The sequence below is a fragment of the Nonomuraea sp. NPDC046570 genome (assembly GCF_040645915.1).
In the GTDB taxonomy this organism is placed as follows: domain Bacteria; phylum Actinomycetota; class Actinomycetes; order Streptosporangiales; family Streptosporangiaceae; genus Nonomuraea.
Genome location: NZ_JBEYZF010000009.1, coordinates 227,682 through 274,215 on the forward strand (window position 1 = coordinate 227,682; position 46,534 = coordinate 274,215).

The 46,534-nt window shown below is 70.5% G+C and carries 41 protein-coding genes (1 of these 41 running past the window's edge); 27 read left to right on the forward strand and 14 right to left on the reverse strand.

What is annotated here, in order from left to right; genetic code table 11:
• The 16 genes in view from ABZ911_RS17550 to ABZ911_RS17625 are tightly spaced (at most 26 nt apart) and all read left to right on the forward strand, a layout consistent with a single transcriptional unit that may run on beyond the window.
• Nucleotides 1–670 carry the 3' portion of an N-acetylneuraminate synthase family protein gene (locus tag ABZ911_RS17550; protein WP_358056307.1) on the forward strand. Its footprint begins 428 nt before the window's first position, so 670 of the gene's 1,098 nt are visible here — the last part of the coding sequence; its start codon lies beyond the left edge, outside the window; its stop codon occupies nt 668–670.
• Nucleotides 660–1,454, forward strand: a complete 795-nt coding sequence (locus tag ABZ911_RS17555) for an SDR family oxidoreductase (protein WP_358056309.1) — start codon at nt 660–662, stop codon at nt 1,452–1,454. The genes ABZ911_RS17550 and ABZ911_RS17555 overlap by 11 nt, the downstream gene beginning before the upstream one ends.
• Before the next feature lie 22 nt (nt 1,455–1,476).
• The gene (locus tag ABZ911_RS17560; protein ID WP_358056311.1) at nt 1,477–3,411 is read left to right on the forward strand and encodes a transketolase C-terminal domain-containing protein; all 1,935 of its coding nucleotides are present in this window, start codon (nt 1,477–1,479) and stop codon (nt 3,409–3,411) included.
• A gap of 26 nt (nt 3,412–3,437) precedes the next feature.
• Entirely contained in the window at nt 3,438–4,112 is a 675-nt protein-coding gene (locus ABZ911_RS17565; protein ID WP_358056313.1) for an RraA family protein, read from the forward strand.
• Entirely contained in the window at nt 4,112–4,993 is an 882-nt protein-coding gene (rfbD, locus tag ABZ911_RS17570) for a dTDP-4-dehydrorhamnose reductase (protein WP_358056315.1), read from the forward strand. The genes ABZ911_RS17565 and rfbD overlap by 1 nt, the downstream gene beginning before the upstream one ends.
• Nucleotides 4,990–6,360: a D-arabinono-1,4-lactone oxidase gene (locus ABZ911_RS17575; protein WP_358056317.1), complete on the forward strand. Its 1,371-nt coding sequence runs from the start codon at nt 4,990–4,992 to the stop codon at nt 6,358–6,360. The genes rfbD and ABZ911_RS17575 overlap by 4 nt, the downstream gene beginning before the upstream one ends.
• A complete protein-coding gene (locus ABZ911_RS17580) occupies nt 6,357–7,028 on the forward strand; it encodes an HAD-IA family hydrolase (RefSeq protein WP_358056319.1) in 672 nt (223 codons plus the stop codon). The genes ABZ911_RS17575 and ABZ911_RS17580 overlap by 4 nt, the downstream gene beginning before the upstream one ends.
• Nucleotides 7,025–8,020 (forward strand): branched-chain amino acid transaminase, encoded by a 996-nt coding sequence (locus ABZ911_RS17585; protein ID WP_358056321.1) that lies wholly within the window; start codon nt 7,025–7,027, stop codon nt 8,018–8,020. The genes ABZ911_RS17580 and ABZ911_RS17585 overlap by 4 nt, the downstream gene beginning before the upstream one ends.
• Nucleotides 8,020–9,027 (forward strand): quinone oxidoreductase, encoded by a 1,008-nt coding sequence (locus ABZ911_RS17590; RefSeq protein WP_358056323.1) that lies wholly within the window; start codon nt 8,020–8,022, stop codon nt 9,025–9,027. The genes ABZ911_RS17585 and ABZ911_RS17590 overlap by 1 nt, the downstream gene beginning before the upstream one ends.
• Nucleotides 9,028–9,039: 12 nt before the next feature.
• Nucleotides 9,040–9,882: an aldo/keto reductase gene (locus ABZ911_RS17595; protein WP_358056325.1), complete on the forward strand. Its 843-nt coding sequence runs from the start codon at nt 9,040–9,042 to the stop codon at nt 9,880–9,882.
• A 21-nt stretch (nt 9,883–9,903) separates the two neighbouring features.
• The gene (locus tag ABZ911_RS17600) at nt 9,904–11,172 is read left to right on the forward strand and encodes an ATP-grasp domain-containing protein (RefSeq protein WP_358056327.1); all 1,269 of its coding nucleotides are present in this window, start codon (nt 9,904–9,906) and stop codon (nt 11,170–11,172) included.
• An 18-nt stretch (nt 11,173–11,190) separates the two neighbouring features.
• Nucleotides 11,191–12,447, forward strand: coding sequence for an ATP-grasp domain-containing protein (locus ABZ911_RS17605; protein ID WP_358056329.1), 1,257 nt, complete (start codon nt 11,191–11,193; stop codon nt 12,445–12,447).
• 17 nt (nt 12,448–12,464) lie between these two features.
• A complete protein-coding gene (panD, locus tag ABZ911_RS17610; RefSeq protein WP_358056331.1) occupies nt 12,465–12,884 on the forward strand; it encodes an aspartate 1-decarboxylase in 420 nt (139 codons plus the stop codon).
• A 25-nt stretch (nt 12,885–12,909) separates the two neighbouring features.
• Nucleotides 12,910–14,202 (forward strand): MFS transporter, encoded by a 1,293-nt coding sequence (locus ABZ911_RS17615; protein ID WP_358056333.1) that lies wholly within the window; start codon nt 12,910–12,912, stop codon nt 14,200–14,202.
• Nucleotides 14,203–14,215: 13 nt separating this feature from the next.
• Nucleotides 14,216–15,568, forward strand: a complete 1,353-nt coding sequence (locus tag ABZ911_RS17620; protein ID WP_358056335.1) for a hypothetical protein — start codon at nt 14,216–14,218, stop codon at nt 15,566–15,568.
• Complete coding sequence (locus ABZ911_RS17625; protein WP_358056337.1) at nt 15,568–16,911, forward strand: hypothetical protein; 1,344 nt, start codon at nt 15,568–15,570, stop codon at nt 16,909–16,911. The genes ABZ911_RS17620 and ABZ911_RS17625 overlap by 1 nt, the downstream gene beginning before the upstream one ends.
• Here the strand turns inward: ABZ911_RS17625 and ABZ911_RS17630 are convergent.
• From ABZ911_RS17630 to ABZ911_RS17655, 6 genes are all read right to left on the reverse strand, one after another.
• A complete protein-coding gene (locus ABZ911_RS17630; protein ID WP_358056339.1) occupies nt 16,905–18,398 on the reverse strand; it encodes an alpha/beta fold hydrolase in 1,494 nt (497 codons plus the stop codon). The two genes, ABZ911_RS17625 and ABZ911_RS17630, sit on opposite strands and share 7 nt — an antisense overlap.
• A 486-nt stretch (nt 18,399–18,884) precedes the next feature.
• Entirely contained in the window at nt 18,885–19,502 is a 618-nt protein-coding gene (locus ABZ911_RS17635; protein WP_358056341.1) for a superoxide dismutase family protein, read from the reverse strand.
• A 198-nt stretch (nt 19,503–19,700) separates the two neighbouring features.
• Entirely contained in the window at nt 19,701–20,930 is a 1,230-nt protein-coding gene (locus ABZ911_RS17640) for an alpha-L-fucosidase (RefSeq protein ID WP_358056343.1), read from the reverse strand.
• Between the two features lie 6 nt (nt 20,931–20,936).
• Nucleotides 20,937–21,803 carry a carbohydrate ABC transporter permease gene (locus tag ABZ911_RS17645; protein WP_358056345.1) on the reverse strand — a complete coding sequence of 289 codons (867 nt, stop codon included), beginning with the start codon at nt 21,801–21,803 and terminating at the stop codon, nt 20,937–20,939.
• Nucleotides 21,800–22,735 (reverse strand): sugar ABC transporter permease, encoded by a 936-nt coding sequence (locus ABZ911_RS17650; RefSeq protein ID WP_358056347.1) that lies wholly within the window; start codon nt 22,733–22,735, stop codon nt 21,800–21,802. The genes ABZ911_RS17645 and ABZ911_RS17650 overlap by 4 nt, the downstream gene beginning before the upstream one ends.
• Nucleotides 22,732–24,018: a sugar ABC transporter substrate-binding protein gene (locus ABZ911_RS17655; protein ID WP_358056349.1), complete on the reverse strand. Its 1,287-nt coding sequence runs from the start codon at nt 24,016–24,018 to the stop codon at nt 22,732–22,734. The genes ABZ911_RS17650 and ABZ911_RS17655 overlap by 4 nt, the downstream gene beginning before the upstream one ends.
• 208 nt (nt 24,019–24,226) lie before the next feature.
• Between ABZ911_RS17655 and ABZ911_RS17660 the strand changes: the two genes are divergently transcribed.
• Both ABZ911_RS17660 and ABZ911_RS17665 read left to right on the forward strand, forming a co-directional pair.
• Complete coding sequence (locus ABZ911_RS17660; protein WP_358056351.1) at nt 24,227–25,219, forward strand: hydroxyacid dehydrogenase; 993 nt, start codon at nt 24,227–24,229, stop codon at nt 25,217–25,219.
• Nucleotides 25,220–25,464: 245 nt separating this feature from the next.
• Nucleotides 25,465–28,977, forward strand: a complete 3,513-nt coding sequence (locus tag ABZ911_RS17665; RefSeq protein WP_358056353.1) for a S8 family serine peptidase — start codon at nt 25,465–25,467, stop codon at nt 28,975–28,977.
• A 9-nt stretch (nt 28,978–28,986) separates the two neighbouring features.
• On the opposite strand, the gene ABZ911_RS17670 is transcribed toward ABZ911_RS17665, so the two are convergent.
• Together ABZ911_RS17670 and ABZ911_RS17675 are read right to left on the reverse strand one after the other, a co-directional pair.
• Entirely contained in the window at nt 28,987–29,943 is a 957-nt protein-coding gene (locus ABZ911_RS17670; protein WP_358056355.1) for a helix-turn-helix domain-containing protein, read from the reverse strand.
• Nucleotides 29,944–30,104: 161 nt separating this feature from the next.
• Nucleotides 30,105–30,317: an MbtH family protein gene (locus ABZ911_RS17675; protein ID WP_358056357.1), complete on the reverse strand. Its 213-nt coding sequence runs from the start codon at nt 30,315–30,317 to the stop codon at nt 30,105–30,107.
• Nucleotides 30,318–30,368: 51 nt separating this feature from the next.
• On the opposite strand from ABZ911_RS17675, the gene ABZ911_RS17680 reads away from it, so the two are divergent.
• On the forward strand, nt 30,369–30,518 hold the full coding sequence (locus tag ABZ911_RS17680; RefSeq protein WP_358056359.1) for a hypothetical protein: 150 nt from the start codon (nt 30,369–30,371) through the stop codon (nt 30,516–30,518).
• Here the strand turns inward: ABZ911_RS17680 and ABZ911_RS17685 are convergent.
• Nucleotides 30,500–31,816, reverse strand: a complete 1,317-nt coding sequence (locus tag ABZ911_RS17685; protein ID WP_358056361.1) for a lysine N(6)-hydroxylase/L-ornithine N(5)-oxygenase family protein — start codon at nt 31,814–31,816, stop codon at nt 30,500–30,502. The two genes, ABZ911_RS17680 and ABZ911_RS17685, sit on opposite strands and share 19 nt — an antisense overlap.
• A gap of 115 nt (nt 31,817–31,931) precedes the next feature.
• Here ABZ911_RS17685 and ABZ911_RS17690 point away from each other — a divergent pair, with 115 nt between their 5' ends.
• A complete protein-coding gene (locus ABZ911_RS17690) occupies nt 31,932–32,879 on the forward strand; it encodes a methionyl-tRNA formyltransferase (RefSeq protein ID WP_358056363.1) in 948 nt (315 codons plus the stop codon).
• Entirely contained in the window at nt 32,876–34,126 is a 1,251-nt protein-coding gene (locus ABZ911_RS17695; RefSeq protein ID WP_358056365.1) for an ArgE/DapE family deacylase, read from the forward strand. The genes ABZ911_RS17690 and ABZ911_RS17695 overlap by 4 nt, the downstream gene beginning before the upstream one ends.
• An 81-nt stretch (nt 34,127–34,207) precedes the next feature.
• Here the strand turns inward: ABZ911_RS17695 and ABZ911_RS17700 are convergent, their stop codons facing one another.
• Nucleotides 34,208–35,500 carry a hypothetical protein gene (locus ABZ911_RS17700; RefSeq protein WP_358056367.1) on the reverse strand — a complete coding sequence of 431 codons (1,293 nt, stop codon included), beginning with the start codon at nt 35,498–35,500 and terminating at the stop codon, nt 34,208–34,210.
• Between the two features lie 38 nt (nt 35,501–35,538).
• Entirely contained in the window at nt 35,539–36,606 is a 1,068-nt protein-coding gene (locus ABZ911_RS17705) for an FAD-dependent monooxygenase (RefSeq protein WP_358056369.1), read from the reverse strand.
• A gap of 83 nt (nt 36,607–36,689) precedes the next feature.
• Between ABZ911_RS17705 and ABZ911_RS17710 the strand changes: the two genes are divergently transcribed.
• Nucleotides 36,690–37,181 (forward strand): TetR family transcriptional regulator, encoded by a 492-nt coding sequence (locus ABZ911_RS17710; RefSeq protein WP_358056371.1) that lies wholly within the window; start codon nt 36,690–36,692, stop codon nt 37,179–37,181.
• Nucleotides 37,182–37,241: 60 nt separating this feature from the next.
• Here ABZ911_RS17710 and ABZ911_RS17715 read toward each other — a convergent pair whose 3' ends face one another.
• On the reverse strand, nt 37,242–38,363 hold the full coding sequence (locus ABZ911_RS17715) for a histidine kinase (RefSeq protein ID WP_358056373.1): 1,122 nt from the start codon (nt 38,361–38,363) through the stop codon (nt 37,242–37,244).
• A 163-nt stretch (nt 38,364–38,526) separates the two neighbouring features.
• Between ABZ911_RS17715 and ABZ911_RS17720 the strand changes: the two genes are divergently transcribed.
• The gene (locus ABZ911_RS17720) at nt 38,527–39,240 is read left to right on the forward strand and encodes an ATP-binding cassette domain-containing protein (protein WP_358056375.1); all 714 of its coding nucleotides are present in this window, start codon (nt 38,527–38,529) and stop codon (nt 39,238–39,240) included.
• Entirely contained in the window at nt 39,237–39,980 is a 744-nt protein-coding gene (locus tag ABZ911_RS17725) for a hypothetical protein (protein WP_358056377.1), read from the forward strand. Before ABZ911_RS17720 ends, ABZ911_RS17725 begins: the two co-directional genes overlap by 4 nt.
• A 72-nt stretch (nt 39,981–40,052) precedes the next feature.
• Here the strand turns inward: ABZ911_RS17725 and ABZ911_RS17730 are convergent, their stop codons facing one another.
• Nucleotides 40,053–41,423, reverse strand: coding sequence for a HAMP domain-containing sensor histidine kinase (locus tag ABZ911_RS17730; RefSeq protein WP_358056379.1), 1,371 nt, complete (start codon nt 41,421–41,423; stop codon nt 40,053–40,055).
• Entirely contained in the window at nt 41,420–42,103 is a 684-nt protein-coding gene (locus ABZ911_RS17735) for a response regulator transcription factor (RefSeq protein WP_358056381.1), read from the reverse strand. Before ABZ911_RS17735 ends, ABZ911_RS17730 begins: the two co-directional genes overlap by 4 nt.
• Nucleotides 42,104–42,216: 113 nt before the next feature.
• Here ABZ911_RS17735 and ABZ911_RS17740 point away from each other — a divergent pair, with 113 nt between their 5' ends.
• From ABZ911_RS17740 to ABZ911_RS17750, 3 genes are all read left to right on the forward strand, one after another.
• Nucleotides 42,217–42,924 (forward strand): ABC transporter ATP-binding protein, encoded by a 708-nt coding sequence (locus tag ABZ911_RS17740; RefSeq protein ID WP_358056383.1) that lies wholly within the window; start codon nt 42,217–42,219, stop codon nt 42,922–42,924.
• Nucleotides 42,921–45,230, forward strand: a complete 2,310-nt coding sequence (locus tag ABZ911_RS17745) for an FtsX-like permease family protein (RefSeq protein WP_358056385.1) — start codon at nt 42,921–42,923, stop codon at nt 45,228–45,230. Before ABZ911_RS17740 ends, ABZ911_RS17745 begins: the two co-directional genes overlap by 4 nt.
• 166 nt (nt 45,231–45,396) lie before the next feature.
• Nucleotides 45,397–46,425, forward strand: a complete 1,029-nt coding sequence (locus ABZ911_RS17750) for an alpha/beta hydrolase (RefSeq protein WP_358056387.1) — start codon at nt 45,397–45,399, stop codon at nt 46,423–46,425.
• The last annotated feature ends 109 nt before the right edge of the window (nt 46,426–46,534 follow it).

Below are 46,534 nucleotides of genomic sequence, written 5' to 3' on the forward strand. Positions count from 1 at the left end.
CGCCGCCAAGACGGGGAAGACGCTGATCGTCAGTACCGGAGGCGGCACCATGGACGAAGTCCGCCGTGCCTGCGACACCATCCTGAACATCAACACCGACCTGGCGCTGCTCCAGTGCACGGCCGTGTACCCGGCCGCCCCCGCCGACCTCAACCTGTCGGTGATCGAGACCTTCCGCCGGGAGTATCCGGAGGTCGTCGTCGGTTTCTCCGGACACGACCTGGGATGCGAGGCGAGCTACATCGCATACACGCTCGGGGCGCGGGTCATCGAGAAGCACTTCACCCTGGATCAGAGCCGTCCCGGAAGCGACCACCACTTCTCCCTCGACCCCCCGCAGCTCGCCGAGCTGACGTCCGGTCTCGAGCGGATACGCCAGAGCCTCGGATCGCCCGGCAAGATCCGCGCGGACAACGAGGCGTCGGCCATCAGCAAGATGGGCAAGAAACTCGTCGCGGCGCGTGACCTGCCCTCCGGGCATCTGCTCACCGAGCAGGACATCGCCTGCAAATCTCCAGGTGACGGGCTGAAGCCGTACCGGCTCGAAGAGATCCTCGGTCGGCGGCTGCTGACTCCGATGCTCCAGGACGACGGGTTCTCCCTCGACCTGCTCGACACCAAGCCCGGCGGCGAGGCGGTGCTGACCGCGACGGGTTCCCATGAGCACTGACCTGAGCGGCGAGGTCGCGGTGGTGACGGGCGTCTCCGGGCGCCTGGGCGCGGTCTGGGCGACCTGCCTGCTGGAGGCCGGTGCCGACGTGGTCGGGCTGGACGTGCGGGAGAATCCCGACTCCGGCCTGGAGAAGATCGCGGCGGCGGGACGTTACCTCTTCCTGAAGGCCGACGTCACCGATCGGCGGAGCCTGGACAGCGCGGGCGAGGCGTGCCTCGACCGGATCGGCCCACCGTCGATATTGATCAACAACGCGGGTGTCGACCAGCCGCCGTCCGAGGAGATCGGTAGCTGGCTCTTCGAGGACCTGCCCGACGCCTTGTCGGAGGTCGTCTTCGACGTCAACGCCCTCGGCGTGCTGCGGGTCAGCCAGGTCTTCGGAGCGGAGATGGCGCGGCGGGGCCGTGGCTCGGTGGTCAACATCGGGTCCCTGTACGGGATCGTCGCTCCGGATCCCCGGCTCTACCAGCACATCCCGATCGACCCGCCCTTCCTCAAACCCCCGGCGTACGGCATGAGCAAGGCGGGCGTGACCGCGCTGACCCGGTATCTGGCGGCGCTGTGGGGCCCGGCCGGGGTCAGGGTCAACACGCTCGCACCGGGCGGGGTCCTCGGTGGCCAGGACCCCACCTTCCAGGAGAAGTTCACCGCGCGCGTGCCGCTGGGCCGCATGGCGGTGGCGGAGGACCTGACCGGTCCGCTGCTCTTCCTCGCCTCGGATATGAGTCGCTACCTCACCGGACAGGAACTCGTGGTCGACGGCGGATACACCTGCTGGTGACCCCCCACACCTTGGAGGCAGTATGAACGTTCCCCTGAGCCGGCTCCAGGTCGGCGAGTTCGAGCGGGTGCTCTCGGGGATGGACGTTTCCTACGATCGTTGCGCGGCGTTCGCCGCGCTGACCCGGATCAACACCCTCTACATGGTGATGAGAGCCGGGTCAGGGCACCTGGGATCGAGCTTCAGTGCCTGCGACATCGTCAGCTGGCTCCTGCTGGAGGAGTTGCGCGAGCCGTTCGAGGAGGACGGCGACCTGTACTTCTCCTCCAAGGGGCACGACGCGCCCGGACTGTACGCCGCGCTCCTGGGCCTGGGGCGTCTCGACGAGGAGCTGGTCCACCGGCTGCGCCGGATCGACGGCCTCCCCGGCCATCCGGATGTGCACACCCCGCACATGCCCTTCAACACCGGCTCGCTGGGCATGGGCATCTCCAAGGCCAAAGGCGTCATCCTCGCCGACCGGCTGCTCGGACGCCGCCGCCGGGTGTACGTGATGACCGGCGACGGCGAACTCCAGGAGGGGCAGAACTGGGAGGCGCTCGCCGGCGCGGCACACCACCACATGGGTGAGCTGACGGTCGTCGTCGACCACAACAAGATCCAGTCCGATACCTGGGTCAGCGACGTCAGCGACCTCGGCGACCTGATCGCCAAGTTCGAGAGCTTCGGCTGGGGAGCGCTGCGCTGCGACGGCCACTCCCCCCAGGCCCTGGAGGCCGCTTTCCGCAAGCGGGCCGAAATCTACCCGCGGACACCCGTGGTGGTGATCGCGGACACGGTCAAGGGGGCGGGCTGCGCCACTTTCGCCGCCACCTCCATGCGGGAGGACGAGTGGCTCTACCAGTTCCACAGCGGCGCGCCTTCGGACGAGGACTACGCGGCGGCGCACGCCGAACTGGTCGCCTCGGCCGAGGAGATCCTGAGCCGCCACGGCCTCGCTCCCCTGAACCTGGTGGAGGAGGCGCCGCGCGAGCCGCGGCCGACCGGCGGTGAACGGCTCGTCGACGCGTACGGCGCCGCCCTGACCGAGCGGGCGGCACAGGACGACAGGATCGTGGCACTGGACGCGGACCTGGTTCTGGACACCGGCCTCATCCCGTTCTCGCGGGCCCACCCGGACCGGTTCTTCGAATGCGGCATCGCCGAGCAGGACATGGTGTCGGTCGCCGGCGGCATGGCCTCGCGCGGGCTGCTGCCGTTCGTCCACTCCTTCTCCTGCTTCCTGCACGCCCGGCCCAACGAGCAGATCTACAACAACGCCACCGAGGGGCGGCGGGTGGTGTACGTGGGCTCGCTCGCGGGGCTGATCCCCGCGGCGCCCGGCCACTCCCACCAGGCCGTACGGGACGTGGCCGCGCTGACCGCGATCCCCGACCTGGTGGTGCTGGAGCCGGCCAACGCCGCCGAGGCGGCAGCCGCCGTGGACTTCTGCGTCAGCGCCCCGCACAGCGTCTACCTGCGCCTGGTCAGCGCGCCGGTCCCGGCCGAGGTGGCCGCGCTGGGGGCCGGGCCGCTGGTCGCCGGGCGCGGCAGGGTGGTCCGCGAGGGAGGGCCCACCGTGCTCGTCGGCGCCGGGCCGGTGGTGCTGGCCGAGCTGCTGCGCGCGGCGGAACTCCTCGCCGCGGAGGGCGCCGGGCCGACCGTCGTCGACCTCCCGTGGCTGAACCGGGTCGACCGCGCGTGGCTGGCGGAACTGGCCGGCCGGGCCGACCGGCTGGTCGTCGTGGAGAACCACTACACCCGCGGCGGGCAGGCCGACACGGTCGCGCGCGCGCTGCTGGACCTGCGGCTGGACAACCCCCCGCGTTTCCAGGGCATCGGCCTCACCGAGGTTCCCCGCTGCGGGACCCCCGCCGAGGTGCTCACCGCGCACGGCCTGAGCGCCGAGGCCCTGGCCGACACGCTGCGCGCCGAGACCGCCGCCTCCCGCCTGGACATCTCCCTGCGCGAGAGCTGATTCCCCCTAACGAGTCAGGAGACATCATGGACACCGTTTACAACGAACTGAACCGCCCGCCGGCACACCTGATCGAGGCGTTCCGCGGGGTGCTGAAGGAGTACAGCCCGAGCTGCCTGGTCACCGACGCCCGGCGCCGGGTCGGCGCCATCGGCGGCCTCTACCCGGTCAAGCCGCACCACAAGGTGGCCGGGCCGGCGCTGACGGTCGACCTGTCCATCGACGACCTCGTCGACTGCATGCCGGTGCTGAAGCTCGCCAAGCCGGGTGACGTGGTCGTGGTGGCCTGCCACGAGACCACCCGGACCGCGATGTGGGGCGGGCTGATGTCCACGCTGTCGCTCAAGGCGGGCATCGCGGCGGGCATCGTCGACGGTGCGATCCGCGACGTGGACGAGATCCGCGACCTGGACTTCCCGGTGTGGTACCGCAGCACCGTTCCGCGGCCGTCGCCCACCCTCGTGCACGACCGGACCGAGCCGGTCCGGGTCAACGTCCCGGTGATCGTCGACGGGCAGGTCATCGCGCCGGGCGACATCGTCGTGGCGGACGAGAACGGCATCGCGGTGGTCCCGGCCGCGAGCGCGGAGGAGGTGCTGGCGGGCACCCAGCGCCAGATCGAGAAGGAGCGGGTGATCCGGGAGAAGATCAACTCCGGTGCGACGCTGGAGCAGCTGCTCAAAGAGTTCGGACACCTGTGATGCCGAAGGTGTACCTCACCGGCGCGGACGGACTCCTGGGCACCGCGTTCGCCGCCGCGCTCGGCAAGGACCCGCTGACCGCCGGCTGGACCGTCCGCGGAGTGGCACGGAAGGACTTCGACATCGCGGACGCCGATGCCGTCCGGGCGTCCATGGACGCGTTCGCCCCCGACATCGTCGTGCACACCGCCGCCCACGCCATCGTGGACGACTGCGAGGCAGACCCCAAGCTGGCGCTGCGGGTGAACATCGCCGGGACGAGCAACGTGGTGGAGGGCTGCCGCCGGCACGGAAGCCGGCTGGTCTACATCTCCAGCGACTACGTCTTCGACGGCCGGACCACACCGCCCGGCGGCTACCGCGAGGACGACGTGCCCAACCCGGTGAGCGTGTACGGGCTCACCAAGCTCGCCGGTGAACGGCTCGGCGCGCTCGTCCCCCGCCACCTGAACATCCGCACCTCCTGGCTGTTCGGCGGCGCCGACGATCGCGTCGACCTGGTGCTGGACACCGTCCGGCGGATCCGGCGCGGCGAACGGGTACCGCTCATCGCCGACCAGTTCAGCCGCCCCACCTACGTCACCGACCTCGCCCGCGCCATGGTCTTCCTGCTCACCCGGGAGGAACCGGTGACGGGGACGATCCACATCGTGAACGAGGGGACGGCCAGCTGGTACGAGGTCGGCCGGCACCTCTGCTCCGTCCTCGGGACCGGCCCGGAGCCCGAACCCCTGTCGATGGACGCGTGCGGGTTCCTGGGCGACCGCCCGGCGAACTCCGCGCTCGCCACCTCCCGGCTGGACGGCCTCGGGTTCACCATGCCCTCCTGGCAGGACGCCGCACGCAGGTTCTGCGAGGAACTGGAGGGCGCGCTCACATGAGAAAGCCGGGAGACCTCCGCGGGCGCCGGACACCCGTATGGAGCACCTGGTCGAAGACGGTCAGGTGCGGCCCCGCCCACCTGATCGCCCCGTCGGCGGAGGCGGAGATCGTCCGGGTGGTCCGGCGGGCGGCGCACCAGGGGCTCACCGTGCGCGCCGCGGGGACAGGTCACTCGTTCAACCCGCTCGCCACCACCGCCGGGGTCCTGCTCGACCTGCGGAGCCACACCGGTGTCACCGGCATCGACCACGACGCCCGCACCGTCACCGTCCGCGCGGGCACCCCGCTGTGGCAGGTGAGCAAGGCCCTCGACCGGGCCGGGCTGGCCCTGCCCAACATCGGCACCCTGGCCGAGCAGACCGTCGCCGGAGCCGTCTCCACCGGAAACCACGGCACCGGCATCGCCCACCCGCCGCTGTCCGGGGACGTCACCGCACTGCGCCTGGTGACCGCGGACGGGCGGGTACGCGAGCTGGACCGGTGGAACGACTCCGAGGTCTTCCGGTGCGCCCGCACCGCACTCGGCGCGCTCGGCGTCCTCAGCACCGTCACCCTCCGCTGCGTACCGGCGTTCAACCTGCGGGTGGTCGGGGGCACCACCGGGTTGGAAGCTCTCCTGGAGCGCTTCGAGGAATGGGCCACCGGCGCCGACCACGTCGCCCTCTCATGGCTACCGTGGTCGGACGCCGTCACCACCCGGACCCTGCACGTCACCGACCGGCCCCCCACACCGCGCGCGGCCCGCAGACGGTACGGCACGACGCTGGAGGAGGTGCGCTGCGGCCTGATCGGGCAGGTCGGCCGGTTCTCCCCCCGAGCGGTCCCCCTGCTGACCGGTGCGCCCTCCGGCGACGGCACCCTCAGCACCACCTATGTGGACACCAGCCACCGGGTCTTCACCTTCCCGCAGCCGGTACGGTTCCTGGCGCTGGAGCACGCGCTGCCCCTGGAGAACGTCCCGGAGGCGCTGCGCGCCCTGCGCGGCGCGCTGCGCAGAGCCGGAACCTACTCGCCGTACTCCGTGCTCACCCGCGTCGGCGCCGCAGACGACGCGCCGCTGAGCCCGGCCTACGGCCGCCGCACCGGCTACGTCAACCTCACCGTCCCCCGCACGGCCGCCTACCTTGAGCTGCTGCGGATCGTCGAACACGTGCTGCGCGAGTTCGACGCGCGGCCGCACTGGGGCAAGGCCCACACCGCCACGGCGGAGGTGCTCGCCCCGCGCTACCCCGAATGGGACACCTTCCAGCGGGTCCGCGCCCAGCTCGACCCGCAGGGGATGTTCACCAACGACTACCTGACACGCGTGCTCGGCCCGGTACGGACGGCCGACCCGAGAACGGACAGGGTGGAGGTGGCCGGATGACCCTGCGCGCCGTCCTCCTCGACTTCGACGGGCTGATCTGCGACACGGAACAGGCCGCCTTCCAGTCGTGGGCCGAGCTGTACGCGTCGTACGGCCTCCGCTTCACCGCGCCGGTCTGGGCGCGGATGGCCGGTCGCCGCGACGGAGAGCGCGTCGCGCTCGCCGACCTGTCCGAGCGGCTGGGCGCGCCCGTGGCCGACGCGGTCCGCCAGGGGCGGCTGCGCCGCAAACACGAGCTCTGCCAGCGGCAGGCGCTGCGGCCGGGCGTCGCCCGGCTGCTGCGGGACGCGGCGCGGCACGGCCTGGAGCGCGCCGTGGTGTCCAGCTCCTCGCGCTCCTGGGTCGAGCCGCACCTGGTCCGGCTCGGGGTGCGCGACCTGTTCGGCGACCTGGTCGTCGGCGACCTGGTCGAACGGCACAAGCCCGCCCCCGACCTCTACCACCTCGCCCTGCGGAGGTTGGACGTGGCCGGACACGAGGCGCTGGCCTTCGAGGACTCGCCGACGGGCGTCCGCGCCGCCCGCGCCGCGGGGCTGCGCTGCGTCGCGGTCCCGAACGCCGTCTGCGACGCCGCCGACCTCGGCGAGGCGGATCTCGTGATGGACACGCTCGACCACTTCCACCTGGAGAGCGAACTCCTCGGCCTGGAAGGGACGGTTCGCCCGTGAACACCGCTCCGGCCGCCGCCCTGGACTCGCTGGCCAGCCCCGTCACCGGCCACCCGGACTGGATCTGGCGCAACGGCGAGATGGTCCCCTGGGCGGAGGCGAAGATCCACGTCAACGCCGTCGGCCACGCCTCCGTCTCCGCCGTCTTCGAGGGCATCAAGGCCTACCGGTCGGCCGACGGCTCCCGCCTCCTGGCGTTCCGGCTCGACGAGCACCTGAAGCGGCTTCAGGAGTCGGCCAGGATCTGCCGCCTCGAACTGCCCTTCGACGCGGCCGGGCTGCGCGCGGCGGTGCTGGACCTGCTCCGCGCCAACCGGTACCGGGAGGACACCTACATCCGGCCGTGGGCCTTCCCCACCGGGGTGATCCGCGAGCAGATGGTGCCGGCCGGCGCCCTCTGCGAGGTCGTGATCGACACCTGGCCGTTCCACAGCGGGCTCGACAAGGAGCGGGGCTGCCGCGCCGCGGTGAGCTCCTGGCTCCGGATCGGGGACGCGTCGACTCCCCCCAGGGTGAAGGCGTTCTCCAACTACCACAACGGCCGGCTGGCGATGATGGAGGCCCGGGAGAACGGCCACGACTGGCCGATCATGCTCAACGAGCGGCACAAGCTCAGCGAGGGGCCCGGCGCCTGCATCGCCCTGGTGCGCGACGGCGCCGTGGTGACGCCGTCGCTGTCCAGCGGCGTCCTGGAGAGCATCACCCGGGCCACGGCGCTCACCCTCCTGGAGGAGCTCGGCGTTCCCGTCGCCGAGCGCGAGGTGGACCGCAGCGAGCTCTACCTGGCCGACGAGGTGTTCTTCATGGGCACCGCGTGGGAGATCCTCCCCGTCACGACGGTGGACGGCCTGCGCGTGGGCACCGGACGCCCCGGCCCCGTCGCCACCGTGCTGGGCGCCGAGTACACCCGGCTCGTCCGCGGCGAACGCGACCGGTACGCCGACTGGCTGACCGAGATCCAGATCCAGGACCTGTACGGGGGAGAGGGCTGATGCGCGCGATCCTGGTACGGAGTCACGGCGGCCCCGAGGTGCTGCGGGCCGCCGAGGTGCCGGACCCCGAGCCGGGACCGGGGGAGGCGGTCGTCGACGTGGAGACGGCGGGCGTCAACTTCATCGACGTCCACCACCGTTCCGGCCGCTACCCCGTCCCCCTGCCCTTCGTTCCGGGCCAGGAGGGAGCCGGGACGGTGCGCGAGGTCGGTCCGGGCGTGACCGAGGTCGAGGCCGGCCGGCGGGTCGGCTGGGTCAACGTCCCGGGAGCCTACGCCGAACGCGCCCTGATCCCGGCCGACCGCCTCGTCCCCCTGCCCGACGGGATCTCCACCCGGACGGCGGCCGCCGTACTGCTCCAGGGCATGACCGCGCACTACCTCGTCGACGACACCTGCCGGGTGCGTCCCGGTGACACGGTGCTCGTGCACGCCGCCGCCGGCGGCATGGGGCTGCTCCTCACCCAGCTCGTCAAACTCCGCGGCGGCCAGGTCATCGGGACCGTCTCCACGCCGGAGAAGGAGAAGGCCGCCAGGGAGGCGGGAGCCGACCACGTCATCCGCTACACCGAGCAGGAGGTGGCCCCGGCCGTCCGTGAGATCACCTCGGGAGCCGGAGTGGCGGCGGTCCTCGACGGGATCGGCGCCCCCACCTTCGACGTCGGGCTGGCCTCCCTCCGCCCGCGCGGCGTCCTCGCCCTGTACGGCCAGGCCGCGGGGCCGGTCCCACCCCTCGACCTGCAGCGGCTCAACTCGGGTGGCTCCCTGTTCGTCACACGGCCCAACCTGGACCATCACATCGCCTCCCGTGACGAACTGCAGGCCCGCGCCCGCGATGTCCTCGCCTGGGTGCTGGACGGGCGGCTGCGCGTCCGCGTGGACGGTGTCCGGCCGTTGAACGAGGCGGCAATCGTCCACAACCGCCTGGAACAGCGCCGGTCGATCGGTAAGCTCCTGATCTCCTGCAGCGAAGATCGTCTCGGCTGCGGAGCTTCCGAACCCATCTGAAAGGACACACTCATGGTCAACCGTACGGTCACCATCGGCGGGGACCTCACCGTGAACCGCCTCGGTTTCGGTGCGATGCACCTGACCGGCCCGGACGTCTGGGGACCGCCCGCCGACGTCGACGGCGCGCTGGCCCTGGCGCGGCGCGCGGTCGAGCTCGGCGTGAACCACATCGACACGGCAGACTCCTACGGCCCCGGCACCAGCGAGGAACTGCTGGCGCAGGCGCTGCACCCATACCCCGCCGGGCTGCTGATCGGCACCAAGGCCGGGCAGTCCCGGCCGTCGCGCCACGAGTGGAAGCCGCTCGGCCGCCCGGAGTATCTGCGCCAGCAGGTGGAGCTCAGCCTGCGCAGGCTGCGGCTGGAGACCCTCGACGTGTTCTGGCTCCACCGCATCGACCCGCAGGTGCCGGCGGCCGACCAGTTCGGCGCCCTCAAGTCGCTGCGGGAGCAGGGCAAGATCCGGCACCTCGGGCTGTCGCAGGTCAGCGTCGCGCAGGTCGAGGAGGCGCGGCAGACCATCGACGTGGTCGGCGTGCAGAACCTGTACAACCTCACCAAGCGCGACGACGACGACGTCGTGGACTACTGCGAGCGCGAGGGCCTGGTGTTCGTGCCGTGGCTGCCCATCGCCGCCGGCGCACACGCGACGCAGGCCGGGCCGCTCGCCGAGGTGGCCCGTGAGGTCGATGCGACGCCCGCCCAGGTGTCGCTGGCGTGGCTGCTGCACCGTTCGCCGGTCATGGCCCCCATTCCCGGCACCAGCTCGATCGCCCACCTGGAGGAGAACGTCGCCGCGGCCGACGTGGAACTGACCGCCGAGCAGTTCGACCGCCTGGCGGGGCTCGGCTAACCAAGTCGAAGGGAGCAGGCCATGACCATCCTGATCGTGCACAAGAAGAACCCGAGCCGCAGGTGGCACCTCATCAGGGCCCGGGAGTACGCCGCCCAGCACGGCGAGCGCCTGGTCCTCGTCATGAAGGACCCGACGTGGGAGGCGGAGTACGCCGATCAGATCATCCTCGCCGACACGGGCGACGTCGGCGAGGTGCTGACCGCGGCCAAGGAACTGGCCGCGGCCGGGCAGCAGCCGCTTCATGGCGTGCTCACCTTCGCCGAGGCCAGCGTGCCCGCGGCGGCCAGGGTCGCCGCGGAGTTCGGCCTCCCCTCTGTCAGCGAGCGGACGGCCACCGCGGCACGGGACAAGTTCGCCATGCGGTCGGAGTTCGCCAAGGCCGACGACGTGCCGCAGCCGCGCTTCGGACTGGCCAGGACGCTCGCCGAGGCGCGGGCCGAGGCCGAGCGAATCGGCTTCCCGCTCGTGCTCAAGCCGGTACTCGGCACCGGCAGCATGTACGTGCGCAGCGTGGCCGACGAGGCGGAACTGGCCCAGTACTTCGACTTCCTCCGCCAGGGCGCCTGGCAAGGGTTCACCACCGACCCGCTGTACCACCAGGCGATGGCCGCCTACGACGGCGCGCTGCTGCTGGAGGAGTTCGTGGGCGGCACCGAGATCAGCGTGGAGTGCCTGGTGGTCGACGGGGAGACCAGGGTCGTGGCCCTCCACGACAAGCCGCTGCCCACCGGCCCGACATTCGAGGAGGTCTACGCCTGCACGCCGACCAGGCTGCCCGCGGACCTGATGCCGGCGATCGAGAAGGCCACGGCGGCGGTCCACCGGGCGCTGGGCATCGACACCGGGGGGACGCACGTCGAGTTCCGGCTCCGGCAGGAGCGCGAGCCGGTGGTGCTGGAGGCGGCGGCGCGGCTCGGCGGCGGCCCCATCTGCCGCTCGGTTCATCTGAGCACCGGCGTGGACATGGTGGGCGCGCTGCTGGACCTGGCGACCGGCCGCACCCCGGTGATCGAGCCGCGGGAGCACCCGGACGCCGTCGGCTTCTGGAACATCTTCCCCAAGCGGGGCGGGCGGCTGACCGCCGTGCACGGCGTCGAGCAGGCGCTGGCGGACGAGCGGGTCAAGGAGCTGGAGATCTACCGGGAGATCGGCGAGACGCTCGCCGTACCGCCGCAGACCTTCCAGGGGCACGGCCACCTGATCTTCACCGCGGACGGCGTCGACCGCCTCGACGAGACCTTCACCCAGCTCACCGAGTTGGTCCGGCTGGAAACCGAGCCGGCCTGACACCCCTGAGGAGCAGCCATGCCACGCGTCGCCGTGATCGCCGGCCGTGCCCACGCCGTCCGCTACGCCCACGAGCTCGGGGTGGACGTCGTCCTGGTCCACGAGCCGGACATGTACGAGGACTTCTTCGCCGCCAGGTGCGAGCGGGTGGTGCACGCGTCGACCACCGACACCTCGGCGATCCTGGAGGTTCTCGCCCCCCTGCACCGTGAGCGGCCGTTCGACCGGGTGCTCTCGACCACCGACCTGGGCACGGTCCCGGCGGCCGAGGTCGCCGAGGCCCTCGGCATACCGGGCAACCCGGCCGAGGCCGCGCGCATCCTGAAGGACAAGGCACGGGTGCGGGAGGTGCTCGCCGAGCACGGCCTCGACCCGGTCGCCTTCGCCAGAGTCACCGGCGCCGAGGAGCTGATCGAGTTCGCCGCGTCGATCACCGGCCCGGTGGTGGCCAAGCCGATCGACGCCTCAGGCAGCGTCGGCGTGCATGTGATCCACAGCAGGCAGGACGCGGAACTCGCCTGGAAGGCGCTGCGCGAGGCGGGGCACACCCAGGCCGTCGCCGAGGAGTTCCTCGACGGCCCGCTGGTCACCGTCGAGGCGTTCTCGGCCGCCGGCAGGCACGTCACCCTCGGCGTCACCGAGGAGACGATCAACGATTTCTACGTCGAGACCGGGATCACCGCGCCGAGCCGGGTCCCCGGAGACTACGACGCCGAGATCCGCCGGCTCACCACGGACCTGCTGGACGCGATCGGGATCGTCGAGGGGCCGTCACACACCGAGTTCGTGGTGACGCCGCGCGGGCCGAGGATCCTGGAGTCGCACTGCCGGATGGCGGGCGTCGGCATCCCGGAGATGATCCGCCGCGCCTACGGCGTCGACGAGAACCTGCTGTTCCTCGGCGGTTCGCTCGGGCTGGTAGACCTGCCCGAGCGGGCCCCGGAACCCGTCGGGGGAGCGGCGATCCGCTTCTTCACACCCCCGGAGGGCCGGATCGTGTCGGTCGACGGGCTCGACGAACTCGATCCGGCCATCACCCGGATCAGGCGGGTACGGCCGGACGAGCGGCTGTACGGCTTCCCCGGCCTGTTCGAGGAGCTGACCGAAGCCGAGGTCGGTGTCTGCGTGCCGCTCAACCCGGGCGACTCCACCACAGCCGTGCGTACCGGCTGGGATCTGCGCAACGGCTTCGTGATCGCGTCCGGCGCCGACGCGGACGAGGCCGTCGCCAGGTGCGAGCACGTCCTGTCCACTGTCCGGTTTACCCTGGCCTGAATTCTGAGGAGGGCACCATGTTCCGTCACCTGTTCAAGTCGAAGATCCACCGCGCCACGGTCACCCAGGCCGACCTGCACTACGTGGGATCGCTGACCGTCGACGCCGACCTGCTCGACGCCGCGGACCTGCTGCCCGGCGAGCTGGTCCACGTCGTGGACATCACCAACGGCGCACGGCTGGAGACCTACATCATCGAGGGCGAACGCGGCACCGGCGTGATCGGCATCAACGGCGCGGCCGCGCGGCTGGTCCAGCCGGGCGACCTGGTCATCATCATCAGCTACGCGCTGGTGGCCGAGAGCGAGGCCCGGTCGTTCATCCCGCGGGTGGTGCACGTCGACGGCCGCAACAAGATCGTGGAGCTCGGCTCCGACCCGGCCGCCCCCGTTCCGGGCAGCGACACCGTCCGCGGTGACCTGATGTCGGTCGACTGAACGCCGTTCATCGGAAAGGAGACCCGTGTCCGACGCGGAGCACCCGCCCACGGTGGACAGGCCACCGGAGACGCCCACCGCACCCAGGCAGGAGTCGCTCTTCGCCAACCAGGCGTTCCGCAGGGTTTTCGCCGCCGCCACGGCGAGCATGGTCGGTACGGAGATCACGTTCGTCGCGCTGCCCCTGGTCGCCATCTCCGTGCTGCACGCCGGACCCGGCGAGGTCGGGCTGCTCGGCGTGCTGGAGACGATCGCGTTCCTGCTGATCGGACTGCCCGCCGGGGCGTGGCTGGACCGCACGCGCCGGCGGGGCGTGATGGTGGTGGCCGACCTGGCCCGCGCCCTGCTGCTCGCCTCGATCCCGATCGCCTGGGCGGCCGGCGTGCTGTCGATCTGGCAGCTGTTCGCGGTGGCGCTGCTCACCGGCGTGGCACGGGTGTTCTTCGACGTGGCCAGCCTGAGCTACCTGCCGAGCGCGGTGGGCCGGGACCGCCTCGTACAGGCCAACTCCTACCTCCAGTCGTGGGACGCCGGCGCCACGGTCGCCGGCCCGAGCATCGCCGGCTACCTGATCCAGTTCACCGCCGCGCCCATCGCGCTCGCCATCGACGCCGCCACCTACCTGTGGTCAGCGCTGTGCCTGGTCGGCATCCGCGTCAAGGAGTCACCGCCGGAGGTCAAGGCGGACAGGCGCCTGCTACGCGACGTCGGCGAGGGCCTCCGGTTCGTGCTGCGGCATCCGCTGCTGCGGCCCATCGCGCTGCAGGGCGCCGGGACCAACCTGTTCCTGATGGTCGGCATCACCACGATCCCGCTGCTGTTCACCCGCATCGGCCTGTCCGCGGGCGACGTCGGGATGTTCTTCACCTTCGGCGGGGTGGGCATCCTGCTCGGCTCGGCACTGGCCAGGCGGGTCGCCGACCGGCTGGGCTACGGGCCGTCGCTGTGGCTCGTCGGGCTCGCCGGGGCACCGCTGTGCCTGCTGGTGCCGATGGTCCAGGACGGGATGTGGCAGTGGATCGCGTCCGGCTGCTGGATGGCCGTGACCTTCCGGATCGGCATGAACAACGTGGTGCTGGTGAGCTTCCGGCAGCGGGTGACCCCGGACCGGCTGCTCGGCAGGATGAACGCCACGATGCGGTTCCTGATGACGGGAGCGCTGGCGCTGGGCGCCGCGGTGGCCGGTCTGGTGGGCCACCTGGCGGGTGTCCGCGTCTCACTGTGGGTGGCCGCGGTCGGCCTCTCCCTGGTGTGGCTGCCGGTCTTCTTCTCCCCGCTGCGCTCGATGCGGGAACTCCCCTCGGACACAGAGCACTAGCCAGGAGGCGCCCATGTACGACGAGATCACCGACGCGTACCTGACCGAGGTGCGCGACGGCAACCGCGCGCTGCTGGAGGCGATGCGCACGGCGCCGTTCGGCGCCGCGTACCGCACGGCGCACGGCCCCAAGGTGAGGCTGCCCCGGCCGCTGTTCGTGGAGGGGGAGCGGATGCGCGCGCTCGGCGCGGATCTGCACGCGCTGTACACACTGGTCTTCCAGCTCCCGCGACGGCTCTTCGACGGCGACCCGGACGCCTACCTCGCCGAACTCGGCGTGGACGACGCGAGGGCGGCGGTGCTGCGCCGATACCGAAGCACACCGGTCGTCTACGGCCGGGCCGACGTGTACGACGACGGGGAGTCGTACAAGGCGCTCGAGTTCAATGTGGGCAGCTCGCTCGGCGGCGTCGACCGGTCCGCCGTCCAGAGCGGGCTCATGGAGGTGGACGCGTTCCGGGACTTCGCGGAGCGGCACCGGCTCGCGTACGTCCACACCGGGCAGCGGCTGGCCGAGGAGTGGCGCAAGGCCGCGGCACCGATCACCGGGGGCGCCGACCCGGTCGTCGCCTTCGTGGAGTGCGACGGCGGGCTCGGCGACTTCCTCCCCCTGGTCGAGTCGCTCCGCGAGGTGATGGCGAGCCAGGGCATCGAGCTGCTGCTCGGCGAGATCAGCCAGGTCGCGGAGCGGGACGGCCGGCTGCATTTGCACGGCAGAGCGGTGGACGTGGTGCTGCGGTACTACACGGAGAACGAGGTCGTCTCCGGTGAGGCGCCCATGGACGCCGTGGAGCGCATCGACCGCGCGCACGAGGAGGGCCGGGTGGTGCTGTGGACGACGCTGGACAGCGCGCTTTACCACAGCAAGAGCTGTCTGGCCATGCTCTCCGATGAGCGTTGGCGGCAGGCGTTCACCCCCGGCGAGGTGGCACTGATCGACCGGGTGCTGCCGTGGACGCGCACGCTGAACACCCCGTCGTCCACCGTGGACGGCCAGCCGGTGGACCTCATCGACCACTGCAGGGAGAACCGCGCCGACCTGATCCTCAAACCGAGAGCGGACTTCAGCGGCCGGGGCATCGTCGTCGGCTGGGAGACCGACGACCGGGACTGGCACGCGGCCCTGCTCGCCGGCCGCGACAGCGGCGCGATCGTGCAGCGGCGGGTACGGCCGAAGCCCTTCCCCATCGTGGACCCGGACACCGGCGCGCAGTCGTCGTGGATCTCCGTGCTCGGGCCCTTCATCATGCCGGGCGGCGGATACTCCGGCTGCTACGCCCGCGCCAAGCCGGAGGGCGCCGCCCTGGTCAAGGGACTCGGCGACGGGGCGTCGACCGGGGTGTTCCACACCGAGAGGGGGGCGTGATGGCCGACCACGTGACCGAGGCCTACCTCCGGCGCTGCCGGGCCGGGGACGGCGATCTGCTCGGGGCGATGAGCGGGATCCGCCTGCCGGAGAAGTTCGCCGCCTCCTGCGCGCACCGGCTGCTGCCGCGGCCGTTCTTCATGGCGCGCAAGGACATCCTGACCTTCGCCGACGAGCTGGCCTGGCTGTTCGACCTGCTCGTGTCGCTACCCGAGCGGCGCTACGGCGGCGACCTGGCCGCGTTCTGCGCGGCGCTCGGATTCGACCCGCGGAGCCGGGCGCTGCTCGCCCGGTTCCCCGAGCGCCCCACCCTGTACGGCAGAGCCGACCTGTACCACGACGGCGACTCCTTCCGGCTCCTGGAGTTCAACCTCGGCAGCGCCCTCGGCGGCGCCGACCGGGCCGAGATCTCCGCCGCGCTGCTCGACGTGCCCGCGTTCCGCGCGTTCGCCGAGGACCACGACCTCGGCTTCGTCCACACCGGACAGCGGGTGGCCGCCGCCCTGCGCGCCGCGTCGGCGCCGGTGACCGGTGACCGCGATCCCGTCGTGGGGTTCGTCGAGGCGGACGGCGAACTGCCGACGTACCTGCCTCTGGTCCACTCGTTCCAGGAGATGCTCGCGGCGCAGGGGATCGAGGTGGTGCTCGGGGAGGTGAGCCAGACCGCCTACGACGGCACCGAGTTGACCGTCGGCGGACGCCGGGTCGACCTGGTGCTGCGCTACTTCAACATCGGCGAGCTGATGTCCACGACGGACGGCGAACGCTCGGTGGAGCCGATTCTCCGCGCCCACGCCGACGGCGCGGCCGTGCTGTACACGACGCTCGCCAGCGAGGTGTACAACAACAAGGGCTGCCTGGCGATGCTCGCCGACCCGCAATGCCGCGCCGTGCTGTCCGGCGAGGAATTGAGCCTGGTGGACCGGGTGCTGCCGTGGACCAGGAGGCTCGCCGCTGGTGAGTCCGACGTGGACGGCGAACAGGTCGACCTCGTGGAGCACTGCCTCGCCCACCGCCGTGATCTGATCATCAAACCGTGGGCGGACTTCGGCGGGTCGGGGATCGTCGCCGGCTGGGAGGTGGACGCCTCCGAGTGGCGGGCCGCGGTCGAGCGCGGGGTCGCCACCGGGGCGGTGGTCCAGCGGCGGGTCGTGCCGCGCGAGGAGCCGGTGGTGAACCCGGAGACCGGCGAGCTGGAGATCTGGGCCGCCGCGTGGGACGCCTTCCTCACCCCCGACGGCTACGCGGGCTCGCACATCCGCGCCCTGCCGTACGGGGAGGGCGCGGTCATCGGCATGGGCGCCACACCCGCGGCCCGCACCACCGGCATCTTCCTCTACTGACCCGCCCGCCCCTCAGCAGGGCAGACGGTGCCCGGTTCGGGGAGCGTCAGGTCGGTCAGGTACCTGGTGGCGTACCGGATCGGGCATTTCTTGCCCGACAGGTACATGACGTGACCGGGCCCGTCGTAGGCGACGGTCACCGATCCCGGGATCATGCCGGTGAAGCTCTCGGTCGACGTGTAGTCGATCCAGGTGGTGCCGACCCCAAGCATCGGCGGCAGACCGCGCGTGGGCAGCGGGCGGGCCGGGTTGGCCACCGGCATCGGCCAGCCCGCGCAGCCCAACTGGTTGATAGCCGCTCCCACGTAGCCCGATGAGATCTTCCGCGCTTTCCGGCGGAAGTCCTCAAGCTGGGCATAGCTGGCGTATCCGCGGCCATCCCCGCAGCTCATCACCTGCGCTCCGGGCGTCGCCGCGATCCACGCGTTGAAGAGCGCCGAATCGGCGAACCCCGACCCGTCCCCGCGTCGCGCCTTGTCCACCGAATCCGCGAAGGTCATCCAGTTGGCGTTCTTCGGCCCCGGGTCGAGGGGGAGCGTGGATCCCAACAGCCATCCGGTCAGTTTCCCGTCGCCGTACTGCGAGGAGGTGACCGGAATCGGACGGCGATCGGCGTCCCGGAGGAGCTTGCGCCACACCGCCCCGGCGTCCTCGCCGTGCAGCGCGCAGGCGGGAGTGTCCGCGCACCACTCCGCGAACCTGGTGGCCATCCGTCGCAGGACGGGCAGGGCCAGCAACTCCTGTGCGGGCCAGCCCTTGGTCTGGTTGTTCACGCCGTCGAGGTACATGGCCCGGATGCGCTGCGGGAACAGCCGGGCGTACGCGGCGGCCGCCACCCCGCCGGTGCCGCTGGCCATGAAACTCAGCCGCTCCTCGCCCAGCGCCGCGCGGATCGCCTCCATGTCCCGGGCGATCGACAGAGAGTCCAGGTGCGCGAACAGCCCGGTCGTGTCCGCCTTCTGACACTCCTTGAACGCATCGTTCATCCCTGCGGCCAGCGCCGCGAACTCCTTCTTGTGACGCGGGTCGCGCAGCGACACCCCCGGCTGCTTGCACACTGCGGGCATCTGCGCGATCCACACGGTGGCACGCGTGTCGAAGCCGACGAGATCGAATCTGCGCCGCAGCTCGGTGAGGTCCGCCGCGGCACGGGTCAGGCCCTCGATCCCGAAACCGGCGGGGATGCCCAGGACGCTACCGATCCGGCGCGTGGGCTCGGTGGCCGGCAGCCGGGCCAGATCCAGTGTGATCTTCGGCCCCTCCGGCTCCGCCCAGTCCGCGGGCACCTCGACCGCTGCGCACTGCATTCCCGCAGGCACACCCCCGCTCCCGCAGTCCCGCCACGCCGGCCGCCCGTCATCCCGGGCAGCCGACGCCGCCGGGGCCATCACCGCCAACACCGCCGCCGCCACGGCGATCACCAGCCACCTGCTCCTGCCGCGTACGCCGTAGCGCTCACTCAGGTTCATAGCGCGAATCGCGATCATGATCCCAGCGTGCCGCCGCGAGCAGCCGGTTTCTTCCTCCCCCGGAACCGTTCCCGCAGAGGCGATCTAGGATCCTGCTCCTACTCTGGCCGGGCCTTCCTGCAGGCGACGATCACGGCTGCCTCCGATGCGGATCACCGGCAGCTTCGAGACCTCCAGCCTCCCCAGATGGTCACCACGCTTGCCCCCAAGCCGTAGGCCTCACCGATCATCTACAGCATCACGCTGCGGTTGCTGCGCCGCCTCGCCGACCGCGGAGCCCACGCCAAGGCCCGCGTGCCCGCGCCGATTGCCGAAAGCACGACTCGGGGCCGGGCAGGCTGAAACCGGCCTCGGGTGAGCAGTCGGCTCGCCGGGCCGGGATGGACGAACCGCGGCGGCCTACCTGGCCCGCGTAGTGCCGCAGGTCACGGACGCCATCATGCGGAAGGTGCGCGACAGCCAACGGCCGGGGACCTGCGCGGCCCCCTGGGCTGAGCCCAGCGATCATTTGAGGGTGCCGCAGGCCACCCGGCCGCCCGCGTCGCCCGTTCGCAGCGTGGCCTCGTCCGGGCCCGTGGAGCTGTAGCGCGCCGGGATGTTGGCGAGGTTGTCGGGAAGGGCGTGCACGATGACGGCGCTGCCGTCGGCGTCCGTGAGCTGCCGCAGCCTGAACCGGTCGGTGACCACCGAGGCGGTGCCGGAGCCGTCCTGGGCGACCAGCAGCGGAGGCAGGTCCCCCGAGTGGTTCGCGTGCGTGGAGCCGGTCAGGTCGAAGTGGCCGCCCGCGGTGAAGAACGGGGACACCTTCCCGGTCGCCGGATCGACGGCGGCGGGATCACAGACGCCGACCGAGTGGATGTGGAAGCCGTGGAATCCCGGCGCCAGGCCCTTGACCGTGACCGACAGGCGCGACCTGGCGTACCCCTCCGGCTTGAGCACGAGCCTCCCGACCGTGTCGCCCGCGACGTCCCGGATGGTGACCGTGTACGGGTGCGCCTCGTTCGACGTGGTGGCCTCGGCCACGGCGCTGACGCCGACGGCCGCGACGGCGGTGAGCAGCGTCGCACTGATGGCCAGGTGAATCGTCCTGCCGAGCGTCCCTACCTGCGGTAACAGCGCCATCGCGAACCGACCCTTCGATACGGAGGAAATGTACGGCTCAAACGAGAGTAAGTGCCACAGTTGCCCGATATAGAGATATTTCGCGGCATTTTATATAGCTATTTCATTGGTATCCGGAGTTATGGTCCCCCCCAACGGGCTGCGCTTCGTGGGCGCGTGGTGCACCCCGGGGCGGGCGGGCCTGCGGGCCCGCCCGCCTCAGAACAGGAAGAGCTCGATGACCGGCACCGGCGTGCCGGGGCGTCGCACCGGCAGCTGAAGGGTGAGGGTGCCGGGCGGCTGCCCACCCATCCGGGTGTTGTGGGCGGTCTGGCGCGGGTCCGTCGTGACCTGCCTGATCTCCGACGCGTCGTTGAGCAGTTGGGCATAACGGACCTTGCCCGCCAGACCAGGCAGATGGACATGGCGCAGCGGCCAGCTGAACAGATGCAGGTAGAGCCGGTCGCCGCGCTGAGTGAGGCGGCAGTCGGGCGGGGCGGTGAACTCCGACGGCCCGCACCCGCGGATCGCGCGCTCGTGCAGATCCATCCACGACCCGATCTCCGCCAGTACGGCCGCCGCCCGGGGATCGATCTCCCCGCGCCCGGTGGGGCCGACGTTGAGCAGCAGGTTGCCGCCCTTGGACACCCCGTCGACGAGCATCCTGATCAGCAGGTCGGCGCTCTTGTCGTCGAGGTTGTCCCGGTCGTAACCCCAGCTGCCGTTCAGTGTCTGGCACGCCTCCCAGAGCCCGGCGAGCGGCCCCGACGGCTGGTACTGCTCGGGCGTGATGAAGTCGCCGGGAATGCCCAGCCTGTCGTTCACCAGGATGCCCGGCTGCAGCTCACGTACCATCGCCAGCAGTTCCTTCGCCCCCCAGTCCTCGGGGCCCTTGCCGCCCCACCACTCGGTGCGCGTGGAGTAGGAGAAGTCGAAGAACAGGTAGTCGATCGTGCCGTAGCGGGTGAGCAGCTCCCTGACCTGGCCGTGTAGGTAGCGCCGGTATTCGGCGATGTCCCCGGCGGGGACGGACTCGGAGTCGCGCTGCGGATGGGTCCCGTCCACGGGGAAGGCGGGGTGGTGCCAGTCGATCAGCGAGTGGTAGAACCCGACCTTGAGCCCTTCGGCGCGGCACGCCTCGACGAAAGGCTCGACCAGGTCGCGCCCGCAGGGGGTGTTGGTCGCCTTGTAGTCGGTCAGTTCGCTGTCCCACAGGCAGAAGCCGTCGTGGTGCTTGGTCGTCAGCACGATGTAGCGCATGCCCGCGGCCTTGGCGGTCCTGGCCCAGGCGGCAGGGTCGTAGCGGTCGGGATCGAAGTGGTCGAAATACGGCTGGTACTGCTCGTCGGTCATCCGCTCGTGCGTCTTGACCCACTCGTGCCGGGCGGCCAGCGAGTACAGGCCCCAATGCACGAACATGCCAAAACGATCATTAGTAAACCAGGTCATGAAAAATCACCCCTTGAGGGCGCCGGACGACAGCCCGTGCACGAACGAGCGCTGGAAGAACAGAAAGACGATCACCGAGGGCAGCAGCGCGAGCAACGACGCCGCCATCACCACGCCGGGCGTGACGATCGGGTCGATCCGCAGGGTCCGCAGGGCCAGGGGCAGGGTGTAGGTCGAGGAGTCGCTGGCCACCAGCATCGGCAGCAGGTACTGGTCCCAGATCATGGTGAAGCCGAAGACCCCGATGACGCCCAGGGCCGGCCTGCACATCGGCAGGATGATCTGGGCGAAGATCCGGAGCTCGCCGGCCCCGTCGATGCGCGCCGCCTCCTCCAGTTCCCGCGGCACGTCCTTCATGAACTCCGTCATGACCAGGATGGAGAACGCCCAGGCGCCCAGCGGCACGATCATGCCGGCCAGGGTGCCGATCAGGTTGACATGAAGCAGCGGCAGGTCGGACAGGATCAGCGACAGCGGGATCGCCAGGATCTCCTCCGGCAGCATGAGCGTGGCCAGGATGGCGACGAACACCAGCGTCATGAACGGGAATCTCTTGCGCGCCAGCGCGTAGGACGCCAGCGTCGAGACCACCACCTGCAGCAGCAGCCCGAACCCCACCACGAAGAAGGAGTTCAGCAGGTACTTCAGCACGCCCTGGTCGACGGCGACCGTGAAGTTGTCCAGGGTCGGGTTGGAGGGCACGACGCTCAGCTGCGTCGGATCCGACACATGGTTGAAGGCGCTGACCAGCAGCGCCAGCAGCGGCCCCGCGAACACCACCAGGACCAGCGTGTGGATCACCAGCTTCAGCAGCCGCCCGGCGGCCGTCGTGCTCTCCTTGAGGCCGAGGGCGGTCTCGCTGGCGGCGCTCATTCCTTCTCCCTTCGCCTGAGGACGGACACGACCACGGTCAGCAGCAGCGTGGCGAGGAACAGCAGGACCGCCCCGGCCGACGCGACGCCCAGCCGGTTCTGCTCCAGGCCCAACTTGGTGATCAGGGTCATGACGACTTCGGTGGAGCCGTTCGGGCCGCCGTTGGTCAGCAGGAACACCTCGGTGAAGACCCGCAGCCCGCGGATGGCGGCCAGGATGAACAGGATGGAGAACACCGACCGCAGGCCGGGCAGGGTCACGTGGAGCAGCCTGCGCGCCCGCGAGGCGCCGTCGACGGTCGCCGCCTCGTACAGGTCCCGGTTCACCCCCGCCAGCCCGGCCAGAAAGATCATCATGTCGTACGGCGCGCCCCGCCAGATGCCGGTCACGATGACCGAGGCCATCGAGGTGTGGGGGTCGTTGATGAACCCGGAGGGGCCGAGCCCCACCAGGCCGATGAGGGAGTTCAGCATGCCGTCGCCGGTCGGGTGATACATGATCCGCCACAGCTCGGCGACGACCGCCATCGGCACGACGACCGGCAGGAAGGCTGCGGAGCGGATGAAGCTCAGCCGGTGACTCTGCCCCTCCATCAGCAGCGCCAGGACCAGGCCGAGCAGCATCGAACCGGCCGTCTGGCACAGCGCCAGCAGCACGGTGTGCCAGGCGGCCTGCTGGAAGCCGTCGGAGGCGACGACCTTGGCGTAGTTGTCCCCGCCCACCCATTGGTTGCCCAGGAACGGCTGCACGTTCTGGAAGGACATCACGAGGGCGTTGCCCATCGGGACGAACTTGAAGTACAGGAACAGGATGAGCGCGGGGGACAGGAACAGCCACGGTACCCACCAGCGCCCGCCCCGGCCGCTGCCCCTGCGTACAGCGGGGGCAGCGGCGGGATCGACGGTGACTGGCTCCGCCTGGTCAACGCTCATGACGCGGCGACGCCCTGCTCCGCCAGGATCTCGGCGAGCTTCGTGTCGAGCTTCCGGAGTTCCGCGTTCAGGTCCAGGGCGCAGTCCGCGACCAGGGCGTTGACGGTCTCCGCCGCGGTCTGCCGCACCGGCGTCCAGTTGGGGATCGACGGGGCGTAGTGGCCGGAGGCCTGGTAGATCTCGGCGAAGGTCTTCCACCGGGGATCGGGGCGCACCTGGCTGATGTCGACGGACTTGTTGACGGGCAACTGGACGATGTAGGCGGTGTCGCCCTCCATACCCACCTTCTGGCCTTCCGCCGAGGTCGCGAAGGAGGCGAAGGCGTCCTGCGCGGCGTTGTTCGGCGAGCCGGCCATCAGGTAGATCGCGCCGCCCTCGGCGAGCACGTCGGCGTTCTTGGCGCCCTTGGGCATGGGCACGACCTCGTACTTGTCCTTGCCGAGCGACTTGTCGTACCGGGGCAGGAGGTAGGGGCCGACGACGTACATGCCGGTCTTGCCCGCCTCGAAGGTCTCGTTGGTCGGCGGGGTGTCCATGGTGACGGCGCCGGGCTGGATGACCTTGTCCTTGCAGCCGAGGTCGCGGAACCACTGCATGGCGGCGGTGGACTCGGCGGTGGACATGGCCGGCTTGAACTTGCCGCCGCCCGCGTCGGCGACGAAGTCGCCACCGGCCGCCCAGAGGAAGTTGGAGAAGTACCACGACGCGTAGCCGCGCTTGGTCGAAAGCGGCGCCGCCAGCCCGTAGGTGTCGTTCTTGCCGTTGCCGTCGGGGTCCTTCTCGGTGAACGCCTTGGCCATGGCCGCGAGATCGGCCCAGCTCTGCGGCGCCTGCAAGCCCAGCTTCTCCCGCCAGTCCTTACGGATCAGCAGGGCGGTGGCCTGGGCGGAGTACGGCACGCTGTACTGCTTGCCGTCGATGGCCTTGCCGGAGGCGAGCCCGCGCTCGGTGAGGTCCTTGGCGCTGGCGAGCTTGCCGAGGTCGATCTCCCGCAGCAGACCCTGGCTCTGCATGGTGCCCAGTTGGGTGACGTCGTTCATGACGATGTCGGGCAGGTCCTTCTGGGCGGCCCGCTGCTGCATCTTCGTCTCGAAGTCGTCGAAGATCGCCGTCACCTTGACCTTGTACCCCGTCGCCTTCTCGAACGCGGCCGCCAGCCTGAGCGTGCCCTGCTCGCCGGGCCCGCCGGGCGTGGTCCTGGTCCAGAGCTCGAGCGAAGCCTTGGCGTTCTGCTCGACGTTCGTTCCCGCCGCGCCTGACGAGCATCCGGACAGCACCATCATGGAAGCCAGAATCAATCGTGTTCTGTGTGTGGAGGCTGTTCGCATATGTGGACGACTCCCTCTCCTTGGATAGCGTTTTCCGGACGCTAACGCTGTGTGCGTTCAAGGTCAATGCTCCGATGACTAGAAGCTCACCGTTGGTACCGATCTAATGTGCGGCGAGACGCCTGCCCATACATCCGATGTAAATGTGACCTTGGAGTGAGAGATGGCGACAGCATTGCTGGTCATGGAGGAGCGCCGCCGGGCGGATGTCTACCCGGAATCGGTGCTCCAAGGACTGGGTGACCTGGTCAGATGGCAGCGGCCCGCGCTGACGCGGGAGCAACTGGCCGCCGATCCCGGCGTGCTGAACGAGGTGGACCTCCTGCTCACGGGGTGGGGAGCGCCGGTCCTCGACACCGGCCTGCTGGGCCACGCCCCACGGCTGCGCGCGGTGCTGGTGGCCGCGGGCTCCGTGCGCTCGCTGACCACGCCGGAGTTCTGGGCACGACAGATCCCGATCGTCTCCGCCGCGTCGGCCAACGCGATCCCGGTGGCGGAGTTCACGCTGGCCCAGATCCTGCTGGCGCTCAAACAGTTCCACCGGATCTCCCGCGAGATCAAGGAGCAGAGGCGCTATCCAGACGAGGTACGGGTCACCGGGGCGTACGGGTCGAGGGTGGGGTTGCTCGGCCTCGGCGAGATCGGCCGCCTGGTCGCCTCCCACCTGCGCCGCTTCGCCCTCGACGTGGTCGCGACCGATCCGGTGGCCGATCCCGCGGTCGCGGCGGGGCTCGGAGTGCGCCTGGTCCCGCTCACCGAACTCTTCGAGAGCTGCGATGTCGTCAGCCTCCACGCACCGCTCGTCGAACAGACCAAGGGCCTGGTCAACGGCGACCTCCTCGCCAGGCTCCGCACCGGTGCGACACTCATCAACACCGCCCGTGGCGCCGTCGTCGACGAGCCGTCCGTCATCGAAGTCCTCCGGCGCCGGCCCGACCTCACCGCGGTCCTCGACGTCACCTGGCCGGAGCCGCCACCCTCGGGATCCTCGCTGTACGGCCTGCCCAACGTCGTCCTGACGCCGCATCTGGCAGGGGCGATGGGCGCCGAGCGCGCCCGGATGGGCGAACTGGTTCTGGAGGAGGTCCGCCGCCTGCTCGCGGGAGTGCCGCTCCGCCACGCCGTGGACCCCGCCCTGGCGAGCCTACGGGCGTGACCACCGGCCCGGTCCGCCCCCGCCGCCCCGGACCGCCGAATCCGGCCCAGCCTGGTCCCGCTGACCCTGCGGGCACCGGCTCATCATCAGGCCGGCGGGAGACCACGGCCGCCGTGCCGCCAGAGCTGCCTCCGCTGTCGCATTAGCGACATGGCAGACAAACGGCAGGTCTGAGTGCTGGCGGGCCGGGCCGCCATCGCCCACTCTCTTGGTCACTAGCTGTTGATACGAGAGGTTTGCCCCCCATGCACTGGTCCGCACATGTGGCGGCGGTGGGAGTATCCACCGCCGCCCTGCTGAGTTCCCCGTTGTCCGCGGCGGCACAGCCTGCCGCCTCCGGCGTCCATCGCGTCACCTTGATCACCGGTGACGTGGTGACCGTCAGGGAGGCGGAGCCGGGCAGACGCGCGGTAGAGGTGAAGCCGGGGCCCGGCCGTGACCGGATGGGCTTCCACACCACCGAGGAGGACGGCGAGCTGCGGGTCCTGCCCGCCGACATGGTGCCCTACCTGGCGGCCAACCGGCTGGACCCGAGCCTGTTCTCCGTCACCGACCTGATCGAGCAGGGCTACGACGACGCGACGACGGACAAGCTGCCGCTGCTGTTCGTCTACGGCGCCATGGCCGCCAGGACCGCGACTCCGCTGGAGAGCGTCAACGGGCGGGCCGTCTCGGCGGACAAGCGCACCATCGGCCAGTTGTGGAAGTCTCTGGACGAGGAGCGGGCGAGCCTGGCCCAGGGCGTGGCGAAGATCTGGCTCGACGCCAAGGTCAAGGTCTCGCTCGATCACAGCGTGCCGCAGGTGGGCGCGCCCGAGGCGTGGCAGGCCGGGTTCGACGGCAAGGGCGTCAAGGTCGCCGTCCTCGACACCGGAGTCGACGCGGCCCACCGGGATCTCGCGGGCCGGGTGAAGCAGACCAAGGTGTTCACCGGCGACGAGAACGTGAACGACGCCCACGGGCATGGCACCCACGTGGCCGCCACCATCGCGGGCGGGGTCGGCAAGAAGGGCGTCGCCCCGGGCGCGGAGCTGATCATCGGCAAGGTGCTCGGCGACGACGGGTCCGGCACCCTGTCCGGCGTGATCGAGGGCATGGAATGGGCCGCCGCCGAGGGGGCGTCGGTGATCAACATGAGCCTCGGCGGTGGCCCCACCGACGGCACCGACCCGCTCAGCGTCGCCGTCGACAATCTCACCGAGCAGACCGGTGCGCTCTTCGTGGTCGCGGCGGGCAACGACGGCGCGGCCTACTCCGTGGGCAGCCCGGGAGCGGCCACCTCCGCGCTGACCGTCGGCGCCGTGGACGGCAAGGACGCCATCGCGGACTTCTCCAGCAGGGGCCCGCGCCTGGACGACGCGCCCAAGCCGGACCTCACGGCGCCGGGCGTGGGCATCGTCGCGGCCAGGGCGACGGGAACCGGCATGGGCCAGCCCGTCGACGAGCAGTACACGGCCGCGTCGGGCACCTCCATGGCCACGCCGCACGTGGCGGGGGCCGCCGCGATCCTCAAACAGCGCCATCCGGAGTGGAAGGCGGGGCAGATCAAGGACGCCCTGGTGGGCTCGGCCAGGACGGTGGCCGGCCAGCAGGTCGACGACGCGGGCGCGGGCAGGCTCGACGTGGCGCGCGCCCTGCGGCAGGGCGTGACGGCCACGGGCGTGGTCAACCTCGGCAAGCACCAGAAGGGTGAGGGGACGGGCACGGCCAAGGGCACGATCACGTACACCAACGGCACGGCGGCGCCGGTCACGCTGTCGCTCTCCAGCACCCTCGAGGGCGCCGTGCTCGGCGCGCAGAGCGTGACCGTCGCGCCCGGCGGCACCGCCGAGGTCCAGGTCCGCGTGGACCTGGCCAAGCTGCCCTTCGGCAGGTACGGCGGGCATGTCACCGCGACCTCGGGAGCCGAGAGTGTGCACACCACGCTGGCGTTCACCTGGAAGGGACCCCAGCACACCGTCCGGTTCACCGCCGTGGACGCGGCGGGTCAGCCGACCGGCACCGACACCCTGTCGATGTACGGCGCCTCGCGGCAGGACGATGTCTTCACCTGGGTGCCCAAGGAGGGCCTGACCGTGGAGGTCTCCGAGGGCACCTACATGACGCAGGCGATCAACCTGGCGAGCGGGTGGGGCCGTATGCACCCGCGCGACGGGCTCGTCGTCATCCCGGAGCTCAAGGTCGACCGCGACCTGGAGGTGGTCCTCGACTACCGCGAGACCAGTCCCGTCACCGTGAAGGTGAGCGAGCCGGTGGAGCAGGTGGGCATCTTCACCTACTTCACCCATCGCGCCTTCGGCTCGCGCAAGATCTCTCAGGGCGTCATGAACTTCGACGTCGTCGAGGGGCTCAACGTCTCGCCGACCCGGCCGGTCAGCGAGGGCGCGTTCGAGTTCGCCTCCCGCTGGCAGTTGGTCGCTCCGAAGATCTCCGCGCGGGTGACGGGGTCCGCGCAGCCGTACCCGATGGGCTTTCTGGGCGGTTCGCCCGGTGTGGAGGGCCGTCACCTGTGGCGGCTCGCGGAAGGGGCGGGAAGCGCGCGGGGCAAGGTCGCCGTGATGGGGGACCCGTCGATGGGATGGGAGGACGCGGCTGAGGCGGCGGTGAAGGCCAAGGCGGTCGCCGCGATCATCGTGATGACTCCCGACGACGCGCTCGGGCGTGGATGGAGCCCGGTCAACGTGTCGCTGCCCATCCCGGTCATGCTGATCGCCAACGATCACGGGCAGCGGCTGCTCGAACGGGTCAGGAAGGGTCACGCCCTGCTGGACATCAGCGGGACGATGGCGTCGCCGTACCTCTACGAGGTCATGCAGGTCTCCAGTGGGCATGTGCCGGACAAGATCGTGCACGAGGTGAGCAACCGCAACACCGCCCGCGTTGATACGAAATATCAGGACGTGGGTGGGTTTGGGTGGGCTAAGGAGCAGCGGTTCGGCTGGCGGCCCTGGCAGGCCTACTCCCTGGGCAACCAGATGGAGACGCAGCGGATCGTGAAGACGCCGTCGCGGCGGGCCGAGTACGTCAGCGCGGACGGCTCCTCCTGGCAGCACATCGTCAACCACCAATACACCTGGGACGACATGAACCGGTTGCAGGACGGGCTGACCGAGCCGCCCCGCACCTACCAGCCCGGTCAGCGGGTCAGCGAGAGCTGGCACGCGCCCGTCGTACGGCCCGCCATCCCCGACTGGCTGACTCCCTCCACCCGCACGGGCGACACCCTGGAGATCCGCGTCCCCGAGTTCGTCGACGCCTCCGGCCACGTCTCCCGCGCGGGAGTCGACAACGACAGCGCCTCGGCCAGGTTCCTGAGGGACGGCGAGCTCGTGGAGGAACGCGACGCCGCCTGGGGTGCCTTCCCCGCCGTGCCGCAGGAGGCCGAGTACCGCCTCGAACTGTCCACCAAGCGGACCTCCGAGGAGTGGACGCGGGCGATCGCGACCGAGACGGCCTGGACGTTCAGGTCGAAGCAGGGCCAGCAGGTGCTGCCGCTGCTGCAGGTCGACTACGACGTACGGCCTGGCCTGCTCGGCTTCGCCGTACGGCACCAGCGGGGTGTGAACGGGCTGACCGCCAAGGACCTGCGGCTGGAGCTGTCCTATGACGACGGCGCGACCTGGCGCAGGCAGCCGGTTCTCTCGCTCGGCAATGGTCGCTTCCAGGCGGTCGTCCTTCGGCCGCAGCCGTCGCTGCGCGTCACGGCCACGGATTCCGGCGGCAACCAGGTCCGGCAGACGGTGATCAGGGCGTACTGACCGTCACCGTCAGTTCTGGCGGGCGGCGTGCCAGGCCAGTTGCATCCTGGTCTGGGCGCCCGCCTGCTCCATCAGCCGGTTGATCCGGCGCTGGACGGTCCGCTGCGACACCTTCAACTGCGTGGCGATCGCCTTGTCGGAGACACCCGCCACCAGCAGTGACAGCAGGTAGAGGTGGTCGGAGTCGAGCGGGCTGCCCGGCGTGGTGAGACTCACGGGGGTGGCCCGCACCCAGAGGCTCTCGAACAGCGCCTTGAGCGCGTCGAGGAGACTGCTCGGCCTGATCAGCGCGGCGGTGAGCTGGGTCAGCCCGCCGGTGTGCTGGATCAGCGGGAGCACCCCCAGCTCGCCGTCTGCGATGATCATCCGTACCGGCAGGGTGGGCATGGCGCGCGCCTGCTCACCCAGCTTGATGCCGTCGGCGAGGTTGACCAGCATGCCCGGCTCCTCCAGCAGCGACCCTTCGTACAGGACGCGGTAGCCCACCCCGCGGCGCAGCGCGGCCAGCTCCTCGGTGTTCTCCTGCGAGGTCATCGCCACGTGCCCGGCCCGGCAGAGGCTGACGACCTCGTGCCGCGCGTTGTCCTGCAGCAGGCGCAACTGCTCGCGCAGCGCCGTCCTGCTGGTGATCACCTCGATCAGCTGGGCGGCCTCCCGGCGCCGCGAATAGGCCAGGTACTCCCCGGTGAGCTGCTCCACGGCCTGCCTGGCCCGGTCCACCTCCTCCTGCCGCCTGTGCAGCCGGGCCGCGAGCGCCACATCGGGCGCGACAGCGGTGAACCTGCCAAGCTCTCCCGGTACGGCACGCGCCAGGCCCTTGCCGAGCAGTGAGCCGAGCACCCGCCACGCCGCCTCGCCCTCGACACCGAGCTCCTCCGCCAGCTCGGCGGGCTCGACCCCGGCGGTCCTGACCAGAAGCCGGTAGGCGGCCTCCTCCTCGGCGCTCAGCCCTGCGGCGCTCAGCACGTCATCGGGAAGATCCGGTCGAGGATCTCCGCCACGATGAGGCCATCTACCCGAAACGCGTGGTTCACCTGGCCATTGTAGGGAGACCGGTTTCGTCGAGCTCACGGGGCGGCGCGTCCTTCAGCAGGAAGCCGCTCGCCCCGGCACGGAGAAGGACGTGGTCAGCCGTCCATGGCCGCCGCGAGGGAGCGGGGACGCAGGTCGGTCCAGTGGGTTTCGACGTAGTCCAGGCAGGACTCCCGGGTGTTCTCGCCGAAGACGACGGTCCACCCGGCGGGTACCTCGGCGAAGGACGGCCAGAGAGAGTGCTGGTCCTCGTCGTTGACCAGGACCAGGAAGCGACCCTCGGCGTCGTCGAAGGGGTTCGTGCTCATGTGCGGTTCCTCCTCGGGGTCCGACGGGCCGGGGACAGCCCTGTCGAGAATGTGGATCAGATCGTCGGCGAGCGCCTCTGTCAGGGGCAGTCGAGGGGCTTCGAGATGCGCTGCGTGGTGGCGGCCGACCCGGTCAGCGGGACGCCGATGGTCATCCCGATCGGCCGCCACCACGGGGAGAGTCAGCGAGAGACCGCGTAGGAGTCCCGGTCCTGGCTCGGTAGCCGTGCGGCCACCGACTGAACGATCTCACCGACCCGGATCGCGGTGTTGGACAGCAGTGTCGAGGTCAGGCCGTGCGTGTGCTCGGTCGCGCCCTGGACGTAGATGCCGCAGCGCATCGCCTCGGAGGTCGCGATCCGGTAGTCGCGCTCCACCCGCACACCGCCGCCGGGCAGTTGGTCGCAGTACTCGCCGGTCGCGCCGAGCAGGGTGAGCGGGTCCCCTGGCCGGTAGCCGGTCGAGAAGACGATGACGTCGGCGTCCAGCACGGCGCGTTCCCCTGTCGGCAGGAACTCCACCGTGGCGCGTACGCCGGTCTCGGCCTTGGCGATCTCGACGAGCCTGGACGCGTTGAGGATGCGCAGCCGTTCCCGTCCGCGCACCTTCTCCTGGTAGTGCCGCCGGTAGAGCTCGTCGATGAGCTCCAGGTCCACCACCGAGTAGTTGGTGGAGGCGTGGTAGGCGTTCAACTTCGCCTTGACCTCGTCGGGTGCGTCGAAGTAGTGGTTCACGGCCGCCGGGTCGAAGATGCGGTTGGCGAAGGAGCTGTCGTCCGCGGGCGTGTAGCCGTACTTGGAGAAGACCGCGCATACCTCGGTGTCCGGGAATCTGCCGTGCAGGTGGGCGGTCACCTCGGCCGCGCTCTGCCCCGCGCCGACCACCACGACCCGGCGCGGCTCGCCGAGTCCGGGCAGATTGTCCAGCAGTTCCTCGCTGTGCCAGACCCGGTCGTCGCCTACGACTCCCTCCGGAAGCACCGGCTCGAGTCCCGCGGCGATGACCAGGTTGCGGGTACGGCGGGTGGTGAGCTCGTCGGCGCCGTCGCTCTGCCGGACGACCACGTCGAGGAACTCGACGGTCCCGTCCACGGACACCGGGGTGACCGCGACCACCTCGGACCCGTACTCCACCTGGTCGGCTAACGGGGCCGCGGCCCATTCCAGGTAGTCGTGGAACTCCATCCGCGAGGGGAACATCGTCTTGTGGTTGATAAAGTCGACCATGCGCCCCTTGTCCTGCAGGTAGCTCAGGAAGCTGAACTCACTGGTCGGGTTTCTCATGGTGACCAGGTCCTTGAGAAAGGACACCTGCATGGTCGTGTCCTCGAGCAGCATGCCCCGGTGCCATCCGAAGGCCGGTTGCTTCTCCAGGAACACCGCGTCGATTCTGTCGCCGGTCCGCGCGTTGTGCTCACGCAGCGCGATCGCCAGAGCGAGGTTGGACGGTCCGAAACCGATGCCGACGAGATCGTGGACATGGTGCTCGGCACGGGACATGAAGAGGCCCTTTCCAGAGGTGAATAGGGGCTGGAGCGACGACTCCATTTAGGTTAGGCTCGCCTAATTAAGGTGAGCCTAACCTTTTTCGCACCTCTCTCACAAGGAGCCATTCATGCGGGTCGCGATGTTCGGTTATCAGACCTGGGGGCACCGTACGCTCCAGGCGCTGCTGGACTCTGAGCACGAAGTCGTCCTCGTCGTGACGCACCCCAAGAGTGACCACGCCTATGAGAAGATCTGGAGCGACTCGGTGGCCGAGCTGGCCGAGGCGCACGGCGTTCCGGTGCTGCTGCGCAACCGGCCCGACGACGAGGAGCTGATGATCAGGCTCAAGGAGGCCGCCCCCGATCTCCTCGTCGCCAACAACTGGCGGACGTGGATCCCGCCGGAGATCTTCAACCTGCCCCGCCACGGCACCCTCAACGTGCACGACTCGCTGCTGCCCGCCTACGCCGGCTTCTCCCCGCTCATCTGGGCGCTGATCAACGGCGAGAAGGAGGTCGGCGTCACCGCGCACATGATGGACGACGAGCTGGACGCGGGCGACATCGTGCTCCAGCGTGCCATCCCGGTCGGTGACCGCGACACCGTCACCGACCTGTTCCACCGTACGGTCGACCTGATCGCCCCGATCGTCACCGAGTCACTGGACCTCATCGCCTCCGGAAAGGTCGTCTACACGCCGCAGGACCGGTCGCGGGCCAGCTTCTTCCACAAGCGCTCGATCGAGGACAGCAACATCGACTGGACCTGGCCGGCCGAGGACATCGAACGCCTGGTACGCGCGCAGTCCGACCCCTACCCGAACGCCTTCACGCACTACAAGGGCTCGCGTGTCCGTTTGACCAAGGCGTCGGTGTCCAGCGGAATCTACGGCGGCACACCGGGGCGGATCTTCATCCGTGAAGGGGACGGCGTGGTCATCGTCGCCGGAGCCGAGGCCCGGCGTGGCCGCAGCCACGGCCTGGTGATCGAAAGGGTCCGCACCGAGGACGGCACGGAACTGCCCGCCACCGACCTCTTCCGGACCATGGGCGGCTACCTCACCAGCCGGGCATGAGCGACCCGGTCACGACCCTCGCCGCCGACGAGGCCGCCATGGCCGGCCTGCTGGCCGAGCTGATCCGGATCCCGAGCGTGGGCGGTTCCCCCGCCGAGGCGACCATCCTGGTACGGCTGGCCGAATGGCTGCGCGCCGAGGGTTTCGAGGTCGACCACTGGCCGGTCCCGATGGACACGCTGACCTCCTCGCCGGACTTCCCCGGCATGGAGGTGCCGCGTGACCAGGCGTGGGGCCTGGTCGCCAGACTGCCCGGCACCGGCGGCGGCCGTTCCCTGATGCTCAACGGGCACGTGGACGTCGTCCCGCCGGGCGACCTCGACGCGTGGAGCGCCGAGCCGTACAGCGGTCTGGTCAAGGACGGGCGGGTGTACGGACGTGGGGCCTGCGACATGAAAGGCGGGCTGGTCGCCCAGCTGTTCGCCCTGCGCGCGTTGCGCCGCACACGCCTGCGCGGGGATGTCCTGCTCGCCTGCGTCATGGGCGAGGAGGACGGCGGCCTCGGCTCCTACGCCCTGCTCGACCGGGGCTGGCGGGCCGACGCCTGCGTCATCGCCGAGCCCACCGGGCTGGACGTGGTTCCGGCCAACGCGGGCGCCCTGACGTTCCGGCTGCGCATCACCGGCCGCGCCGCGCACGCCGCCCGCCGCGACACCGGCGTCAGCGCGGTCGAGAAGTTCTGGCCCGTGTTCGCCGCGCTCCGCAGGCTCGAATCCCGCCGCAACACCGACGTGGACCCGCTGATGCGCCGCTGGAGACTCCCCTACGCGATCGAGGTCGGGACGATCAGGGGAGGCGACTGGTCCTCGTCCGTCCCCGGCGCCCTGACCGCCGAAGGCCGGATCGGCGTCGCACTGGACGAGACGCCGGACGCCACCAGAGAGGCCCTGGAGAAGGCCGTCTCCGCGGCCTGCGCCGCCGACGACTGGCTCTCCGACAACCCGGTCACGGTGGAATGGTGGGGCGGCCAGTACGCCGCTGGCCGTCTCCCCTCGGACGACGGCGGCCTGCTGCGGCACCTGACCGAGGCCCACACCGCGGTCACGGGCGTCTCACCGCGGTCCTGGGGCGCCCCGTTCGGCAGCGATCTCCGCCTCCTGACCGCCGGCGGCATCCCCACCGTCCAGTACGGCCCCGGCGACATCGACCACGCACACGGCCCCAACGAGTTCGTGTCCCTCGCGGACGTGGTGACCGCCGCCCAGACGATGACCACGCTCGCCCTGGCTCATTGCGAGGCCTACTGAGACGGACCGATGAGTCCCTTGTCGACGGGAACAACCGCATCGCCCGGGCCGGAACAATCGCGTCGCCCGGGCCCTCGGCCCTCACGGGCTGAGGCGCCACAGAGCCGCACCCTGCTTATAGGCGGAGAGCTCGGGATCGCGGGGCAGGCGGATGGCGCCGAGCGCGTAGACGAGGCCGTCCCGTGCGACCAGGTCGTACACGACGGCCTGACCGCCGCCGCGGGTCGGAAGGCGTTCACGCGTCCAGCGCCCGTCCGACAGGTGCCAGATCTCGTCGTCGGCCGTCGTCGCCCACAGCCCGCCCGCGCCGTCGGGCACCGCTTCTTCGAAGCCGATCGTCTTCTCCTCCCGCGTGGTCGCCGGACCCCAGAAGCAGGTCCACCGGCCCGCCTGGTTGCGCATCGCGACGGGCCGGGTCCACGTCACGACTTGAGGGCCGTGGGCCTCATGCTCGCCCCACTTGTACCTGCCGAGCACCCAGAACTCCGCCTCGCCCGTGCGCACCGCCGCCGACAACTCGGTGCGGCCGGTGCCGCTCCAGAACGAGGCGGTGACCACGCGCTCGGCGTCCGGCGGCAGCGCGGGCCGCGGGAGCGGTACCTCCTGCCAGGCGCTTCCCGTCCACCGGGCCAGGCGCGGGAGCCGGGTGAGGGCGGTGAGGCCGGGGTTCAGGCCGACCAGCCACGGCTCCTCGTCGGTGCCGCTCAGAAAGTGCAGGTTGGGAACGGGCAGCAGCGCCGACTGCCACCCCGCCCCGCTCCACCGCATCGACCACTCGCCGATCATGACCCACGGCCCCTGTGCGATCGCCCACGAGGCGCTGACATCGGCGAACGCCACTTGCTCGTCCCGCCACGCCGAGCCGTCCCAGCGCAGCAGCGTCCACCCGGGGTCGCCGTCGGGATCCTCCTGGAGGACCCACGGGGCGTCGGCGGAGGGCACCACCAGATTCTGGTCACCCTCGGGGGCGTCCTCGTCGGGCATCACCGGCTCCGGTGGCATCCGCAGTATCCGCGTCCACGCCGTGCCGTCCCACCGCCGCACCTCCTTCTTCCCGCCCTCCCATTTGCTGTACATCGCCCAGAGCGCGCCGTCGGGCGTGAGGCTGGCGTTGTGAAGGCGGCTGATGGGCTGGTCGTGCCAGAGCAGCCGCCATCCCGGCTCTCGTACGGCGGCGGGCCGCAGTTGGTCGGCCGCACGCGGGGCAGCCGCGCATCCCGGCGCCGCCGCCAGCGTGGGAAACGGGCTCGCAGGCGTTGGGGTGCTCGCGCGGCTGGGCGTCGTTTCCGTTCCGCTCGCGCAGGCGGCCAGGCTCAGTGCCAGCACGGCCAGCGCCGCCGTCCGCCTCCCGTGCAGTCCTCCGGGGCGAGTCATTCCAGCAGGGTAGATCATTATGGGCGATCCGGGACGGGCTACTCGGCGTTGGCTCCGCCGCCGAACATTGTCGCGGTCTGCTGGCCTTTCGCCTGGTTCTCCGCGACATAGGGCCGCAGTTCCGCCTCGTACGCGGCGAACGCGGTCGTGTGGTCGCCGCCCGCCGAGGCCAGGTCGCGGGCCAGCGTCCACGCGCCGATCAGCGCCTGTGAGGTGCCCATGCCGCTGGTCGGCGCGGCACAGTACCCCGCGTCGCCGACCAGCGCGATCCGGCCGCATGACCAGCGGTCCAGGTGGACCTGGCAGGTCGAGGAGAAATAGAAGTCGTCCGCTTCACTCATCGCCTGCAGCAGTCGGGGCGCCTCCCAGCCGTGCCCGGCGAAAGCGGCTCGTACTGCCTTCTCCTGCTCGTCTCGGTCGCATCGGTCCAGTTCGGGCGAGCCGGTGGCGAAGGAGAGACTGACCGTGAGGCGCTCCGCCGCGTCGAGGGCGAACAGGTAGATCGCCGCGCCCATGGTCGACTGCAGCAGTCCGCTGCGGTCGAGGCCGAGGTAGTTGGCGGTGCTGAAGCCGGCACCGGAAAGGCCCAGGTGCCGCAGCTTGCCGGCGTGCGGGCCGAAGGCCAGCCGCCGAACCGTCGAGTACACGCCGTCGGCTCCGAACACCAGGTCGAACTCGCGGACGGCGCTGCGCTCGAACTCGACCGTGACGCCGGACTCGTGCTGGGTCAGCGCACTGATCGAGTCGTCGAACAGGTACGTCACGCCGTCGGCGGTGATTCGGTGCAGGATCCGGGTCAGCTCCCGCTTCGGCACCTCCAGCTCGCCGGCGAACACCTCGGCGGGCAGCCGCCCGGTCTCCACACCCCTCTCGTCCACCAGGACGGCGCCACGCATCTTCGTGTCGTGTTCGCGAACCTCGGCGAGGATGCCCATCTCCTCCAGCACGGCGAATGCCTCGCCGCGGAAGTCCACCGCGTAGCCGCTGTCGCGAAGCTCGGGTGCGCGCTCGACCACGGTCACGTCGTATCCGTCGCGGTGCAGGAAGTAGGCAAGGGCGGGTCCGGCCACGCTCGCACCCGAGATCAGAACTCTCGTCTTGGTCATGGCACGACCGTAGCCACTTCTTGTCCATTTGGTCAAACCATATGGATAGACCATGTGGTCAAGCTCTCCGGTATGCTGCACGCATGGGAAACCGAGAGGATCTGCTGGCCGGCGCCAAGCGGTGCCTGATCGAGCGCGGCTGGGCTCGCACGACCGTCCGGGACATCGCCTCGGCCGCCGGAGTCAGCCACGCCGCGATCGGCTACCACTTCGGCTCCAAGGACGCCCTGCTCACCCAAGCCCTGGTGGAAGCGGTCGACGAGCTCAGCGATGAACTCACCCGTCGCACCCCGTCCGACCAGCCGGAGCATCGCTGGCAGGCACTGATCGACACCTTCACCACCCATCGGGCGTTGTGGGTGGCCCAACTCGAAGCCGCGGTGCAGGCCGAGCGGTCACCGGAGGTCCGTGAACACCTCGCCAAGGGACAGCGTGAGGGACGAGAGGGAATCGGCGGTTCGGTACCGCTCGCCCTGCTGACCGGCCTGATGCTGCAGTGGCTGGTGGACCCAGACCACGCGCCCACCGGAGCGGATGTGATCGCCGAGCTTCGATCACTCGCTACCAAACTCTGACATGGGGTAGCCGGTGCGCACCATCGGGTCGTCGTCCACGATCACCACTCGGATCGCGGGTCAAGCCGTCCACGGCAGCCGGGCGTCCAGAATGAAACGCCCGTCTCGTACGGCATGGGTGATGGTGCCGCCGGCCATCCGGGTGCGCTCGGCCAGGCCGACCAGCCCCAGCCGGCCGCCCGGACCCGCGGACCCGCCGGGCGGTGCCGCGTTGCTCACCCGGATGCGCAGCCCTTCGCCGGGACGCCCGCCCAGTTCGGCGGTGACCGGGCTACCCGGGGCGTGCTTGCGCGCGTTGGTGAGCGCCTCCTGCACGATCCGGTACGCGTGCCGCCCCGTCCGCGTCGGCAGCAGTTCCCTGCCGTCGATGCTGTCGGTCACCTCGACTCGCTGCCCGGCCGCCCGTACCTCGTCGAACAGGGCGTCCAGGTGCGCGAGCGTCGGCTGCGGGGCTTGCGGGCCGCCGTCGCGCCTGAGCGTGCCGAGTACGGCGCGCAGCTCGTTCAGCGACTGGTGCGCGTTCTCCTGGATGGCGAGCGCGGTCTCGCGGGTCTGCTCGGGGGGCAGGTCCTTGCGGTAGGCCAGGCCGCCCGCCAGCATCGTCAGCAGCGAGATCCGGTGCGCCAGCACGTCGTGCATCTCCTGGGCGATCTTGAGCCGTTCCTCGAGCTTGGCCTGCTCCACCCTCTGGGCCTGCGCGGCGACCTGGGCGGCCCCCTGCGCGGCGACCAGATCGCGGTGCGAGCCCAGGTACAGGCCACAGAGGGTCATCCCCGCCAGGGCCACGGCCGCGACCACCCCGTACATGCTGATCAACATAGGGTTGTCCGACCACAGGCTGGACGCCACGACGCACAGCCAGAACACGGCGGCCACCGGCACGATCTGCCGCCACCTCCGGTGCGCGGCCAGGGACACGAACGCGACGGCGGCGGGCCCGAGCGCGGTGATGGAGAAGGCGGTGAGCGCGGCCGTCGCCAGTGCGATCTTCCACGGCCACCGGCGCCGCCAGCGCAGCAGGACCACTGCGGGCGCGCCCACCGCCATGTCGCCCAGTACGCGAGGGAGCCTGACGGCATGGGCGGGGTCGGAGTACATGACCAGCATGAGGCCGGCGAGCAGGAGCGGCAGCGCGGCCAGCAGGTAGCGCGACGCGTCGCCCATTCGGGACGGGTTCTGCACGATCCCCAGCCTAGAGACCGCCCGCACCCCGGCTTAGCGACCGGCGTCGATGGTCGGGCAGACCTGGGTCTACATTCCGGGCGGCGGGTCTGGCCTCTGGTGGCCGCGGCCCTCGCCCCAGGTCCGATGAGGTCAGAGCCGGGTATCCGGTGGACTGGGCCCCGTGATCGAATTCCATCGAGTCAGCAAGGCGTACAAAGGGGTGAAGGCGCTTGACGAGGTGTCCTTCAGCGTTCGCCCCGGCGGTATCACCGGTTTCCTCGGGCCCAATGGGGCAGGCAAATCCACTGCCCTGCGCGTCCTCACCGGGCTCTGCCGTCCCACCTCCGGTTCGGCCACCGTGCTCGGGCGGGCGTATGCGGAGCTGGACCGTCCCGGGTACGACGTCGGCACGCTCCTCGACGCCGGAGCCCACCACCCCGGCCGCACCGGGCGGGAGGTGCTCACCCTGGGCGCCCTCCTGCTCGGCCTGCCCAAGAAGCGCGTCGACGAGGTCCTGGAGCTGGTGGGCCTGACCGTCCGCGAAGGCAGGCGAACCGTCGGCGGCTACTCGCTGGGCATGCGGCAGCGGCTCGGCATCGGCCACGCGCTGCTCGGCCGCCCCCAGGCGCTCATCCTGGACGAGCCCGCCAACGGCCTTGACCCCCAGGGCATCCAGTGGATGCGCGGGCTGCTGCGCGACCTCGCCGACGCGGGCTGTGCGGTGCTGCTCAGCTCTCACCTGCTGCACGAGGTGGAGCAGGTCGCCGACCACATCGTGATGATCGGCTGCGGCCGCGTGCTCGCCCAGGGCTCGGTCGCCGAGCTCGCCAGGGGCCGCAGTCTCGAACAGACCTTCCTCGACCTGACCTCCGACGCCGACAGGAGCCGGGCATGACCGCGCATCGCATCGCATTCCGCAGGCTGCTGGTGGCCGAGACCCGCAAGCTGTTCGACACACGCAGCAGCATGATCATGACCGGGATCCTGGTCGTCCTGGCGCTTGCCCTCATCATCGGCCGCGGCGTCACGATGTCGGAGCCACCGAAGCTGTTCACGCTGGCCGGAACCGCCGCGATCCCGTTCGGGATCTTGCTTCCGGTGCTCGGCATCCTCACGGTGACGGGGGAGTGGAGTCATCGCACGGCGCTGACGACGTTCGCGCTCGAGCCGCGGCGGGCGCGGGTGCTGGCGGCCAAGTGCCTGCCGCCGCTGGGCGCGGCCGTGGTGTCCTGCCTGTTCGCGCTGCTGATCGCAGTGCCGGTGACGGCGGTCACGGCCGCCGCGCGAGGGGTCGAGGCCACCTGGTCCATCTCACCGCAGTCCCTGATGGGCTGGGTCGCGGTCATGGCCCTGACGACCGCCCAGGGCCTGGCCATGGGCCTGCTGCTACTGAACGCGCCCGCGGCGATCGTGATCTTTATGGCCGGCCCGCCCCTGTGGGGCTTCGTCAGGCAGCTCGGCACGGCCGGAGAGACGCTGGCCGACTGGCTGGACGTCAACACGACCACCAACCCACTCATGGACGGGGACTGGAACTGGGTCGCCTTCGCCCGCCTCGCGACATCCGTGGCGGTCTGGGTCGCCATCCCTCTGGCGCTGGGGGCACTGCGCGTCACCAGGAAGGACATCGGCTGATCGATGAAGGTCGCGCGGTACGGCATTGCCCCGCGGGACTGCTCCTGCCATGGCCCGCCTTGCCCGGATCTTTCATCGGCGATTGTCGAGGGTGAAGCCGACGACGGCTCCGCCGCCGGGCCGGTTGGCGGCGAAGGGGGTGCCGCCGTGGCGGAGTGCGACGTCGTTGACGATGGCGAGGCCCAGGCCGGAGCCGGGGAGTGCGCGGGTGGCCACGGCGCGGTAGAAGCGGTCGAAGACGTGCTCCAGGTCGTCCTCGTCGATGCCGGGCCCGCGGTCGCGGACTTCGATCCTGCCGCGGTCCGCGATCAGTTCGATGGGCTGGGTGCCGTCAGGGTCGAACTTCGCGGCGTTGTCCAGGAGGTTGACGAGGGCGCGCAGCAGCGCGGCGCGCCGTACGGTGACGACGGCAGGGGTGGCGCGCACCAGGATGTCGCGCCCGGTGCGCCGCCGGGCGGTGGCGGCGGCGTGCTCCGCGAGCTCGGCGAGCTGGAGGTCGACCGGCTCCTCGTCGTCGAGTTCGTCGGCCGCCAACTGCACCAGTTCGTTGACCAGGTGGGTCAGCTCGCGCGCTTCCTGGCTCAGGTCGTGCAGGAGGTCGGCTTGGGCTTCGGGCGGGAGTTCGCCGAAGCGCTGCAGGATCGCGATGTTGGTGCGCAGGCTCGTCAGCGGGGTGCGCAGCTCGTGCCCGGCGTCGTGGACGAGGCGCTGCTGGTCCTGTTTGGCGCGGGCGAGCCGGCCGAGCATGTCGTGGAAGGAATGGCCGAGCCGGCCGATCTCGTCGGCTCCGGTGACGGGCACGACGAGATCCAGTCTGCCGGTGGAGGCGACTTCCGCGGTGACGGCGGCCAGCCGCGTCAGGCGGCGGGTGATCCGGCGGGCCAGCCACCATCCCGCGCCTGCCGCGATCACGATGACGGCTCCGGCCAGCAGCATGATGTACCGCCGGAGCTCCGACAGCAGGGTTTCGGTGTCGCCGAGCCGCTGGGCGATCCGGATCGCGCCGCGGCCGTCGCCGAGCGCCACCGTGGCGGTGCGATAGCGGGACCCGCTGAGGGCGACCTCGCGCTGGTTGCCCGCTCCGGCACGCTGAGCCGGGGCGAGGGCGCGGTCGAGTCTGTCGAACGGGAGCGGAACGGGGCGTTCCTTACCGACCGGGGTTCCCCGGGGCCCGAGGACCTGGACGGTGATCCGCGTGGCGTCCAACAGCTTGGGCAGGACGTTCTGGCGGGGGTTGCCGGTGGCGAAGTCCTCGGCCGTGAACCGGCCCTGCCGTACCTGGACCTGTAGGTCGTTGACGATCCCGGCGAAGACGGATTCCTCGTCGGCGCGCACCATGCCGGCGGCGGTCTCGTAGCTGAGCCCGCCGACCACCGCCGTGGCCAGCGCGACCAGGCAGGCGAAGGCCAGGGCCACGGTGGTGCGCAGGCTGCGCCGCGTCATGGCCGCCTCAGCGTGTAGCCGACCCCGCGCACGGTGTGGATCAGCGGCGGACACCCGGGCGGATCGAGCTTGCGGCGCAGGTAGCCGATGTAGACGGTGAGGTTCTTCGACCCCGGGCCGAAGTCGTAACCCCAGATCCGCTCGTAGACGGTGGAGTGTCCGAGAACGATGCCCTCGTTGCGGGCCAGCAGTTCCAGCAGGTCGAACTCGGTGCGCGACAGGGCGAGCTCCCGCGCGCCGCGCCAAGCGCGCCTGGCGTCGGGATCCACGCGCAGGTCGGCGATCTGAAGCACGCCGTTGTGTCCCTCACCGGGACCCGCGCGGCGCAGCAGCGCGCGCAGCCGGGCGAACAGCTCCTCGATCTCGAACGGCTTGGCCAGGTAGTCGTCCGCCCCGGCGTCCAGACCGGCGACCCGGTCGGAGGTCTCGACCCGCGCGGTGAGCATCAGAATCGGCGTACGGTCGCCCTCGGCGCGCAGCACCCGGCACACGCCCAGTCCATCGACGCCGGGCATCATCACATCCAGCACCAGCACGTCAGGGCGCTCGCGGTGCGCGGCGGCCAATGCCTGCACCCCGTCAGGTACGGCGCTCACCCGGTACCCCTCCAAATGGAGGGCACGTTCCAGGGACTTCCGGATGGGCCCGTCGTCCTCAGCGAGCAGCACGGTGTACGTCACCTGCGAATCGTGCCAGTTTCGCCGCTTTCGTCGCGGCCGGCAGTGGTCTTTCTTACCGTCCTCTTGCCCAGCTCACACGGGGCTCTCGCCCTGGCGGGCCACGCTGGCCAGTCATGACTGCAGACACCATCACGCAGGAGCCCGTCGTGCGGGTCGACGGCCTGCGCAAGAAATACGGCGACGCCGCGGCACTGAACGGCGTGTCACTGCGGATCCGCCCCGGCGAGTCGGTCGCGGTGATGGGCCCCTCGGGTTGCGGCAAGTCGACCCTGCTCAACATGGTCGCCGGCCTGGACCGCCCGACCTCGGGGAGCATCGTGGTCCAGGGTGAGGATCTGGGCGCCATGAACGAGACCGGGCTGGCTCTGTTCCGGCGCCGGCACATCGGCATGATCTTCCAGTTCTTCAACCTCATCGACGACCTGCCCGCCTTGGACAACGTCGCCCTGGCCGCGCAACTGGCCGGAACCTCCGCCCGGCAGGCGCGCAAGCGCGCGCACGAGCTTCTCGAGAAGCTCGGCGTGGCCCACCGCGCGGACAGCTATCCGGCGACGCTGAGCGGTGGCGAGCAGCAACGCGTCGCCGTGGCCAGAGCCCTGATGAACAGCCCGGCCCTGCTGCTGGCCGACGAACCGACCGGCGCCTTGGACAGCCACTCGGGCGATCAGGTGATGAGCCTGCTGAACGACCTCAACAGGCTCGGCCACACCCTGCTGATCGTCACCCACGACCCGCGCCTGGCCTCCCGCTGCGCCACCCGCCTGGTCGAGTTCGCCGACGGCCAAGTGGTGCGCGAGAGCACGCTGGAGCCGACCCTGTGAGCGCGGTGTGGCGAGCCGCTCGCGCGGCGGCATGGCGGCGCAGGCTCCAGACGGCCGTGATCGGGTTGGTCGTGCTCTGCTCGGCCACCACGGCCATGCTCGCGCTGGGGCTGCTCGACGCCGCCTCCTCCCCGTTCGACGAGGCATTCGGCAAGCAGAACGGCGCCCACGTAGTCGCCACCTTCGACTCCTCGAAGGTCTCGCGCGCGCAACTGGAGGAGACCGCGCGCCTGCCGGGCGTCGAAGCCGCGGCAGGCCCGTTCGACCAGGTGGTGGTCGCCGTTCCCAAGGGCGCGCGAGCCGTCCCCGCGGGCCCGCTCACCGTCGTGGGCAGAGCCGGCCCCGGGAGCGCGGTGGACCGCGTCAAGATCGTGCACGGGCGCTGGCCGACCGCGCCCGGCGAGATCGTGATCAACCAGCGATTCAACGTCCCGCCCAAGCCCGGAGCCCTGAACTCGAAGCTCAAACTCCCGGGGGGAGTGTCGCTCACCGTCGTCGGCTTCGCCACCAGCATGAGCCAGTCCGCCGGGGCCTGGGTGGTGCCCGAGCAACTGGCCACGTTCAAGCCGCCGACCAGCCAGATGCTCTACCGGTTCGCCTCCGCCGCGACAGAGGAGCAGGTGCGGGCGAGCCTGGTCGGCGTCTCCGCGAAGCTGCCCCGCGGATCATTGGGCACCTCCCGCTCCTATCTGTCCATCAAGGCGGCCTTCTCCGGGCCGAGCGAAGATTACCTGCCCTTCATGACGGTCTTCGGCGTTCTCGGGCTGGTCGTCTCCGTCCTGATCGTCGGCAACGTGATCAGCGGCGCGGTCATCTCGGGCTTCCGGCACATCGGCGTGCTCAAAGCCCTGGGCTTCACGCCCAACCAGGTGGTCGCGGTCTACCTGGTCCTGGTCTGCCTGCCGGCCGTGGCGGGCAGCGTCCTGGGCACCGCGCTCGGCAGCCTGCTGACGGCGCCCGTGCTCGAGACCGCCTTCGCAGGGATCGAGACCGGCACCGCCACCATCGCCGTCGGCGCCTGGGTGCCGGTCGTCTGCCTCCTCGGCATGCCCACCCTCGCCGTGCTCGCCGCGCTGCTCCCCGCCCTGCGGGCGCACCGGCTGCCCGCCGCGCTGGCGATCAGCGTGGGCAGCGCGCCACGCGCCACGCGCGGGCTGCGAACGCAGCGCCTGCTCGGCGGGACCCGGCTGCCACGCTCGGTCAGCCTCGGCCTGGCGCAGCCGTTCGCCCGCCCCGGGCGCTCGGCCATGACCATGGGCGCCATCGTGCTCGGAGTGACCACGGTGACTCTCTCCACCGGCCTGACCAGCACGATCCTCAGCTTCAGCGAGGCCAGCAGCGGCGGGGAGGCCAGCGAGTTCTTCGTACGCGCCGGCAGACCGGGGATGGGCCCCACGCGCACGCTGACCGATCCGCAGACCGAGGCGATGCTCCGCTCCCTCCCCGGCACCGTCACGGTCACCGCCGGCGTTTTCGTGGGCGTGCACCTCGCCGGTCAGCAGCAGGCGCTCGACGTCCACTTCCTGCGGGGTGACACCCCGAGCATGGCCTCCCAGATCGTCAGCGGGCGCTGGCTGAAAGGGCCGGGCGATGTCGTCGTCCCGCCCGCCTTCCTGACTCAGCGCGGGCTGAAGGTCGGCGACCAGATCACGCTGAAGCTGAAGGGCAAACAGACGCGGGCGAGCATCGTCGGCGAGGTCATGGAGGGCGGCCCCCGCTTCATCTGGTCCTCGTGGGAGACGCTGGACACGCTCGCTCCGCAGATCCCGGCCGACCTCTATCAGGTACGGCTCAAGCCCGGCACCGACGCCAAGACCTACGCCCAGGCGGTCAAGGCCGCCGACCCCGGCCTGCGCGCGGAGATCGACGCGGACGAGGGCGAGTCCATCGATACCGCCACCGTGGTCGGCTTCGCCTCGGTGTTCACCGTGCTGCTCACGCTCGTGACGGCGCTGGGCGTCTTCAACACCGTCCTGCTGAACATCAGGGAGCGCCGCCGCGACCTGGGCATGCTCAAGTCGATCGGCATGACGCCGTGGCAGGTCACGGCGATGACGACGACCTCCATGGCGTTGCTGGGCGCGGCCTCCGGACTGCTGGGCATCCCCATGGGGATGGCCGGGCACCGCGCCCTGGTGGACAACGTCGGCTCCGTCGTCTTCCCCGACTCCATGAAGGACGTCTGGCATGTGCCGCAACTCGTCCTCCTGGCCTTCGCGGGCGTCACGATCGCCGTACTCGGCGCGCTACTCCCGGCGTGGTCGGCGGCCCGCCTGACGAGCGCCAAGGCGCTGCACAGCGAGTAGACCCGCTTCCGGCCGGCTCGTGGACCGACCACCTTCCTGCCGCCGGTCCACGAGCCGCCGCAGCCTGGACGCGCATCGCTGAGCTGGGCGAAGGGGCTTGGCATACGTTTTCCTCTGAGAGACAATAGTTCGACATGTATACGATCGCATCGAGTACGATAGATGTGTGAAGGCAAGAAAATGGATCAAGCGGGCAGGGATTGCCCTCGGCTGTGTGCTCGTGTTGGTTGTCGGGGCCGGTGTGTGGATTGTCGTTCAGAACGACTTCGCCGTGCGCGAGGTGCAGGTGACCATCCCAGGGCCGAAGCAGCCGTTGAAGGCTGTGCTCGCGATGCCGGAGGAGGGGAAGGGGCCGCGGGGGCTGGTCGTCTTCGCTCATGGGGACGGTGTGGCGGACGCCACCCGGGACGGGTTCTACCGGCCGATCTGGGAAGCGTTCGCACGTGCCGGATACGCGTCGCTGTCCTGGAACAAGCCCGGCATCGACGGCGCACCAGGGAACTGGCTCGACCAGAGCATGAGCGATCGCAGCGCGGAAGTCGAAGCCGCGCTGGACTGGGCGAAGAAGCAACCGGAGATCGACCCCAACCGGCTCGGCGTGTGGGGGATCAGCCAGGGCGGCTGGGTGCTGCCCAAGGTGGCGGGACACCGTACGGACCTGCGGTTCATGATTCTCGTCGGAGCGGCGGTGAACTGGCTGCGGCAAGGCGAGTACAACCTGCGGACGGACATGCAGGAGCAGGGCGCGTCGGCCGAAACGCTGGACGCGCAACTTAAGCGGCGCGCCGCTCAGATTCGCCTCCTTGAGAAGGGCGTGAGTTACGACGAGTACCTCGCGTCCGGACTGGACAACCCGCCGATGAGCAAGGACCGGTATCAGTTCGTGCTCCGGAACTTCCGGGCCGATGTGACGGACCAGCTTCCGAAGGTGCGCACCCCGACCCTTCTCGTCCTCGGGGACCACGACCTCAACGTCGATTACAAGGAGACGGAGGCCGCCTACCGTGCGGGCATTCCCAAAGACCTGCTCAGTGTGGAGATCATCCGCGATGGCTCCCATAACGCGGTCAAATACGAGTTGGAGGAACCCGACAACATGTGGGGTGTGATCACGGCCGTCGCCGCGCCCCGGTCCCTCTTCGTTCCCGGCTACCTCGACTCGCTCACGGAGTATGTGAAGAAACACGGACACTGATTCGCAGTTCGGTTTGGCGCGCGTGTGAACATGTAGGGATGGCGGAGATGATGACGGCCTGGGTCGTGCGGCGGCCCGGCCCCATGGCGACTCGGCCGCTGGAGCGGGT

Excerpts from the sequence above, each read along its gene's own strand:
- ABZ911_RS17555 (WP_358056309.1), top strand. The coding sequence starts at position 660 with ATGAGCACTGACCTGAGCGGCGAGGTCGCGGTGGTGACGGGCGTCTCC.
- ABZ911_RS17560 (WP_358056311.1), top strand. The coding sequence starts at position 1,477 with ATGAACGTTCCCCTGAGCCGGCTCCAGGTCGGCGAGTTCGAGCGGGTG.
- ABZ911_RS17565 (WP_358056313.1), top strand. The coding sequence starts at position 3,438 with ATGGACACCGTTTACAACGAACTGAACCGCCCGCCGGCACACCTGATC.
- rfbD (WP_358056315.1), top strand. The coding sequence starts at position 4,112 with ATGCCGAAGGTGTACCTCACCGGCGCGGACGGACTCCTGGGCACCGCG.
- ABZ911_RS17575 (WP_358056317.1), top strand. The coding sequence starts at position 4,990 with ATGAGAAAGCCGGGAGACCTCCGCGGGCGCCGGACACCCGTATGGAGC.
- ABZ911_RS17580 (WP_358056319.1), top strand. The coding sequence starts at position 6,357 with ATGACCCTGCGCGCCGTCCTCCTCGACTTCGACGGGCTGATCTGCGAC.
- ABZ911_RS17590 (WP_358056323.1), top strand. The coding sequence starts at position 8,020 with ATGCGCGCGATCCTGGTACGGAGTCACGGCGGCCCCGAGGTGCTGCGG.
- ABZ911_RS17595 (WP_358056325.1), top strand. The coding sequence starts at position 9,040 with ATGGTCAACCGTACGGTCACCATCGGCGGGGACCTCACCGTGAACCGC.
- ABZ911_RS17600 (WP_358056327.1), top strand. The coding sequence starts at position 9,904 with ATGACCATCCTGATCGTGCACAAGAAGAACCCGAGCCGCAGGTGGCAC.
- ABZ911_RS17605 (WP_358056329.1), top strand. The coding sequence starts at position 11,191 with ATGCCACGCGTCGCCGTGATCGCCGGCCGTGCCCACGCCGTCCGCTAC.
- panD (WP_358056331.1), top strand. The coding sequence starts at position 12,465 with ATGTTCCGTCACCTGTTCAAGTCGAAGATCCACCGCGCCACGGTCACC.
- ABZ911_RS17620 (WP_358056335.1), top strand. The coding sequence starts at position 14,216 with ATGTACGACGAGATCACCGACGCGTACCTGACCGAGGTGCGCGACGGC.
- ABZ911_RS17625 (WP_358056337.1), top strand. The coding sequence starts at position 15,568 with ATGGCCGACCACGTGACCGAGGCCTACCTCCGGCGCTGCCGGGCCGGG.
- ABZ911_RS17630 (WP_358056339.1), bottom strand. The coding sequence starts at position 18,398 with ATGATCGCGATTCGCGCTATGAACCTGAGTGAGCGCTACGGCGTACGC.
- ABZ911_RS17635 (WP_358056341.1), bottom strand. The coding sequence starts at position 19,502 with ATGGCGCTGTTACCGCAGGTAGGGACGCTCGGCAGGACGATTCACCTG.
- ABZ911_RS17640 (WP_358056343.1), bottom strand. The coding sequence starts at position 20,930 with ATGACCTGGTTTACTAATGATCGTTTTGGCATGTTCGTGCATTGGGGC.
- ABZ911_RS17645 (WP_358056345.1), bottom strand. The coding sequence starts at position 21,803 with ATGAGCGCCGCCAGCGAGACCGCCCTCGGCCTCAAGGAGAGCACGACG.
- ABZ911_RS17650 (WP_358056347.1), bottom strand. The coding sequence starts at position 22,735 with ATGAGCGTTGACCAGGCGGAGCCAGTCACCGTCGATCCCGCCGCTGCC.
- ABZ911_RS17655 (WP_358056349.1), bottom strand. The coding sequence starts at position 24,018 with ATGATGGTGCTGTCCGGATGCTCGTCAGGCGCGGCGGGAACGAACGTC.
- ABZ911_RS17660 (WP_358056351.1), top strand. The coding sequence starts at position 24,227 with ATGGCGACAGCATTGCTGGTCATGGAGGAGCGCCGCCGGGCGGATGTC.
- ABZ911_RS17665 (WP_358056353.1), top strand. The coding sequence starts at position 25,465 with ATGCACTGGTCCGCACATGTGGCGGCGGTGGGAGTATCCACCGCCGCC.
- ABZ911_RS17675 (WP_358056357.1), bottom strand. The coding sequence starts at position 30,317 with ATGAGCACGAACCCCTTCGACGACGCCGAGGGTCGCTTCCTGGTCCTG.
- ABZ911_RS17685 (WP_358056361.1), bottom strand. The coding sequence starts at position 31,816 with ATGTCCCGTGCCGAGCACCATGTCCACGATCTCGTCGGCATCGGTTTC.
- ABZ911_RS17690 (WP_358056363.1), top strand. The coding sequence starts at position 31,932 with ATGCGGGTCGCGATGTTCGGTTATCAGACCTGGGGGCACCGTACGCTC.
- ABZ911_RS17695 (WP_358056365.1), top strand. The coding sequence starts at position 32,876 with ATGAGCGACCCGGTCACGACCCTCGCCGCCGACGAGGCCGCCATGGCC.
- ABZ911_RS17700 (WP_358056367.1), bottom strand. The coding sequence starts at position 35,500 with ATGACTCGCCCCGGAGGACTGCACGGGAGGCGGACGGCGGCGCTGGCC.
- ABZ911_RS17705 (WP_358056369.1), bottom strand. The coding sequence starts at position 36,606 with ATGACCAAGACGAGAGTTCTGATCTCGGGTGCGAGCGTGGCCGGACCC.
- ABZ911_RS17710 (WP_358056371.1), top strand. The coding sequence starts at position 36,690 with ATGGGAAACCGAGAGGATCTGCTGGCCGGCGCCAAGCGGTGCCTGATC.
- ABZ911_RS17725 (WP_358056377.1), top strand. The coding sequence starts at position 39,237 with ATGACCGCGCATCGCATCGCATTCCGCAGGCTGCTGGTGGCCGAGACC.
- ABZ911_RS17730 (WP_358056379.1), bottom strand. The coding sequence starts at position 41,423 with ATGACGCGGCGCAGCCTGCGCACCACCGTGGCCCTGGCCTTCGCCTGC.
- ABZ911_RS17740 (WP_358056383.1), top strand. The coding sequence starts at position 42,217 with ATGACTGCAGACACCATCACGCAGGAGCCCGTCGTGCGGGTCGACGGC.